General features: G+C 66.8%; 52 protein-coding genes and 2 pseudogenes (2 of these 54 only partly in view). 29 read left to right on the top strand and 25 right to left on the bottom strand.

Annotated features, from left to right (window positions below; all coding sequences use genetic code 11):
• Both PGN37_RS11580 and PGN37_RS11575 read right to left on the bottom strand, forming a co-directional pair.
• A protein-coding gene (locus PGN37_RS11580) for a 5-dehydro-4-deoxyglucarate dehydratase (protein ID WP_335331169.1) crosses the window boundary here: on the bottom strand, window positions 1-241 show its 5' end (the start). Its footprint begins 701 nt before the window's first position; the window shows 241 of its 942 coding nt (coding positions 1-241); the start codon lies at window positions 239-241; its stop codon lies off the left edge, out of view.
• 32 nt (window positions 242-273) lie between these two features.
• Window positions 274-1873 (bottom strand): annotated as a pseudogene (locus PGN37_RS11575) (aldehyde dehydrogenase (NADP(+))).
• A 297-nt stretch (window positions 1874-2170) separates the two neighbouring features.
• Between PGN37_RS11575 and PGN37_RS11570 the strand changes: the two are divergent.
• The 8 genes from PGN37_RS11570 to PGN37_RS11535 all read left to right on the top strand — a co-directional run bounded on the left by PGN37_RS11570 (window position 2171) and on the right by PGN37_RS11535 (window position 9609).
• Window positions 2171-3931 carry a bifunctional serine/threonine-protein kinase/transporter substrate-binding domain-containing protein gene (locus PGN37_RS11570; protein WP_335331168.1) on the top strand — a complete coding sequence of 587 codons (1761 nt, stop codon included), beginning with the start codon at window positions 2171-2173 and terminating at the stop codon, window positions 3929-3931.
• 70 nt (window positions 3932-4001) lie between these two features.
• Window positions 4002-4547 (top strand): CsbD family protein, encoded by a 546-nt coding sequence (locus PGN37_RS11565; protein ID WP_335331167.1) that lies wholly within the window; start codon window positions 4002-4004, stop codon window positions 4545-4547.
• 9 nt (window positions 4548-4556) lie between these two features.
• The gene (locus PGN37_RS11560; RefSeq protein WP_335331166.1) at window positions 4557-5222 is read left to right on the top strand and encodes an IF2 family translation initiation factor; all 666 of its coding nucleotides are present in this window, start codon (window positions 4557-4559) and stop codon (window positions 5220-5222) included.
• Window positions 5219-5452, top strand: coding sequence for a DUF6480 family protein (locus PGN37_RS11555; RefSeq protein ID WP_335331165.1), 234 nt, complete (start codon window positions 5219-5221; stop codon window positions 5450-5452). The genes PGN37_RS11560 and PGN37_RS11555 overlap by 4 nt, the downstream gene beginning before the upstream one ends.
• A gap of 285 nt (window positions 5453-5737) precedes the next feature.
• Entirely contained in the window at window positions 5738-6223 is a 486-nt protein-coding gene (locus PGN37_RS11550; RefSeq protein WP_335331164.1) for a DUF5994 family protein, read from the top strand.
• Window positions 6224-6305: 82 nt separating this feature from the next.
• Window positions 6306-6509: a cold-shock protein gene (locus tag PGN37_RS11545; protein WP_046366004.1), complete on the top strand. Its 204-nt coding sequence runs from the start codon at window positions 6306-6308 to the stop codon at window positions 6507-6509.
• Window positions 6510-6790: 281 nt separating this feature from the next.
• Window positions 6791-7816 carry a glycosyltransferase gene (locus PGN37_RS11540; RefSeq protein WP_335331163.1) on the top strand — a complete coding sequence of 342 codons (1026 nt, stop codon included), beginning with the start codon at window positions 6791-6793 and terminating at the stop codon, window positions 7814-7816.
• Window positions 7817-7977: 161 nt separating this feature from the next.
• Entirely contained in the window at window positions 7978-9609 is a 1632-nt protein-coding gene (locus tag PGN37_RS11535; protein WP_335331162.1) for a GGDEF domain-containing protein, read from the top strand.
• Here the strand turns inward: PGN37_RS11535 and PGN37_RS11530 are convergent.
• Window positions 9602-11235, bottom strand: a pseudogene (locus tag PGN37_RS11530) (fatty acyl-AMP ligase). The gene PGN37_RS11535 and the pseudogene PGN37_RS11530 sit on opposite strands and share 8 nt — an antisense overlap.
• Window positions 11236-11502: 267 nt before the next feature.
• Between PGN37_RS11530 and PGN37_RS11525 the strand changes: the two are divergent.
• From PGN37_RS11525 to PGN37_RS11500, 6 genes are all read left to right on the top strand, one after another.
• Window positions 11503-13830 carry a CocE/NonD family hydrolase gene (locus PGN37_RS11525; RefSeq protein WP_335331161.1) on the top strand — a complete coding sequence of 776 codons (2328 nt, stop codon included), beginning with the start codon at window positions 11503-11505 and terminating at the stop codon, window positions 13828-13830.
• 61 nt (window positions 13831-13891) lie between these two features.
• Window positions 13892-14671: a maleylpyruvate isomerase family mycothiol-dependent enzyme gene (locus PGN37_RS11520; protein WP_335331160.1), complete on the top strand. Its 780-nt coding sequence runs from the start codon at window positions 13892-13894 to the stop codon at window positions 14669-14671.
• Window positions 14668-15372 (top strand): mycothiol-dependent nitroreductase Rv2466c family protein, encoded by a 705-nt coding sequence (locus PGN37_RS11515; RefSeq protein ID WP_335331159.1) that lies wholly within the window; start codon window positions 14668-14670, stop codon window positions 15370-15372. The genes PGN37_RS11520 and PGN37_RS11515 overlap by 4 nt, the downstream gene beginning before the upstream one ends.
• 30 nt (window positions 15373-15402) lie before the next feature.
• Window positions 15403-16788, top strand: coding sequence for a WS/DGAT/MGAT family O-acyltransferase (locus PGN37_RS11510; RefSeq protein WP_335331158.1), 1386 nt, complete (start codon window positions 15403-15405; stop codon window positions 16786-16788).
• Window positions 16789-16860: 72 nt separating this feature from the next.
• Window positions 16861-18330, top strand: a complete 1470-nt coding sequence (locus PGN37_RS11505; protein WP_335331157.1) for a serine/threonine-protein kinase — start codon at window positions 16861-16863, stop codon at window positions 18328-18330.
• Between the two features lie 117 nt (window positions 18331-18447).
• Entirely contained in the window at window positions 18448-19785 is a 1338-nt protein-coding gene (locus PGN37_RS11500) for an MFS transporter (protein ID WP_335331156.1), read from the top strand.
• 1 nt (window position 19786) lies between these two features.
• On the opposite strand, the gene PGN37_RS11495 is transcribed toward PGN37_RS11500, so the two are convergent.
• From PGN37_RS11495 to PGN37_RS11470, 6 genes are all read right to left on the bottom strand, one after another.
• Window positions 19787-20347, bottom strand: a complete 561-nt coding sequence (locus PGN37_RS11495; RefSeq protein ID WP_335331155.1) for a TenA family transcriptional regulator — start codon at window positions 20345-20347, stop codon at window positions 19787-19789.
• Between the two features lie 25 nt (window positions 20348-20372).
• Window positions 20373-21722 carry a serine-threonine protein kinase gene (locus tag PGN37_RS11490; protein ID WP_335331154.1) on the bottom strand — a complete coding sequence of 450 codons (1350 nt, stop codon included), beginning with the start codon at window positions 21720-21722 and terminating at the stop codon, window positions 20373-20375.
• Between the two features lie 20 nt (window positions 21723-21742).
• A complete protein-coding gene (locus tag PGN37_RS11485; RefSeq protein WP_335331153.1) occupies window positions 21743-23725 on the bottom strand; it encodes a S8 family peptidase in 1983 nt (660 codons plus the stop codon).
• 229 nt (window positions 23726-23954) lie between these two features.
• A complete protein-coding gene (locus PGN37_RS11480) occupies window positions 23955-24518 on the bottom strand; it encodes a hypothetical protein (RefSeq protein WP_335331152.1) in 564 nt (187 codons plus the stop codon).
• Complete coding sequence (locus PGN37_RS11475; protein ID WP_335331151.1) at window positions 24515-25099, bottom strand: hypothetical protein; 585 nt, start codon at window positions 25097-25099, stop codon at window positions 24515-24517. Before PGN37_RS11475 ends, PGN37_RS11480 begins: the two co-directional genes overlap by 4 nt.
• 91 nt (window positions 25100-25190) lie before the next feature.
• A complete protein-coding gene (locus PGN37_RS11470) occupies window positions 25191-25346 on the bottom strand; it encodes a DUF6131 family protein (RefSeq protein WP_164481790.1) in 156 nt (51 codons plus the stop codon).
• Between the two features lie 101 nt (window positions 25347-25447).
• Between PGN37_RS11470 and PGN37_RS11465 the strand changes: the two genes are divergently transcribed.
• Window positions 25448-26104 (top strand): response regulator transcription factor, encoded by a 657-nt coding sequence (locus PGN37_RS11465; RefSeq protein ID WP_335331150.1) that lies wholly within the window; start codon window positions 25448-25450, stop codon window positions 26102-26104.
• Between the two features lie 68 nt (window positions 26105-26172).
• The gene (locus tag PGN37_RS11460; RefSeq protein ID WP_335331180.1) at window positions 26173-27231 is read left to right on the top strand and encodes a fatty acid desaturase family protein; all 1059 of its coding nucleotides are present in this window, start codon (window positions 26173-26175) and stop codon (window positions 27229-27231) included.
• On the opposite strand, the gene PGN37_RS11455 is transcribed toward PGN37_RS11460, so the two are convergent.
• From PGN37_RS11455 to PGN37_RS11435, 5 genes are all read right to left on the bottom strand, one after another.
• On the bottom strand, window positions 27228-28397 hold the full coding sequence (locus PGN37_RS11455) for a N(5)-(carboxyethyl)ornithine synthase (protein ID WP_335331149.1): 1170 nt from the start codon (window positions 28395-28397) through the stop codon (window positions 27228-27230). The genes PGN37_RS11460 and PGN37_RS11455 overlap by 4 nt on opposite strands.
• On the bottom strand, window positions 28394-28621 hold the full coding sequence (locus tag PGN37_RS11450; RefSeq protein WP_335331148.1) for a hypothetical protein: 228 nt from the start codon (window positions 28619-28621) through the stop codon (window positions 28394-28396). Before PGN37_RS11450 ends, PGN37_RS11455 begins: the two co-directional genes overlap by 4 nt.
• 78 nt (window positions 28622-28699) lie before the next feature.
• Window positions 28700-29602 carry a MetQ/NlpA family ABC transporter substrate-binding protein gene (locus tag PGN37_RS11445; protein ID WP_335331147.1) on the bottom strand — a complete coding sequence of 301 codons (903 nt, stop codon included), beginning with the start codon at window positions 29600-29602 and terminating at the stop codon, window positions 28700-28702.
• A complete protein-coding gene (locus PGN37_RS11440; RefSeq protein ID WP_335331146.1) occupies window positions 29599-30312 on the bottom strand; it encodes a methionine ABC transporter permease in 714 nt (237 codons plus the stop codon). The genes PGN37_RS11445 and PGN37_RS11440 overlap by 4 nt, the downstream gene beginning before the upstream one ends.
• Window positions 30309-31304 (bottom strand): methionine ABC transporter ATP-binding protein, encoded by a 996-nt coding sequence (locus PGN37_RS11435; RefSeq protein ID WP_335331145.1) that lies wholly within the window; start codon window positions 31302-31304, stop codon window positions 30309-30311. The genes PGN37_RS11440 and PGN37_RS11435 overlap by 4 nt, the downstream gene beginning before the upstream one ends.
• A gap of 116 nt (window positions 31305-31420) precedes the next feature.
• Between PGN37_RS11435 and PGN37_RS11430 the strand changes: the two genes are divergently transcribed.
• The 4 genes from PGN37_RS11430 to PGN37_RS11415 are packed head-to-tail and all read left to right on the top strand — an operon-like array spanning window position 31421 to window position 35706.
• On the top strand, window positions 31421-32329 hold the full coding sequence (locus PGN37_RS11430) for a MetQ/NlpA family ABC transporter substrate-binding protein (protein WP_335331144.1): 909 nt from the start codon (window positions 31421-31423) through the stop codon (window positions 32327-32329).
• Window positions 32326-33660 carry an LLM class flavin-dependent oxidoreductase gene (locus PGN37_RS11425; RefSeq protein ID WP_335331143.1) on the top strand — a complete coding sequence of 445 codons (1335 nt, stop codon included), beginning with the start codon at window positions 32326-32328 and terminating at the stop codon, window positions 33658-33660. Before PGN37_RS11430 ends, PGN37_RS11425 begins: the two co-directional genes overlap by 4 nt.
• A gap of 22 nt (window positions 33661-33682) precedes the next feature.
• On the top strand, window positions 33683-34837 hold the full coding sequence (locus PGN37_RS11420; protein WP_335331142.1) for a serine hydrolase domain-containing protein: 1155 nt from the start codon (window positions 33683-33685) through the stop codon (window positions 34835-34837).
• 8 nt (window positions 34838-34845) lie between these two features.
• On the top strand, window positions 34846-35706 hold the full coding sequence (locus PGN37_RS11415; protein WP_335331141.1) for an oxygenase MpaB family protein: 861 nt from the start codon (window positions 34846-34848) through the stop codon (window positions 35704-35706).
• Window positions 35707-35709: 3 nt separating this feature from the next.
• On the opposite strand, the gene PGN37_RS11410 is transcribed toward PGN37_RS11415, so the two are convergent.
• From PGN37_RS11410 to PGN37_RS11370, 9 genes are read right to left on the bottom strand one after another with little or no spacing between them, the layout of a single operon-like run.
• Complete coding sequence (locus tag PGN37_RS11410; protein ID WP_335331140.1) at window positions 35710-36720, bottom strand: zinc-dependent alcohol dehydrogenase; 1011 nt, start codon at window positions 36718-36720, stop codon at window positions 35710-35712.
• Window positions 36721-36735: 15 nt separating this feature from the next.
• Window positions 36736-38247 (bottom strand): L-arabinose isomerase, encoded by a 1512-nt coding sequence (gene araA / locus PGN37_RS11405; RefSeq protein ID WP_335331139.1) that lies wholly within the window; start codon window positions 38245-38247, stop codon window positions 36736-36738.
• Window positions 38244-38957 carry an L-ribulose-5-phosphate 4-epimerase gene (locus PGN37_RS11400; RefSeq protein ID WP_335331138.1) on the bottom strand — a complete coding sequence of 238 codons (714 nt, stop codon included), beginning with the start codon at window positions 38955-38957 and terminating at the stop codon, window positions 38244-38246. Before PGN37_RS11400 ends, araA begins: the two co-directional genes overlap by 4 nt.
• Complete coding sequence (gene araB, locus PGN37_RS11395; protein ID WP_335331137.1) at window positions 38954-40621, bottom strand: ribulokinase; 1668 nt, start codon at window positions 40619-40621, stop codon at window positions 38954-38956. Before araB ends, PGN37_RS11400 begins: the two co-directional genes overlap by 4 nt.
• Window positions 40618-41646 (bottom strand): LacI family DNA-binding transcriptional regulator, encoded by a 1029-nt coding sequence (locus PGN37_RS11390; RefSeq protein WP_335331136.1) that lies wholly within the window; start codon window positions 41644-41646, stop codon window positions 40618-40620. Before PGN37_RS11390 ends, araB begins: the two co-directional genes overlap by 4 nt.
• On the bottom strand, window positions 41643-42638 hold the full coding sequence (locus PGN37_RS11385; RefSeq protein WP_335331135.1) for an ABC transporter permease subunit: 996 nt from the start codon (window positions 42636-42638) through the stop codon (window positions 41643-41645). The genes PGN37_RS11390 and PGN37_RS11385 overlap by 4 nt, the downstream gene beginning before the upstream one ends.
• Window positions 42635-43693 carry an ABC transporter permease gene (locus tag PGN37_RS11380; RefSeq protein WP_335331134.1) on the bottom strand — a complete coding sequence of 353 codons (1059 nt, stop codon included), beginning with the start codon at window positions 43691-43693 and terminating at the stop codon, window positions 42635-42637. Before PGN37_RS11380 ends, PGN37_RS11385 begins: the two co-directional genes overlap by 4 nt.
• The gene (locus PGN37_RS11375; protein ID WP_335331133.1) at window positions 43690-45204 is read right to left on the bottom strand and encodes a sugar ABC transporter ATP-binding protein; all 1515 of its coding nucleotides are present in this window, start codon (window positions 45202-45204) and stop codon (window positions 43690-43692) included. The genes PGN37_RS11380 and PGN37_RS11375 overlap by 4 nt, the downstream gene beginning before the upstream one ends.
• Window positions 45205-45224: 20 nt before the next feature.
• The gene (locus tag PGN37_RS11370) at window positions 45225-46214 is read right to left on the bottom strand and encodes an ABC transporter substrate-binding protein (protein ID WP_335331132.1); all 990 of its coding nucleotides are present in this window, start codon (window positions 46212-46214) and stop codon (window positions 45225-45227) included.
• Between the two features lie 272 nt (window positions 46215-46486).
• On the opposite strand from PGN37_RS11370, the gene chvE reads away from it, so the two are divergent.
• Genes chvE through PGN37_RS11340 form a run of 6 tightly spaced genes read left to right on the top strand, consistent with a single transcriptional unit; the run spans window position 46487 to window position 52694 of the window.
• Window positions 46487-47590, top strand: coding sequence for a multiple monosaccharide ABC transporter substrate-binding protein (chvE, locus tag PGN37_RS11365; protein WP_335331131.1), 1104 nt, complete (start codon window positions 46487-46489; stop codon window positions 47588-47590).
• A complete protein-coding gene (gene mmsA, locus PGN37_RS11360) occupies window positions 47590-49128 on the top strand; it encodes a multiple monosaccharide ABC transporter ATP-binding protein (RefSeq protein WP_335331130.1) in 1539 nt (512 codons plus the stop codon). Before chvE ends, mmsA begins: the two co-directional genes overlap by 1 nt.
• On the top strand, window positions 49129-50361 hold the full coding sequence (gene mmsB / locus PGN37_RS11355; RefSeq protein WP_335331129.1) for a multiple monosaccharide ABC transporter permease: 1233 nt from the start codon (window positions 49129-49131) through the stop codon (window positions 50359-50361). It abuts the gene before it with no gap.
• A gap of 1 nt (window position 50362) precedes the next feature.
• Complete coding sequence (locus PGN37_RS11350; protein ID WP_335331128.1) at window positions 50363-50584, top strand: hypothetical protein; 222 nt, start codon at window positions 50363-50365, stop codon at window positions 50582-50584.
• Window positions 50581-51633: a galactose-1-phosphate uridylyltransferase gene (galT, locus tag PGN37_RS11345; protein WP_335331179.1), complete on the top strand. Its 1053-nt coding sequence runs from the start codon at window positions 50581-50583 to the stop codon at window positions 51631-51633. The genes PGN37_RS11350 and galT overlap by 4 nt, the downstream gene beginning before the upstream one ends.
• The gene (locus tag PGN37_RS11340) at window positions 51630-52694 is read left to right on the top strand and encodes a galactokinase (protein ID WP_335331127.1); all 1065 of its coding nucleotides are present in this window, start codon (window positions 51630-51632) and stop codon (window positions 52692-52694) included. Before galT ends, PGN37_RS11340 begins: the two co-directional genes overlap by 4 nt.
• On the opposite strand, the gene PGN37_RS11335 is transcribed toward PGN37_RS11340, so the two are convergent.
• Both PGN37_RS11335 and PGN37_RS11330 read right to left on the bottom strand, forming a co-directional pair.
• Window positions 52691-54208, bottom strand: a complete 1518-nt coding sequence (locus PGN37_RS11335) for an MFS transporter (protein ID WP_335331126.1) — start codon at window positions 54206-54208, stop codon at window positions 52691-52693. The genes PGN37_RS11340 and PGN37_RS11335 overlap by 4 nt on opposite strands.
• 173 nt (window positions 54209-54381) lie before the next feature.
• Window positions 54382-54696 carry a DUF732 domain-containing protein gene (locus tag PGN37_RS11330; protein WP_335331125.1) on the bottom strand — a complete coding sequence of 105 codons (315 nt, stop codon included), beginning with the start codon at window positions 54694-54696 and terminating at the stop codon, window positions 54382-54384.
• A 746-nt stretch (window positions 54697-55442) separates the two neighbouring features.
• On the opposite strand from PGN37_RS11330, the gene PGN37_RS11325 reads away from it, so the two are divergent.
• From PGN37_RS11325 to PGN37_RS11315, 3 genes are all read left to right on the top strand, one after another.
• Complete coding sequence (locus PGN37_RS11325; RefSeq protein WP_335331124.1) at window positions 55443-56315, top strand: hypothetical protein; 873 nt, start codon at window positions 55443-55445, stop codon at window positions 56313-56315.
• A 7-nt stretch (window positions 56316-56322) separates the two neighbouring features.
• On the top strand, window positions 56323-57264 hold the full coding sequence (locus tag PGN37_RS11320; protein ID WP_335331123.1) for a DUF732 domain-containing protein: 942 nt from the start codon (window positions 56323-56325) through the stop codon (window positions 57262-57264).
• Window positions 57265-57500: 236 nt separating this feature from the next.
• Window positions 57501-57671, top strand: partial view of a hypothetical protein gene (locus tag PGN37_RS11315; protein ID WP_335331122.1) — the 5' portion only. 102 nt of this gene lie beyond the right edge of the window; only the first 171 of its 273 coding nucleotides appear in the window; the start codon lies at window positions 57501-57503; its stop codon lies off the right edge, out of view.

Raw genomic sequence — 57671 nt, 5'->3', positions numbered from 1 at the left:
AGACCGGCACACGGCCGCCCACCACGTCGACGGCCGTGCGGACGACGTCGCCGAACTCCCGGTCGTCCATGGCGTGGAACTCACCGGTGCCGCAGGCGACGAAGACGCCGCCGGCGCCCGCATCCACGCCCTGCGCGATGTGCGCGGCCAGCGCGTCGAGGTCGACGCTTCCGGACGTGGCGAAGGGTGTGACCGGGAAGAACAGGACGCCGCGGAAGTCGGGGCGCGAAATCGGACGCATGGGGTGGGGCTCCTCGCTCGTGGGTGGTGGGGTCAGTCCTGCGTGAGCCGGCCGTCGATGCGCCGCCACAGGTGCTCTGGATTTCCGTCGGAAATTGCCGGAGGGAGCAGAGATGAGGGCACGTCCTGGTAGCAGACGGGCCGCAGGAAGCGTTCGATGGCGCGAGAGCCGACCGACGTGGTGCGCGAATCCGAGGTAGCGGGCGAGGGGCCGCCGTGGACCATGGCGTGGCACACCTCGACTCCTGTCGGCCAGCCGTTGAAGAGGATGCGGCCTGCTTTGAGCTCGAGAAGTGACACCAAGTCAGCCGCCACCGGGTGATCGATCTCGTCGGCGTGCACGGTGGCGGTCAGCTGACCCTCCATGCCGGTTGCCACGGCGCGCACGTCGTCGAGATCGGCACACCTCACGATCACGCTGGACGATCCGAAGACCTCGGCCTGCAGCGCGTCAGATGCCAGGAAGGTCGCCCCGTCAGTAGTGAAAAGGGCTGCTTGGCAGGATGTTTCGGTGTTCGGCACGTCACCGCGCGCCACCAGCTCTGCGGCCCGGGTGAGCGATTCGACGCCGGAGGCGTAGCTACGCGCGATCCCGGGTGTCAGCATCGGTGTCGCCGGGGCATCGGCGAGCGCATCGCGGGCAGCGTCGACGAAGGCATCCAGGCCCGGGCCGTCAACGCCGATGACCAGACCGGGGTTCGTGCAGAACTGCCCCGAGCCCATCGTGAGGGACGCGACGAATGCCCGGCCGAGGTCCGCTCCGCGGTCGGCCAACGCCCCGTCGAGCACGAAGACCGGGTTGATGGAGCTCATCTCGGCGTACACCGGGATGGGCTCGGGACGCGCAGCGGCGGCGGCGACGAGTGCTGTGCCGCCGGAGCGGGAACCGGTGAATCCGACGGCTTTGATGCGGCGATCGGTGACGAGTGCGACGCCGAGGTCCGGTCCTGAGCCGAACAGCAGCGAGAACGTGCCCGGGGGCAGTCCCGCCGCGGCCACGGCATCGGAGATCGCCCGGCCGACCAGTTCTGAGGTGCCGGGGTGAGCGTCGTGACCCTTGACCACGACGGGACAGCCGGCAGCCAGTGCGGATGCCGTGTCGCCGCCGGCGACCGAGAACGCCAACGGGAAATTCGACGCGCTGAACACAGCCACCGGGCCCAGCGGAACGGACCGCTGTCGGAGGTCGGGGCGCGCAGCAGGGGATCGGTCGGGCAGCGCGGGGGTCGATACGCGCGCCGTTCCAGCTGCCCTCTCGCAGCACACCGGCGAAGAGCCTCAGCTGACCGGTGGTGCGGCCGACCTCTCCCGTGATGCGAGCCTGCGGCAGTCCGGATTCGAGGACGGCTCGCGAGATGAGCGTGTCGCGGATGGCGTCGATGTTGGCGGCGATGCCTTCCAGAAATCGGGCCCGTTCCTCGGAGGTGGTGGAGCGGTACGGTCCGAACGCCTCGTCCGCGGCGGCGCAGGCAGCCTCGACATCACCGGCATCGCCGTGGAAATAGGGGGGTTCGAGCGCTCGGTCGGCGGCGGGGTCGTAGGCACGAACTTCGGTTCCTGTTCCGCGCACAGGGGTGCCGGCGATGATCATCTGGCCGGTGAGACCCGTGGCGGGAGACATCGTCGCTGTCATGAGTTCAACGGTAGGAGTCCCGTCGATGCCTGTCCAAGACTCTTTAGCACTCGATTGATGCACAAAAAGCAATGATGGCGTTTCGCGGTGGGAGCGCGGTGAGAGATGGTGCGCGTCCCACCGTTGGCTTTTTCGCCCAACAAAAGCAGGGGCCGCTGTGCCGTGGTAAAACTTTTTGACCGCGATGTCCGTTGTGGGCAACCGGTCGTGCGCTCGTGACATGCGCCGGGGCAGCGCCGGCAAACTGAAGTAGATCGTTTCCGACGGACCGTCTGGCCGCAGCCGAGGAGAACACCGGTGAATGCGACACCATTCGGTCACTACCGACTCGAAAAGCTGATCGGTCAGGGCGGCATGGGTGAGGTCTACCGCGCCTACGACACGAAAACGGATCGCGTGGTCGCGCTGAAGGTCTTGCCCCACCACATGGCCGCCGACGCCGTGTTCCAGCAGCGGTTCCGGCGTGAGTCCCAGGCCGCCGCCGGGCTCAACGACCCGCACATCGTCCCGATCCACGGGTTCGGCGAGATCGACGGCCGCCTCTACCTCGACATGCGGCTGATCGAGGGCCGCAACCTCGGCACGATGCTGGCCGAGACCGAGAAGCCGCTGGGTGCCGAATTCGCGGTCAGCATCGTCGAACAGGTCGCCGAGGCTCTGGACGCCGCCCACTCGACCGGGCTGATCCACCGCGACATCAAGCCGTCCAACATCCTCATCACCGGCGGCGAGTTCGTGTACCTGATCGACTTCGGGCTGGCCCGCACGGCGGGGGAGCACGGACTGACCACCGCCGGCAGCACCCTGGGCACGCTGGCCTACATGGCGCCCGAACGTTTCGAGGGGGGCGAGGTCGACCGGCGATCCGACATCTATGCGCTGACCTGCGTGCTCTACGAATGTCTCACCGGTTCGCGGCCCTATCCCGCCGACAGCCTCGAACAGCAGATCGCCGGTCACATGGTGTCGCCGTTGCCGCGGCCGTCGGACTCCGACCCTCGGCTGGCCGCGTTCGACGCGGTCATCGCCAAGGGTATGGCCAAGAAGCCGGAGAAGCGCTTTCAGAGCGCAGGCGAACTGGCCGCCGCCGCCCGACGCGCGGTGACCGCGCCCGTGCCCCGGGTCGGCCGCGGTTCACGGCACGCCGCGCGGCCTCGACGCCGGGTTCCGGTCAAGGCGCTCTCCGCGGCGGCCGCGGTGGTGGTGATCGCTACGGGTGCGGCCGGGCTGTGGGTGTGGGCACCGTGGCGTGACAGCCCGACGACCGCGCTGAATCTGCCTGACGGGGCGGTCGCCTCGATCGCGGCCGCGGTCCCGGCCGATGTCCGCGAGACGGGCCGGCTGGTGATCGGAGTCAACGTTCCGTACGCGCCGATGGAGTTCAAGAACGCCGACGGTCAACTCACCGGATTCGACGTGGACCTCGTGACCGCCGTGAGCCGGGTCCTCGGGTTGGTGCCGGATTTCCGCGACACCCCGTTCGACTCGATCATGCCGGGTGTCATCGACGGCTCGTTCGACCTCGGTTCGTCCTCGGTGACCGACACTGCCGATCGTGAGAAGCTGGTCGACTTCGTCACGTACCTGCGCGCGGGCACCCAGTGGGCGCGCCGCCCGGGGACCTCCCTGGGGCCGACGTCGGCGTGCGGCTTGAAAGTCGGTGTCGCGCAAGGGACTCTGCAGGAGACCGACGAGCTGCCCCGGAAGAGCAACGAGTGTACTGCGGCGGGTATGGCGCCGGTGGAGATCGTGGTGTTCACCAGCCAGGACGAGGTCACCACGGCTCTGCTCAAAGGCGAAGTGCAGGCCATGTCGGCCGACTCGCCCGTCACCGGATTCGCGATCAAGCTCAGCCGAGGGGACCTGGTGCCCGCCGGTGACGTGTTCGACTCTGCTCCGTACGGCTGGCCGGTGAAGAAGAACTCTGCTCTGGCCGAGGCGTTGCGGCAGGCGCTCGAGCAGGTGATGGCCAGCGGCGAGTACCGGGCCATCGCGAACATGTGGGGTGTGGAGCGCGGCATGATCGAGCGCCCCGCCGTCAACGGCGCGACGAAGTGAGACGTCCGCACCGCGAATCCTCGGTGTAGATCAATTCAGCCCGGGTAGCCACCTCCTCGAAGGAGGCCAGATGACTGACGACAACGCCGCCCAGACCCGTAAGAGCTTCGTGGCTGCCGCGAAGGGCAAGGCCAAGGAAGTGGCGGGTGCGGTGACGGGTAACGATTCACTGACCGCGCAGGGCCAACTCGAGCAGACCGAGGCACGGCAGCGGCGACAGGCCAGCCGCCTGGAGGCCGAGGCCGATGCGCAGGCCGCCGAGGCGCAGGGCACGGCGGCCGAAGCACGGCGCGGCGGCGCGCACGAGCGATCAGCTGCCGAAGTCGCTGCGGCCGAAGCGAAGACGTCAGTGCGTGCTACCGAAGCTGCGCAGCAGAATGCCGCCGAACAGCAGGGCCGCCGTGATGCGGCTCGAGCCGAGTCACAGTTCGAGGCCGAGGTGCGGAGCGAGGCGCTTCGGGCGTCTGAGCAGGAACGCCAGCAGGTCGCGGCGGCGAAAGCCGAGTACGACGAGGCGCTCGACGATTATCGCGACGAGGTCGGCGACGCGGCACGCGCTCAAGCCGAGGCCGACAGGCTCAGGCGCAGCGCCGAGTCCACCGATCCCCATTCCTAGGAGAACTCGATGAACATCTCTGACATCCCGTTCGCCCTCCTGCGCTTCCAATACCGACTGGCGCGCACGCCGTTGCAGCTGATCGAGAACAGGGTCATGCCACGCATCGGCGAGGAGGCGCCGGGCCGGTTGATGTACGAACGTGCGCTGGGCGCACTCGATGCCGCTGCCGGTAACGCGTTCAAAGACGCTGCCCTGGAGGAGAGTGGAATTTCGCGCATCCAGCGCGCCGCGGCGCTGGGTGAGGCGATGCGGCTCGACGAGGTCGCGGCGCAGAAAAAGGAACACGCCCAAGATCGACTGGCACGCAAGCGCGAAAAGGCTTCGGCCACACCGCAACAGGCCCGCGAGCAGACCCAACAGCGCGTCACGTCCGCCCGGGAGACTGCCGAGCAGCAGAAGCAGCAGGCAGCACGCACGGCCGCCGAGCGCACAGCGGAGGCGAAGCGGGATATCGCTGCGTCGGCGGATCAGAGCGTGGCGGCGGCTGAAAAGGCCAAGCGCAGCGCGCAGAACCGGAGCAAGGCCGCGGAGGCAGCGGTGACGGACGTCGCCGAGAAGGAACTCGACGACGCTGCGGTCACACGGCGAGCGGCCACGGGAGCGCGAGCTCAGGCCGACCGGATGGGGGATCTGGGCGACAGTGAGCAGCAGCGGCAGGGCAACCTGTCGTGACGGCACTGCCGCCCGATCCCGACCCCATGGACACCCCCAGCGAGGAGCGCGCTGGGGGTGTCCCCCCGGGGGAGATCCCGCCTCAGTCTGCGCAGACGTCGGCCAGCAAGAACCCTGATCCGACCGCGGGCAAGAATTTGAATCCGCGCGCGGCCATCGGAGTGGCTGCGATCGTCTTCTTCGTCGCGATATTCGCGGTCGTCGCGGTGGTGCTGATCATCCAGCTCTGAGAGCGCGTCGCGGCACCACGGACCCGGTGTCGACGACGCTGCGTCGCCTCGACCCCCGGGGTGTATGGTCGACACCAGGGTTGCTCAGCCGGCGAAGCGATCGAAGCTTCCGCTTTGAGGCGGGACCCTCCCAACATTTGAGGACGTGCTCATGGAATCGTCTGAACTGTTTTCCCACCGTCAGACCAAGCAGGAACATGCTCCGGTGTCGTCGTCCGACGAGCCGGTGGAAGCCCCTGTTTTCTCCGATCTTCTTCCGAGGCATTCTGCTGATTCGCCACGTCGGTGAACGGCATACCGCGCGCCCGTCGCGCGTCGAAGCCGGTTCGGGTCAGTCTGGCGACCGACCGGAACGGCGTCATCGACGGGGCGTGGTGGCCTCATTCCTCGGCGATCGCTGCTGAGCTCCCCGATCTGATCGGCGCGTTGCACCCTGCGCTCGGAGAAGTCGAGACCATGCAGATCAATTGGTCACCCACCGAGGGGCAACTCGATCTCGAGACCATCGCTGCCGGATCTCGCATGGCGCTGCCCGGCGGACACCATCGGCGGCCGCGATTGATGTCCATCGTGGGGCGCGAGGCCAGTGTGAAATTGCTTGTCGTTCCGAGTATGACGTCGCAGGCGCTCGGATCGATGGTGCTGCGGGCATCCGCGGGACTGACTCCCGTCATCGACGCGACGAACAATCGGATCTATGAAACAGCTTGTCTCGTCGTCGGTCTCGCGCGCACCGAGAGCATGAAGTGGCGTGAGGCCGCCAATTCGTGACATTGCCTTCGCCTGGCGCGTGCTACGGTTAGGGCGGGACGCCGAATCTGGCGTTTCATCCCATGAGAGAAGTTGAAAAAGTATGGCACAGGGAACTGTGAAGTGGTTCAACGGCGATAAGGGCTTCGGCTTCATCGCCCCCGACGGCGGCGCAGAGGACGTATTCGTCCACTACTCCGCGATCTCCGGCGGCGGCTACCGCTCGCTCGAAGAGAATCAGCGCGTCGAGTTCGACGTCGAGCAAGGACAGAAAGGCCCGCAGGCCGTCAACGTGACGGCTGTCTAAGCGGCACGAGCTTTCGATCGTGGGCTGGTGAGTCACACTCACCAGCCCACTTTCTTTTCGGCGCAGTGCGCACCACCGATCAGCGGCGCCGTGTGCACCACCCTCATTTCACAAGGGGTCCCGTGCGGGCTCAGGCGGGATACCCCATGGCAGCATCAGAGCTTCGCGCATCCTCGGCGCACAGACCGTTGGCGAGCGTCTCGAATCTCCACGGCGACAAGACTTTTGGCCCGACCGTCCGGATAGGTGTTGTCGGGCCTCTCGCGCCCACCGTCTCTGGTGTGGCCCGGTTCAGCACCGCATTGACCGAGGGTCTGCGTGCGCTCGGCTACACCGTCGACATCGTCGGCCTCGCCGACGAAGCGTCGGAGCATCAGGAGCCGGTCGACAATTCCGTCAGCTCGATCGCCGAGCAGCTCAACCGCTGCCACACCGCCGTCATCCAGCACGGTTACGGCATCTACGGCGGCACTCACGGTGACGACGTGCTGTCGATCATCGCGGCCGTCCGGGTGCCCACGATCGCGGTGGCCCATCAGGTCCTCGAGAACCCCGACCCGCACCAGCGCTGGGTCCTGGAACGGCTCGTGGAGACCACGGACCGCGTCGTCGTGATGTCCCGCGCCGCGCACGAGCGCCTGTGCCGCGACTACGGCGTCGACCGCGCGAAGGTGGTGACCATCCCGCACGGAGGATCACCATTGGTGGGTCCGCGGCCCAAGCGGCCCAGCCGGCCCACCATCCTCACGTGGGGTCTGCTCGGGCCCGGCAAGGGTGTCGAACGGGTCATCGACGCGATGGCGTCGTTGACGAGCGTGCCGGGTCGGCCGCGATACGTCGTCGCCGGTCCGACGAATCCGGCGGAGATGTCCGTCCACGGAGAGGCCTACCGGGAAGCCCGCGTCGAGCAGGCCCGCCAGTTGGGGGTGGCCGACTCCGTCAGCTTCGACCCTCGCCCCTACAGCCGTGCAATGCTCACCGACCTCATCCAGTCCGCCGCGGTGGTCGTTTTGCCCTACGACTCGACCGATCACGTCAACTCGGCGATCCTGACCGAAGCCATCGCCAACGGTCGCCCCGTGGTGGCGACAGCGTTTCCGCACGCGGTGGAGATGCTCTCCAGCGGCGCGGGGATCGTGGTCGACCATGACGACCCGGAGGCGTTGGTGTGCGCGCTGCGCCAGGTCCTGACGCAACCGCGCCTGTCCGGGGCGATGGCTGCCGAGGCGCGGCGGTTGGCTCCCGACCTGGCATGGCCGACGGTGGCACACGCCTACGGAGCACTGGCGCAGCGTCTCGCCAGCTGACCGGATGCGCCGCGTGCCGGCGCAGATCTGTTGGGCGAGAAGCACGGTCACCAGTAGGCGCTCAGCCCTGGCAACGCGGTTCTGCGTATCATCGAGAGAATCAGTGCCCGGGGAAGCGAGGGAATGTGCCTCGACGGTTGAACGAAGCGTTTCGCTCGCCCATGAGCGAGCGCGTGCACCTGTTGGGTGCGGGCGGTCCTGCGCCCGCCCTGCACAACCTGATCGGCGATGCCGCGGACGTTCCGGTACTGGTCGCTCTGCTGCGTATTTCCGATGCGGTCTTGCGCTCCGACTACTTCGACGAGGTGTTGGAGGTCATCGCCGAGCAGGCGTTGCTCGCCGTCAGCGCGGCCTCGCTGGCGATCAGCCGATGGGACTCCGAATCCGGCCAGTTGCGAACCCTGATCAACGTGGGCGCATTGGCGGAGCACGAAGAACGCTGGCCCGCCGACGAGTTCTACACACCGTCCCACGACGCCGCCATCGCGGATCTGGTCATCGGTGGTCGCACCTACATGCATTGCATCGACGATCCCGCGTGCCCGCCGCAATCGCGGCAGCTGCTCGAATCCCTGGGTAAGGAATGCGAACTCGGCGTGCCCATCGTCTACGGCGACGACATGTGGGGCGAGATCTGGGCCAGTGCCACCGACGGCCGACGCTTCGACCACGGCGATGCGCAGCTGCTACAAGCGATCGCTGTGCACACCGCAGTGGCCATCGGGCGATCGGAGATGCTGAACACGGTGTCGTCGTACGCCTTCGAGGACGCCCTGACCGGCATCGCCAATCGCCGAGCGGTCGAGCGCCACTTCGAACGCCTCGACTGGAGTGTGTGCTCGCCGGTGGCGCTGATGTGCGACTTGGACGGTTTCAAGCAGGTCAACGACACCCTAGGACACCAGGCCGGCGATGACCTGCTGCGCCTTGTGGCGCGTGTATTGGACAGCACCGCAGGCGAAGTCGACGGCGCGCTCGCGGCACGCCTGGGCGGTGACGAATTCTGCGTGATATTCGGCGATTCCACCTTGCAGGACGCCCAGGACTTTGCCAACACCGCAACCCGGGCGTTCGCCGACGTCGCCACCCACGGAGTGACGATGTCGTGGGGAGCCGCCGCGGCGGGCGCCGACCTGCGCACCGGCGCCGCGCTGCTGCAGGCCGCCGATTCCGCGCTGATCGAAGCCAAGCGGCACGGCCCCGCCCACTACAGTGCGGTCACGCGCAGCGAGGATCTCCCCGGCGTGTCACGCCGCCGCGCGCCTGAGGGACCACGCGTGTCGGCTGCTGAGGACCTGTGTGCAGCAGTGGTCGACGTGCTCGCCCACAGTCCCGGGATGTCGGCCCTGGAGGCACTCGAAGTCCTTGCGGTACAGCTGCAACGGGCCGCCGACACGTGCGCGTACGCGCTGTCGGTGCTCACCGAGGACGGTCGAGCCCTCGTCACTCCGCGCAAGATGGACATCGTCGTCGACAAGTGGTCGGGGCTGGCCATTCTCACCGACCTCGGAGTCGATGGTGGTGACCTCGCCGACTATCCGGCCTCTGCGGAGGCCATCGAGAACGAGTCGGCATTCGTAGCGGCCCATGAGATTCCGGGAACTCACCCGTCGGAACTCGAGCTGCTCGACACACTGGGCTACCGCGCCGTGCTGATCGTGGGCGTGCACGCGGCGAGCGGTCGTTACCTCGCGGAGTTCTACTCGAACATCGGCCACGAGAACCTGGTGGCCATCGCCCCCGTGGTCCAGGTGCTGGCCGCCTACTGCGTGCGCGGCGTCGGGGCTAGCTGACCAGAGCCAGTGCGTGGGCGCGGCGCAGCTTGCCCGACGCGGTTTTGGGAATGGTGCCCGGGGCGAGGACGGTGACGTTGCGCGGGCGCACGTCGACCTCTGCGAACACCTCGTGCGCAACCTGGCGCTGCACTCGGCGGACCTGCCGTTCGTCTCGAAACTCCTTGCATTCCACGGCAACTGCGAACGTCTCGCGGGACAATCCGGCATCTAGGCGTACGGCGACCGCACACCCTGCGCGTACGCCCTCGACGCGGGCGGCGGCGCGCTCGATGTCGGTGGGATAGATGTTGCGGCCGGCCATGATGATGACGTCCTTGAGTCGTCCGCACACCACGATCTCACCGGCCTCGGTCAGGTAACCCAGATCGCCGGTGTCGTACCAGCCGAGTTCGTCCTGGGCGGAGATGAAGCCGGCGACGGTCGTGTACCCGACACTGACCGCCGCGCCGCGCACCTCGATGACGCCGACACCGCGAGTGGCCACTTCGGCGCCGTCTTCGTCGACGACGCGAACATCCATTCCGTCCAGCGGTCGACCGAGTGAGACGAGTTGGCGGACATTGCCTTTCGTGGTCGGAACTGCACGGTGCAGCGCGGACAGCAGGTCGGCGTCGACCTGGTCGACGACCATCCCGCCGCCGCATTCGGAGAACGACACGGCGACCGTCGTCTCGGCCATCCCGTAGGCGGGGATGATGGCGCCGCGTCGCAGGCCGAACGGCGCCCGGCGGCGCACAGCTCTTCCACGTCGAGGGGGTCCACCTGCTCGGCGCCCGACAGTGCCCACCGCAGAGACGACAGGTCGAACTCCCCGGGCGTGGCCTGGCGCCTCAGCCGTGAGGCCAGCAGCGTGTAGGCGAAGTTCGGGCCAGCGGTCATCGTTCCGCGGTACTTGTCGATCAGACGCGGCCACAGCAGCGTGTCGCGCAGGAACTCCATCGGCGTGACCTTGACCAGCTCGGCCGCGAAGTACATCGGCACAGTCAGATATCCCGTCATCCCCATGTCGTGGAAGCAGGGCAGCCAGCTGACGATCACATCGGTGTCCAGGTCGAAATCACACCCCGTCGTCATCGCCTCGGCGTTGGCCACGATGTTGGCGTGCGTGATCTGCACCGCCTTGGGGGAACCGGTCGAGCCGGACGTCAGCTGCAGCAGCGCGACGGAGTCGTCGTCGGTCTCAACGGGACGAACGGGCTCATAGGTCAGGAGTGCATCGACGGTCAGTACCGCGACCCCGAGCTCGGCCAAGACCGGGACCGTCGCCAGGAAGGGGTCGGAGACGACGACCGCGGTGGCCGTGAGCATGCGGATGACGGCGGTGGTCTCCTCGGCCCACCGCACGAGGTCGGTGCGGGGTGTCGGTTGGTGCAGCATGGTCGCACTCGCGCCGCGCATCCAGATGCCTTGCGCGGTCGGCGCGATCTCGACGGGGGCGCCGGCGAGGACCGCGACGGCGTCGCCGGGGCCGACACCGGCGGCGGCGAGTCCGCCCGCAATCCGGGCGGCTCGTTCGTGCACCTCCAGCCAGGACTGGCGCAGCGGTGCGTCGGGTTCGCCGGTGATGAACGCGCGTCGGCTGCGCTGGGCGTTGCCGTACATGGTCTCGGTGAACTGGCTCATGACGGCCCCTCAGGCTTCGGTCCGTGTGGTGGATGAGCCGCTGGAATACGACCTGTCGCGGAGCCGACCTCTCATGACGACGCCCAGATGTGTGTGTGCTTTCTGACTGTACGGACCCGCGATCACGTTCCCGGGACGCGCGCGATATCCGTCGCGCGTTTCGCGAATCGTCCTGGTTTTCGTCGTCGATGGCCGCGGATCTGACTCATCGGTAGGAAAGCAGCGAAACGCCCACATCGCCGGAAGATCAGACGGTATGACTGACCCATGGGTGCGGGATCATGCGTGGGTCGTGTCGGCGGATTGGCAGTGGCACTGGGGATCGGAGCCGCGGTTCTCGCAGGTGCGGGCGCTGCGGCAGCCGATGACGGCACCGACTCCTCGGCCACGGCCAGTGGCGCGACGTCGCAGACGACCCAGACCGAGAAGACGTCGGACTCGCCCCGGAAGACACTCAAGGAACGGCGGGCGCTGGCGAACAAGCGCTCGACGCAGGGCGTCGATGGCGACACGCCGGATGCGGACACCAGGCCCGTCCGCAACCGGCACAGGCTCGCGGCGGTCACCCCCGCCGCGAAGGCAGACGAGGCGCCGCCTGCCGAACCGGCTGTCGCCGAGGTGCCCTCGGTCGTGCGCAAGCCCTTCTGGGCGAAGGCGCCGGTCGCAGACCGCGTCGAACCCGAGGTGACAGCGCAGGACGTGGACCAGCAGCCGGAGCAACCGGCCCGCACCTTCACGCCTCTGCTCGATCGCATCGCCGCCAAGCGTGCCGCCGCGAACGCCGGCGACGATCCGGCGTTGCCGGGGCTGGCCTCGTTGGTCATGTCGGTGGTGACGGCCGGACGTGAGGCCACCAGCGACCTGCCGACAGCCGTCGGTGCCGCGCCGACCACCGGCCAGGTCGCGGACAGCTACGAGATCCCGGACGGGGTCACGGTCGAGGAGGTGCACCCGCCGCTGTTCTGGTTGCAGCGCATCCCGGTACTCGGCACGTTCGTCTTCACGCCCATCGTCCGCACGCTGCATGCACTTCCGCTCGTCGGGGACGCGTTGCAGCCCATCATCGGCTTCCCGCTCAACCGTTTCAACCCGCCAGGTACGCCGCAGCCGAAGAGCTACTGGGTCACCTCGTTCGACGGAACCCGGATCTTCGTCAACGTGATGCCGTCGCTGGCGTTCGACGAGAAGGGGCAGGCCCCAACGGTTCTCGACGGTCCGGGCCTCGGCTTGCCGGGTTCGACATCGCTGGCTCTGCACAATGACAGCCTGCTCCCGTACGACGTGATCGGGATCGGCAGGCTGCGCGAAGCGGGGTACAACGTGGTGACGTGGGATCCGCGGGGCGAGTGGCGGTCCGGGGGCATCATGCACCTGGATTCCCCGGATCTCGAGGGCCGCGATGTGTCGCACATCATCAGCTTCCTGTCGACGCTGCCGTACGTGAAGCTCGACGCAACGAACGATCCACGCCTCGGCATGGTGGGCGCCTCCTACGGCGGCGGCATCCAATTGTCCGCGGCCTCAATCGATCACCGCATCGATGCCATCGTGCCCACGATCGCGTGGAACGACCTCGTCGACGTGCTCTTCCCCCGTGGTGCGGTCAACAGCGCCTGGGGCACGCTGCTGCCAGCCGTCCTGGTGTTGACGCTGGCGCGCGAGCACCCGCGCATCCTTCCGGTCGCCGTCATGGGCGTGTTGTTCGGCAAGGTGAAGCAGTCCGACCTCGACCTGGTCGAGAGCTTCGGCTTCGCCGACCAGATCAAGGACATCACGGCGCCGACCCTGCTGATCCAGGGCACCGTGGACACGCTCTTCCCGCTCAGCCAGGCCGACGCCAACGCCAAGGCCCTCCTCGCCGCGGGAACCACAACGAAGGTGATCTGGTACTGCGGTGGCCACGGCGCGTGCCTCAGTCAGCGCAAGAAAGGCGAGGTGATCCTCGATCGGACGATGGACTGGCTGGATCGCTACGTGATGGGTGACGAATCCGTAGTCACCGGGCCGGAATTCGAGTGGACCGATCAGAACGGTGTCTGGTTCAGCTCCGGCAAGTACCCGGTGGACAACGGCACGCCGATCATCGCGACCGAGGACGATCCGAAGACCATCCCGTTCATCCCGTTCGTCGGCGGCTCAGGACCCGACCCCCGCATCTTGTTCCGTGGGCCTATCCAGACACTGCTCGGCATCGCCTCAGCCGGTCCGGCGTTGAATGCGGTGAATCTGAAAGTGCCTCCGGCGCAGGAACTTACGCACATCGTCGGAGCGCCCGAGCTGACCCTGACCTACTCCGGCACGGGAAACGCCAAACACGTCTACGCCCAGATCGTCGACGACAAGACGGGCCTGGTTCTCGGTACGCAGGCGACGGCCATCCCGGTGACGCTCGACGGCACCACGCGCCAGGTCACGTTCTCCCTCGAGGAAGTGGCGCACACGCTGCAACCGGGTGAATCGGTCACGGTGCAACTCGTCACGTCGACGATCAAGTTCCTCAACTTCTACTCGTGGGGCCGCATCACCGTCGACGGCATGACGATTGCACTGCCGACGCTGGCCGCCGACGCCCAGCCGGCGGCGATCCCGGCCTGAGGGCGCGAACAGGTTCGCGAAAAAGCTTCCCTCGGGGGGCTCGTACAGCTAGAGAAGAGGGATGCCCTCTCGTACTCCCGACGACATCCGCACTGCGCTCGAGCAGTGCTACACCGCGATGGAGAAACTCGCGGCCGACCTGAGCGACGCCGACTGGCAGGCGCAGTCGCTGTGTCCGGACTGGACCGTACGGGGAGTGTTCGACCACGTCGTCAGCATCGAGGCGGTGCTGGCGGGATGGCTGCCGGACAGTGTCGATGCGCTGCCCCCCTTCGAGCGCGCGGCGGAATTCGTCGCTGATCCGACCCCGTATCCGGAGAAGATGCACGCGGTCTTCGAGCAGAGGCGACGCGATCTCGCCGCGCTGTCACCGGAGGACTACGACCGCCCGTCGTGGATGCCCGTCGGTCCCGGCACCTACGGCCGCTTCCTCGCGATCCGCGTCTTCGACATCTGGGTGCACGAACGTGACATCACCACCGCGCTGGGCCGGTCAACCGACGACGGCGGCGTCGCCGCGGAGGTGGCGCTCGACCAGGTCGACAGCTCGATCGGCTACATCGTCGGCAAGAAGATCGGGCTGCCCGACGGCACGAGCATCACGTTCGACCTCACCGGTCCGGTCGTGCGTAGGCTGAACGTCCGCGTCGACGGCAAGGCCAAAGCCGTCGAGGACATCGATGACCCCGACGTCGTCGTCACCACTGACTCCACCACGTTCGTCCAGCTGGCCTCGGGCCGCATCGACCCCCAGGCGCAGATCGACGCCGGCCGCATCCGGTGGACCGGCGACGCCGAGCTCGGCGACCGTGCCGCACGCAACCTGAGGTTCACGATGTGACGCCGGATTCGGTTGTCGCCGTGGACTTCCACTTCGACGTGATGTGCCCCTTCGCCTATCAGACGTCGCGGTGGATGCGCGAGGTGCGCGACCTCACCGGTATCACGGTGAACTGGCGCTTCTTCAGTCTCGAGGAGATCAACCGCCAGGAGGGCAAGAAGCACCCGTGGGAGCGGGAGTGGTCCTACGGCTGGTCGATGATGCGGATCGGAGCGCTGCTGCGCCGGCAGTCGATGTCGGCCGTGGACGCGTGGTACGAGCGGGCGGCCCGCGCCCTGCACGTCGACGGCCACAAGCCGCACGAGAAAGGGGTGGCCCGGCACCTTCTCGCCGAGCTCGGCTTCGACCCGGGTGTGGTCGACGAGGCGATCGCCGACCCGACCACCAACGACGAGGTGCTCGCCGACCACCGTCGCGTCGTCGACGAGGGCGGCTACGGGGTGCCGACGCTGTTCTTCGCCGACGGGCAGTGCCTGTTCGGGCCGGTGCTGATCGACCCGCCGACGGGTGCTGCGGCGCTGCGGCTCTGGCAGGCCGTCGTGGCGTGGACGGAGTTCCCGCACCTCTACGAGCTGCAGCGACCCAAGACAGTCGCCGACCAGCAGGCGATCACCGAGACGTTCCGGCCGTACCTGCAGGCCCGGGACTGGGTGTCGATCAACCGCGGCGAGGTCGTGCAGTTCGACGATCGGGGCGTTTGACGACTCCACCGCAACGGGTACCTCGCTGCGGTGGAACGGCTGGGTGGTCTCGACGCGGGTTTGTTGTACAGCGAATCGGCCACGGTGCCGCTGCACGTCTCGTCGATAGTGCTGGTCGACACCTCGACGGTGCCGGGTGGGTTCACGTATGAACGATTCCGCGGCGACATCGGTGACCGCATCAAGGCGCTTCCCGAACTGCGCGCCAAACTCGGTGACAGCCAGTTCAACCTCGACCATCCGGTATGGGTGCAGGACAGAGATTTCGACCTCGACCGCCACCTGAACCGGATCGCCCTGCCGTCGCCCGGTGGACGGGAGGAGTTGGCGGACGTGTGCGGCCACATCGCCTCCATCCCGCTGGATCGCAGCAAGCCGCTCTGGGAGATGTGGGTCATCGAGGGTCTCGACGGGGCGTCGCTCGATGCCGGGGGTCCGCTGGCGCTGATGATCAAGGTCCACCATGCCGCCGTCGACGGCGTGTCGGCGGCGAACCTGCTGGAGACGCTGTGCGCCCTCGAACCGGACGCGCCGCCACCCGCCCCGGTCGACGGACCCGGTGACGCGCCCGCGTGGGCGATCGCCGCCGACGGCTTCGTCCGGTTCGTCACGCGGCCGTGGCAGCTGACGCGGGTGGTCCCCGAGACCGCGGCGATGGTGGTCAAGACCGTCAACCGGGCGGTGTCGGGCACCGCGATGGCGGCACCGTTCACCGCGCCGAAGACACGGTTCAACGCCGAGCTCACCTCGGAACGGTCGATCGCGCTGGTGCAGCTGGACCTGCGCGACGTCAAGAAGGTCAAGGACCATTACGGCGTCAAGGTCAACGACGTGGTGATGGCGCTGTGCGCAGGCGCGCTGCGCGGATATCTGGCCGACCGCGACGAGTTGCCGGCCAAGCCGCTGATCGCGGTGGTGCCGGCGTCGGTGCACGGCGAATCGGACCGGCCCGGGCGCAACCAGCTCTCGGGGATGTTCTGCAACCTGCACACCGATGTCGCCGACTCGCTGGAGCGGCTCGAAACCATTGCCGCATCCAACAAGCGGGCCAAGGAGCACAGCGGCTCACTGGGCCCGACGTTGCTGGTCGACCTGGCGCAGCTGCTCTCGCGCAACATGTACAGCTGGATGCTGGCGCTGCTGTCGCGGACCCCGCTGACCCGCACCGCCATCCACAATGTGGTGATCTCCAACGTCGCCGGACCGCCCGCGACCCTCTACAGCTGTGGGGCCGAGGTGACCGCGCTCTACCCGCTCGGCCCAATCTTCCACGGGTCCGGGCTCAACATCACGGTGATGTCGGTGGGCGACCGTCTCAACGTGGGCGTTATCTCCTGCCCGCAGTTGGTCGATAACCTATGGGATCTGGCTGATCGTTTCGACGTCGAGCTGGGTGAACTGCTGCAGGGCTGCTGACCAGCGGTTGAACGAGCCGCCCGTAGCGGGAAGCCTGGTCGGCAAGCCCCGTACGGACGGAAAGGACTATCTGTGAGCTCCCCGAAGGTCGGGACGCGGTTCGGCCCCTACGAGCTGCGCTCCGTGCTCGGAGTCGGGGGAATGGGCGAGGTGTACCGCGCCTACGACACGGCCCGCGAACGCATGGTGGCGATCAAGCTGCTGCGCCCGGAGATGGCCGCCGACGCGACCTTCCAGGAGCGATTCCGCCGAGAGTCGCGGGTGGCGGCCCGGCTGCAGGAACCGCACGTCATCCCCGTGCACGATTTCGGCGAGATCGACGGCGTGCTCTTCATCGACATGCGCCTGGTCGAGGGCGCAAGCCTCAAGGAGGTGCTCCGCACCCACGGTGCGCTGCAGCCGCGGCGTGCGGTGGCGATCATCCGGCAGGTGGCTTCGGCGCTGGACGACGCACATGCCAACGGCCTGGTGCACCGCGACATCAAACCGGAGAACGTGCTGCTGACGCCCGACGACTTCGCCTATCTGGTGGACTTCGGCATCGCCCACGGGGGCGGGGAGACGACCGTCACGTCCACCGGACTGGTGGTGGGGTCGTGTGCCTACATGGCGCCGGAGCGGTTCAGCGGGGAACGCGGCGGCCCGGCATCGGATGTGTACTCGCTCGCGTGCCTGCTCTACGAGACATTGACCGGCCGCGCACCGTTCGAGGCAGCTGACGTGCGGCAGGTGATGAGCGCGCACATGTTCTCGGCGCCGCCGCGGCCGAGCATCATGCGCCGCGGGATCAGCCGGGCGTTCGACGATGTCGTGACCCGTGGCATGGCGAAGGCGCCGGCCGACCGCTACACCTCGGCAGGGGATCTCGCGCGGGCAGCCGGAGCTGCGGCCGAGCGTGCGCCGAGCGCTGCACCGGTTCCGCCCGTCGCGCCCCCGCCACCGTCGACGCGGCAGTTCTCGCCGGCGCAACCTCCGCCGCCCTACGCGCCCGCTCCGCAACGGCCGCCGCGCCCTGCGCAGCGCTTCAGCCGAGGTCAGGTGGCGCTGATGGCGGCCACGATCGTGTTGCTCACTGCCGCCGCGGTTCTCGCGCTGGTGCTGGTGTTCGGCGGCGGCAGCACCGGGACCGCGCCCACCACCCGGTTGTCGGCGCCGTCGTCATCCGCCGACGAGACCACATCGGCAGAGACCACGACGTCGACGTCGAGCAGTGGGCCGATCAGCGGGGTGTCCGGCACGGATTCGCAAGGCTTCGTGGGACATTCGGCGCGGTGCAACGGCAGCGATTCGGCGGCGGCCGCACTCCGCACCGCTGCGTCGCTGGCCGTGGTGTGCAGGTCCGGCGACAGCTACTACTACCGGGGCGAGCGACTGCGCGACGGGGCGAACCTCGAAATACAGAACGCGCAGCGCTCCGGCGCCGGCTTCACTGCCGTCAACCCCGCTGACGGCATCCAGTACTCCGTGCAACCGGACGGGCTGACGCTGTCCAGTAGTCGTGGCACCGATCGCGAGGCGGCACTGGAGTACGGATCGAGCTGACTCCGTGTAGCTCGAGCGTGGGGGTTGCGTACGCATCTGGCTGATTTTGCGTGCATAGGCCCCACGTTCGGCGGATCACTCGTACAGTACGGCTACGCAGACAGGGGAGGGTCGCCGATGACCACCACGACAGTGCCGCGGTCGAGTGCCGCCGAAACCCGGCGGGCGATCTGGAACACCATCCGAGGGTCATCCGGCAACCTCGTCGAGTGGTACGACGTCTACGTCTACACCGTGTTCGCAACCTATTTCGAGGGTCAGTTCTTCGACGAGTCCGAGAAGAACTCGACGGTGTACGTGTACGCGATCTTCGCGATCACGTTCGTCATGCGGCCGGTGGGGTCGTGGTTCTTCGGGCGCTTCGCTGACCGGCGAGGTCGACGGGCGGCACTGACGGTCAGCGTGTCGCTGATGGCGTTGTGCTCGTTGGTCATTGCGATCGTGCCGTCGCAGGCCGTGATCGGCACCGCGGCACCGATCATCCTGATCCTCGCCCGGTTGGTCCAGGGTTTCGCGACGGGCGGCGAGTACGGGACATCGGCCACGTACATGTCGGAGGCGGCGACCCGGGAGCGACGGGGGTTCTTCTCGTCGTTCCAGTACGTGACGCTCGTCGGTGGACACGTGCTCGCGCAGTTCACTCTCCTGATCCTGCAGACCTTCCTCGACGACGATCAGCTTCGCGAGTTCGGTTGGCGCATCGCGTTCGCCGTCGGTGGTGTCGCGGCGATCGTGGTGTTCTGGCTGCGGCGCACGATGGACGAGTCGTTGTCCGAGGACGTGATCGAGGCGGCCAAGGCGGGCGAAGACCCCGGTGCCGGCTCGATGCGCGCGTTGTTCACCGAGTACCGGCGCCCGCTGCTCATGTGCTTCCTGATCACCCTCGGCGGCACGGTGGCGTTCTACACCTATAGCGTCAACGCGCCGGCCATCGTCAAGACCGCCTACAAGGGCGACGGCATGACGGCGACGTGGATCAACCTGGCGGGGCTCGTCTTCCTGATGCTGCTGCAACCGGTGGGCGGGATCATCAGCGACCGGATCGGTCGCAAGCCCATGCTGGTGTTCTTCGGCATCGGCGGTGTGTTCTACACCTACGTGTTGATCACGTTCCTGCCCGAGACACGTTCTCCGCTCACGTCGTTCGCGTTGGTGGCGGCGGGTTACATCATCTTGACCGGATACACCTCAATCAACGCGCTGGTGAAATCCGAACTGTTCCCGGCCCACATCCGGGCTCTCGGCGTGGGTGTCGGCTACGCGCTCGCCAACTCGATATTCGGCGGCACCGCACCGCTGATCTACCAGGCGCTCAAGGAACGCGACCAGGTGCCGCTGTTCATCGGCTACGTCACCGTGTGTATCGCGATCTCGTTGGTGGTGTACGTGTTCTTCCTGCGCAACAAGGCCGACACCTACCTCGACCGAGAGCGGGGATCGGCGTTCCGCGCGTGAGTTATTGCTCCAACGCCATGTCCCAGAAGGCGATCTCGTGCTCGAGCACCTCGCGGACGAGATCAGCGTGTGTGTCCGGATCAGCCACCTGCTCGAGTCCGTCTACATAAGAAGCGAATTCGGGGACCGTCCAGTGATCGACGAACTCCGCGAACGGTGAGCCATCGGACTTGGCGTGCGACCAGGCGAGCAGGTAGACCTTCTCGATCGCCCAGAGCGCTGTCAGGGCGGCGCCGGCGGGCTCGGCATCCAAGCGGGTGAGCAGTTCGCGGTAGGACAGCGTGGCCGGCAGCGCGACGACCCCGACGTCGAGTCCGCGCTCGGATGCCTTCACCTCGAACCAATCGAGCTCGGCGACCAGCGCCACGCATCCGCCGGCGAGCACCTCCTGGGCGTAGCGGGGTGCGCGCGCCAGCAACCGAGCCTGGAAGTTCAACAGATCCGTGACGAACAGTACGTCCTGCACCAGCCACCGGTCGAATGCGTCGGCGGTGATGCTGCCTTCCCGGACGGCATCGAGGAAGGGATGCTGGGTGGCTGCGCTCCAGAGTGAATCGTGCATACCGACAAGGTAATCGGTGTGCGTCTCACGCCGTCAACTGCGCTGCCGATGCGACGATCCAGGCCAACTCCTCGTGGAAGATGTCGCTGTGCGCACCGGAAGGCGGGTTGCCCTCGTCGATCACCGCTGAGGAATCGATGTTGAGGATCGCCCCTGCGGTGAAGGGGTACCGCGCGCCGACGGCGTCGATGAACACCGTCGGACTCTGATAGGCGCCCAGCGAACCGATCGCGCGGAAGCGGAACAGTGGATCATCGGCGGCCGCGCTGTCGTCGCCGGAGGCCAGCGATGCCAGCGGATAGCTGAGGCTCAGCGCGGAGTCGTGACTGGAGAAGCAGACGGTCAACGGTCCGTCGATGCGCGACAGCATGCCCGCCAGCGCGCCACGTTCCTTGGGGGACCACGGAAGAGGGTCGCTGAACGCGAACCGAGAGAAGGCTCCCTCGATCAGGGTCACCGACTTCACCGGCGACGGTTCTGTCGGCGGCAGACCAGCCAGGGCGAAGGAGACGACCCGCCCACCGAAGCTGTGCCCGATCAGATGGATGCGCAGCTCGCTGAACTCGGGTTGGGCGACCATCCGTCCGATCAGTGGCCCGACGCCACGCCGACCGACCGCCCCTGCGCGATTCTTCATCTGCCAGTAGGACAGCCCTCTCAGCGCTTCTTTGGCGCCCTGCCAGAGCTTTTCGAACCGATCACGCACGCCCGCACCACCCCCGCCTGCACCGCCGGTGATGTCCACACCCGAGTCGATCAACGCGTCGGCGTAGTTCTCGAAGACCGTGCCGGCCTTCTCCGGATCGTCGAGCATGGCTGGTCGTCCCGACTCCGGCGCCTCGCCGTCGGTCGACTCGACGGCCACTGCCGCGTTGAAATTTCGCATAGCACTGAACAATTCATCGATACCGGCCTCGCTGGGTTCGGCAGCCAACAGTGCTGCAATGGCGTCGAGTTCGGATTGCCCCTCGGGGAACAAAGCTTTCAGATCCGCCAGGTCCTGCGGGCTCAGTGTCGGGGTGTCCGCGGAGGCTGTGGCGGTGGCATCCAACCCGGCGGCACCGGTGACGGTTCTGTCTGGCGTGGGATCGAAGTCGGGAATCGTGACGTCGCGCCACAGCTGCGACGGCCAGCGGATGCCGACGAAGCCGACCTTGTGGTCGGGGCCGACCTGAGCCTTCAAAAGATCGAACCATCTGGCGTACAACGACGTGGCCGCAGCTTCGTCGTTGTTCCATCCGTGGGAGAACACGACGAGATCGGTCACCCGGCTTTCCCGGAGATCGTCGACGATCCGCTGCTCGTCGTGTGCTTGTACGTCGCCGTCGGCGTCGACGTACAGCGCCCACGGCCCGAAAAATGATGATTGAGGCATGGTGTGCTCTCTTTCTCGGCTCAGGGGGTCTGCAGAGCGCGCATCAGGTCGACCAACCCGGCGCCCTGGAAGTACCGGTCGCGGTTGAGCGACGTCGCCGACGACATGAAGATCTCTTTGACCTCGTCGGGCTTGCCCACGTATTCGCGTTGCACGGACAGGAATGCCGCAATCGCACCCGAGACGTGCGGGGCGGACATGCTCGTCCCGCTGTCCTCGATGTACACGGCGGCGTCCTCGAAATCGGGGAACTTGGCACTGCGGATGCTTGCGAGATTCTTCCCGGCCGCGGCCGATGTGATGCGTTCCCCGGGCGCCACGAGATCGGGCTTGGGACGTCCGTCGCCGGTGGGCCCGCGCGAGGAGAAGAACGAGATGCCATTGGTGTGTGGCGCTTCGCGGTGGGTCGAGCCGACGGTGATGGCCTTCTCCGCGTTACCCGGATCGTTGATCGTGACGCCCGCGCTGAACTGCGTCACATCGGATTGGGTCGCGTTCAGCGTCACGTAGCCGGAATTACCGGCCGCCACCACGACCACCACACCGGAGGACACCAAACGGTTGACCTCGAGGCACAGCGGGCTCTGCCCACACCCGAACCAGTCGGCGAGGAACCCGTACCCCAGCGACAGGTTCACCCCGTGAATGCGCGTCAGTTTCCCTGCCTCGTCGTTCTTTTGGCGCACATAGGCCAGCGCGGCGATCACCCGGGCGGTCCGCGCGGTCAGGTCACCGTACTTGCTCAGCACCTTCAGGCTGACGAGCTTGGCAAGCGGCGCAACGCCATTGAGCAGCTCGATGTCGACGCACCGTGGGACCAGGATGGGGTCGTTGCTTCCCGCGGAACCGTTGTTCTGGCGTTTCTCCACAGCCAGCGCATGCCGCTTCTCGTCGCCGTGCTTCCACTTCTGGAGGCCGCCGGCGATGATCCCGGCGACGTGTGTGCCGTGTCCGTCCTCGTCGATCAGGGCGAGGGCCGGATCGTCGCCGTTGGAGACGAAGTCGTGATGCAGATCGGCCACCGACGGGTCGTCGAGGGTGTGATCGCCCTGGAAATGGGGATGGCTTCCGTCGATTCCGGAGTCGATGACGGCCCACACGATTCCCTGGCCGTACGCGGCGAAGGCACGTTGGGCAGTGGTTGCTTTCACGGTGACGCCGGATGCGTCGATCTGTGGGTGAATGGGAAAATCCGGCCAGATTCGGAAGATGGCCCGCTGCGGCCATTCGCCACCGGCCGAGTCCGCGGTGACGATGTTCTTCACCTGCTCATCGCTGAGGTCACCGGACATGTATTGATCGGCCACCACAAGCGGTGTGCCCGTGGCCCCGACCAGTTCCCACAGCTGCTGCACGCGGGCGATCGCTCCGGCGACGCCGGTTCTCGGCTCCGACCCAGTGCCTACGCCGTACTGCAGATTCAGTTCGATCATCACCGGCTTCGGCGAGCCCGAGGCGTTCTCCTCGTCGGCGGTCGCGAAGGGGATGCGGCCCGCGTACTCCACCGTGAAGGCTGGCCCTGCGATGCCGATGACGGGCGTGTGGTCGGCGGGTGGCGGCATCTTGTTCTGGAGAGGCTTGGTGACCACACCGGCCATCACCGGCCCGGACGACGTGATGGGCTCGGCGACGGGCCCGGTCTCCTCCGCCACGAGATTTCCGAGAGCGCAGTCGGCATCGGCTCGGTCTCTGCCCGCTGCGGTGGTCTCCCATGTCGGGTCAGCCCCCTTCGAGGCCCTCGGACGGCGGAGCAGCTTCTCCGTCACGAGTGACGACAGCGCCTCGTCGATGCGCGACTCCCACGAAGGCCGCGTGCCCTCGTAGAGCCGATCGGCCGGCAGGAAGACGGCCGCGAATCTCGCGCCGACCATTTCCTTGATCCGGGTGCCCGTCGTGGGCTGATCGTGGTCCTCGAGCGCCCGGACCGCGCACAACGCTCTGGCCTGCCAGGAGCGTTCCTGCGACGGCGGGACGGAGTCGTCGGTGAGGGAATCGTCGCCCATGGCACTACCCTCCCCGGTTCGGTGCCGTACCGCTCGACGCCGCTGCGCCGACCCGGGTTGGAAAATACTCCGCCGGCTCCGCTGTCATGGGCTTTATCGTGCGCACGCCTGCACCCGATGTCCCGAGTAGTGCACTACCTGAGTTCGCCGCATGTGTCCGCGAACGACAGAAGCGGCGGACACTTTCCGTCTCGGAAAGGTGCCCGCCGCCTCCTGTCTGTGTGCTGTCTCAGACCGAGAGCAGCCTCTCGAAGAAGCTGCGGTAGCGCTTGAGCGCGACCCGCAGGTCCTCCGTCGACGCCTGCTCTCCGCGGCTCCACTGGTCTTCGAGCCGGGACCGCGCGTGGTCGAACCCGGTGGTCAGCTGCTGCACCAGATCCGCAACCAGGCCGTCGGCCTTCTGCACGCAGTCCTTCGGATCGTCGACGAAGCTGGCCTGCACCGCATCCCACCGGGCACGCAGCCCGGCCAGTTCATCATGTGCGAAAAGGCCTGCGTCCGAGTCGTTCTCGTGACCGGAATGGGATTCGTGTGCCGAAGGGGTGCCATGGCCCGAGTGGCTGGACAGATCGGATTGCTCGTGCTGCCCACGTTGATCCTGCTGCTGAACGCCAGTCGCAAGGTTCGGATCCATGGGCGCGGTCGGCGGACCTGGGTTCTGAGTGGCGGCGCCCTCGTTCCGCATCGGAGCCACCTGATCCTCGGGAACGTGATTCGGGTTCCCCGCGAACTCGCGGGACGGGTCGGAACCCTGGTTGTCGTAGACATCGGTGTGCTGATCGTGGGTGGTCATGCGCGCGCCTCCTTCGAGGTGTCTTGAGAAGGTCCGTTGTCGGTGGTGTCGAGAAGTCGTTCGAACAGTGCGCGGTAGTGGACGAAAGCTTCCCGCTGCCGTTCGGTGTTGACCTCGCCGCGCTCCTGGGCGGTGTGCACGCTGTGTGCTGCGCGGTAGTTCTCGACGATGTGGGGGTGGTCGACGGAGATGTCGGCGGCGCGGCGTTCGAAATCGTCGACGGGGTAGCCGCGCTGGCGCATCACCTCGGTGACGAGCAGGTCCGCGGTGCCGACGGCCCTCGCAGGGTCGTCGACGAACTCGGTTTGCACCTGCACCCATCGATGCTCGAAATCGTTGCGTGCGACGGGTGTGAGCGCGACGATGTCGAGCTTGTCGCGCTTGCGAGCCCGCGAGGCCAGTTCCTTCTCCGCCGCCTTGGGATCGCCGGTGCGCTCGACGGTCCGGTCGTACTCCGGCCCGAAGTGTTGCTTGAGCTCTTCACTGCGTTTGCGCCCGCCGCCGGAACGCACTGCCAGCACCACGAGCACGATCACCGCGATGATTGCTGCGGCGATCAAAATCCATTGCCAGGTAGGCATTTCGAACTCCTTTCGTGCACGTCGGGTAGCCGTGGCGCCGTCTACGCAAACGTCAGTTTGTGATCCACGCCACGCATGCCCAGGTCAGAGGTCAGAAGTAGTGGCGGCGACCGCCGACCGCTCGTCCTGCCGACCCGAGGACCGCGAGGACGACGCCGACGACGAGGAGGACGACCCCGATCGTGGTGAGAATCGAGATCTTCAGCAGGAGCCCCGCGATGACGGCGATGATGCCGAGAATGATCATGATCGAACCTTCCGTAGTGGAGTTTCGGCCGTTCAGACCATGTTCAGTCGACCACCCTCAAGGGTGTGGCGGTACACCCCTAAGGGGGTAATGTCGGCGCGGTGCCCGAGCCGATCACCGTGGCTCTGATCGACGACTACGACGTCGTCGTCCAAGGCGTGGCCAACATGCTCGAGCCGTACCGGGATCGCGTCGTGGTCGCCGAGCTCGACGCCACCACGCCGCTGAAGGACACCGTCGACATCGCGCTGTATGACAGCTTCGCCCAACCGGAGTCCGACCACGAGGAGATCGGCGTCCTGGTCGCCAACCCTCGTGCACGCCGAGTTGTGGTGTACACGTGGAACTTTCATCCTGACCTGGTAGCCAGCGCGCGAGAGCGCGGCGCGCACGGATACCTGTCGAAGACTCTGCCGGCGCGCGAATTGGTGTCCGCCTTGGAGGCGGTGCACAGCGGAGAGACGGTGTTCAGCGAGACACCCCCGCGCAGCCGTCCCGCTCCGGGCAACGACTGGCCCGGTCGCGGCGAGGGCCTCAGCGACCGCGAGGCCGAGATCCTGGCGCTCATCACGCAGGGAAAGAGCAACGCCGACGTGGCGCGCTTGACCTACCTGAGTCCGAATACGGTGAAGTCCTACATCCGGTCGCTGTATCGCAAGCTCGACGTCCAGAGCCGCACGCAGGCGGTGCTGTGGGGGACGCGGCACGGGTTCCTGCCCGATCATCACCGCATCGAACATTGGAAGGGTGGGCCATAACGCATCCGCGGGTAGGGTAGGGGCACGGCTGTGCGTCATATGGCCCCGACAACAATCGAGGACAGCTCATCGCCATCACCGACATCGCCGCTTACACCCACCTCTCGCCGCAGGACATCTCCAATCTCGGCGAGGAACTCGATGCGATCCGAACCGACATCGAGGAATCGCTCGGCGCCCGCGACGCTGCCTACATCCGGCGCACCATCATGTTCCAGCGCACCCTCGACGTGGCGGCGCGGCTTGTCATCGCCGCGTCCCGATCGAAGGTCGGCTGGGTAGCGGGCACCGCGGCCCTGGGATTCGCCAAGAGCGTCGAGAACATGGAGATCGGGCACAACGTGTCCCATGGTCAATGGGATTGGATGAACGATCCCGAAATCCATTCCAGCTCTTGGGAATGGGACATGGTCGCGGTCTCGTCGCACTGGAGATCGTCGCACAACTTCCGTCACCACGTGTTCAGCAATGTGATCGGCGAGGACGACGATCTGGGCTTCGGCGCCATGCGAGTGACGCCCGAACAGCCCTGGCAGAGAAAGCATCTCCTGCAGCCGCTGCAGAATGTTCTTCTCGCTCTGACATTCGAGTGGGGCGTCGCTCTGCACGGGTTGGATCAGCGGCGGTCGCGGGCCGAATGGAGAGCGCAGGGTAGGGAGGTCCTGCACAAGATCGTCCGCCAGGGTGCCAAGGACTACCTGCTGTGGCCCGCTGTGAGCATGCGGCGCTGGCGCAGAACCCTGTGCGCGAACGCAGTCGCCAATCTGTTGCGCAACCTCTGGGCGTACGTCGTCATCTTCTGCGGCCACTTCCCCGACGGCACGCAGAAGTTCACCGCCGATGTCCTCGATACCGAGACGCGGGCGGAGTGGTATCTGCGGCAGATGCTTGCGACCGCGAATTTCACAGCCGGCCGGTTCCTCGGGTTCGCCAGCGGGAACCTCTGCTACCAGATCGAGCATCACCTGTTCCCCGACCTGCCCAGCAACCGGCTCGCCGAGATCGCCGCCCGGGTGCGGCCGTTGTGCGAGAAGTACGACCTGCCCTACCTGACGGGTTCACTCACCCATCAGTACGTGTCGACGCTGCGAGTGATCCACCGGCTGTCGATGCCAAACGGGGGTTAGCTCTTTCGCGCGTGCGGATAGGTGTCGTCGCGGTGCTGGAACGACAGGATCTCGTCGTTGAGCACGACGCCGTCGCGCATCTCCACGGCACGCTGCACCGTGCTGCTGTCCTCCCACTTGGCGGGCCCGCCCAGGACTGTCTCCAGATGCGGGAGCAGCGCCTCGCTGATCTCCCACGTCGCGGAGTTGAACAGGTACGACGGGCTGTGGTCGACCGCATAGTAGTGAATGCCATTGGGCAGCAGTCGAAGTGGATCGGCGAATGACGTGGCCTGGGCCCAGCTGAAACCCATGCCGGTGTCGCAGGACACGTCGACGATCACGCTTCCGGGCGTGAAGTCAGCCAGGTCGTCGTCGGTAGCGAAGACCAGCGGGCTGGTCGGATTCTGGAGGACGCAGTTGACCGCGATGTCGTGGTCGGCGAGCAGCTTCGCGACGGGGATCACGCCGTCCTCTCCGGTGTCGACCCATGTCTCCTCGGGTGCGGCGTCGTCGTCGTGGCCCATCTGGAGGATCTGGGTGGAGGGGATGGGTGCGGCCACAGCGGCGACGTCGCGGTTGGTCAGCACGCGGACCTCGTCGACACCGTGTGCGTTCAACGCTGTGACGGCGCCGCGCGCCGTGGCGCCGAAGCCGATGACCGCCGCGCTGAGGCGCCGACCGTAGTTCCCCGTGATGCCGATGAGGGAGAGCGCGTGCAGCACGGAGCTGTATCCGGCGAGTTCGTTGTTCTTGTGGAACACGTGGAGCGCGTAGCTGCCGTCGGCGTTCCAATGGTTCATCGACTCGAAGGCGATCATCGTCAGCCGTCGGTCGATGGCCGCCTGTGTGACATCGGGGTTCTGCACGAGATGTGGCCAGCCCCAGACGATCTGGCGCTCCCGAAATTCACCGAGGTCCTCTGCTTCGACTTTGGGCAGCAGGATGACGTCACACTCGGCGATCAATTGCTCTCGGGTCCGGAGACCACCGACCACATCGGTGAGGGACTCGTCGGTGGCGCCGAAGTGGGACCCGTAGCCGTGCTCGACGAAGATCCGGTCCCGGATCGACGGATCGATCCGTGCGAAGTGGTCGGGGTGTATGGGTAGGCGACGCTCGTCGGGTTTGCGCGAGGTGGCGAGAACGCCGAGGGACAACGCTGAGGAATCGGAATGTTCGGTCACTCGGCGGCCTTGCGGTGGGGCGCGTCGTCCGCTCGGATCTGGTGTTCGAGTTTGGTGTCGCGGCCAAGTTCGACGAACGCTTCCTGATCGCGCAGGTGCGTGGCAGCTCGGCGCGCATCGGCCGAGCGGCTGGTGGATGGGCGAACGCCCGTCAGCACCCGGCGTGACGCCTTTGCGCCGGTTTCGAGGAGCGTGAGCAGCCGGGACTTGACGACGGAGAACATGGGGATCTCAGATCTGCTGGAAGGGAGATCAGTACACGCCGCAATCGTAAAGCTGTCAAACAGTGGCCGGCCGTACCCTCACAGCGGTAGCAGGATGCCCTTGACGCTGGGATCGGTCGCCAGGAATTGCTGCACCGCGGGATCCTTGAACGTCGCGACCAGCTTCTTGACGTTGTCGGTATCGGCCCAGCGGCTGCCGATGGTCAGCTGCCCCGCGAACTCGTCGGGAGCCGGAGGTGCGAAGATCTGCTGCTGGACAGGAACTTTGGCAGCCAGGTAGTACTCCGTGTAACCCACTGCCGCGTCCAGATCGGGCAGCGAGCGCGACTGCGCCGCGAAGTCGAGCAACGTGAACTTCAGATTCTTGGGGTTGCCCACGATGTCCTTCTGCGTCGCGGTCCATTTGTCGACCGCCGGGTTGAGCGTGATCAGGCCTGCCCGCTCGAGCAGCCACAGGCCCTGCGCCTCGTTGGCGGGGTCGGAGTAGAGCGAGATGTTGGCTCCGTCGGGAAGCTGGTTGACGTCGGTGTACTTGTCCGACCAGATGCCGAATCCCCAGCGGAAGACGGGTGTCGCGGCCTCCTCGCGGAAGTCGGGGTTGGCCTCGAGCACCTGGCCCAGCCACAGCTTGTGCTGGTAGATGGTGCCCGCCACCTCACCGTCGCTGACCGCCCGGTTGATGGTGTTGCTGTCGGCCAGACCGCGGAATGCCACCGTGATGCCGTGCTTGGGCGCCACCTCGCGGCTGATGTACTCGATGAGCGCCTGCTCGGCGGCGTTGCCCTCGTTGGTCGCGACGACCAGTGTCGCGCCGGGGATCTCGTTGGCCGACTTGGTGTCGCCGAAGAAGAAGAACCGCCCCGCGACCACGGCGACGATCACGACGACCAGCCCGGCCGCGAGCCAGATCCAACGGGGACGTTTCTTGAGGTCGAATCCGTGGTCGTCGGGTGTGTCGACCTGGTTCTCGGTGGTGGTCATGCGGTGACGGTTCCTTTCGCGCGGGCGTGGGGGGTGGTGAAGCGGACCGCAGCGTCGCCGATCAGCTGAACGGCGGCGACGGTCGCCACGAGAATCACGATGGTGGCCAACATGACGCCTTGATCGAACCGCTGATATCCGTATGTGACTGCGACGTAACCGATCCCGCCCGCCCCGATGGTGCCGGCGATCGCGGAGTACTCGATCATCGCGATGATGTTGATGGTCAGCCCGCCGAGGATCGACGGCACGGCCTCGTTGAGTTGTGCAGTGCGGATGATCTGCAGTCGCGATCCGCCCGATGCGCGGGCGACCCTGACGACCGACGGCGGGACCGACCGCAGGGAGTTCTCGACGATGCGGGTGAAGAATGCGATGCCGGCCAGCGACATCGGCACCACGGCGGCCGCGATGCCGATGTTCGTGCCGGTGATGAACCGGGTGAACGGCATGATCGCGGCCATCAGGATCAGGAAGGGTAGCGAGCGGCCGATGCTGATGATCCAGCTCAATACCGTGTGCAGCGCCGGGTTCTCGAAGAGGCCGCCGGGAGCGAGGTTGTGAATCAGCGCTCCGAGTGGCACACCGACGAGGACGACGATCGTCATCACGATGCCGACCATGATCAGGGTGTCGACGAGCGCGGGGAACAGCAGGCCGGGCAACTCGTTGACCGGGACCTTGGCGTTGGCCAGCAGGGCGTGCGTCACGCTGCGCCCCGCAGCGACGCCTCACCGGTGGACAGTCCGTAGCGGGCCAGCACGTCGGCGGCCCGGCTGGAGAGTTCGACGGGGATGCCGAGGGTGGCCGAGCCGACGGTGACGCCGTGGACCTGCTGTACGGAGGCACCGAGGATCGCGATCGGTGCGCCGAGATCGGCGCTGGCGCGGGCGATCCAGTCGCTGGGCACGCTGGGCGAGTCGTACACCACCTGCAGCACCCGCTGGCCGACGGCGGCGTCGCTGGACACCCCCTGAGGTCGCAGCGCGGCGCCCAGTCGCGATCCGGGATCGGTGAGAAGGTCCACCAGACGGCCCGATTCGACGATACTGCCGTGGTCTAGGCGGGCCGCCGAGTCGGCGATCTTGAGCACGGTGTCCATCTCGTGGGTGATGAACACGATCGAGAGATCGAGATCGTCACGAAGCTCGCGGAGCAGGTCAACGACCGACTCGGTGGTGGTCGGGTCCAGTCCTGCGGTCGCTTCGTCGGAGAGCAGCACCGAGGGTCGCAACGCCAGCGCGCGGGCGATACCGACGCGCTGCTTCTGCCCGCCGGAGAGTTGGAACGGATAGTGGTTGGCCCTGTCGGAGAGGCCGACCCGGTCGAGCAGTTCGGCCACCCGTTTCTTCGATTCCGCCGCGGTGACCCCCAGGTACTCCAGGGGCAGTGCGACATTCTCTGCGGCAGTGCGCCTTTCGAAGAGACCGGCGGACTGGAACACGGTGCCGATGCGCCGTCGCGCGACACGCAACTTCTGGGCGGACAGCGTGGTGAGGTCGTCGCCGTTGACGACGACCGAGCCCGACGTCGGCAGGGTGAGCAGGTTGATGCACTCGGCCAAGGTGCTCTTGCCTGCCCCGCTGGGCCCGACGACGGCCAATATCTCCCCGGCGTCCACCCGGAAGGTGATGCGGTCGAGCACCACGGTTCGGTGTTCGCCACTGCCGTAGACCTTGGTCAGCTCGGTCAACTCGATCATGGGGGCGAACGGTGTCAAAGCGCGCCGGTGCAGCACACCTTTGCGCTCAGGGTGAGCGGATCGCGGTGATCGCAACCCTGTGCGCGGTGCCGATCATGCCGCACAGTACTGGACGCATGAGCATCGATGAGTCGGTTGCGGCGCAGCCACACGGTTTCACCATAAAGAAACGTCGCCGTTGGCCCTATGTGGTGGTAGCCGTCATCGTGATCGTCAGCGCGGCAGTCTTTTTCGTGGTCCAGCGCTCCGGCGGTACGACGTCGGCGAACGAGACGGCTGGCGCGACGCTCGACGTGGTGTACCTGGACTCCAACCCGGCGGAGAAGGCGATCATCGACTACATCGCCGCCAACATCGCGCCCGATTACGACGTCAAGGTCGGCGCGGTCGGGCTCGGCGACAGCACCCAGATCAACCAGGCGATCAGCGACGGGCGCTACGCCGGCACCATCTTCCAGCACCGGCATTGGCTGCAGCAGGTGCTCGACGCGAATCCAAGTTTCAAGGAGCAGGCCGCCACCGGCCCGTTCTTCCACTGGGTGTTCGGCATCTGGTCGGACAAATACCGCACACCGCAGGACCTTCCGGACGGTGCCACGGTGTCGCTGCTGGCCGATCCGGCCAACAACGCGCAGGGCATCTGGTACCTCGCCCAGGCGGGGCTCGTGACACTGCGGCCCGACGCCGATATCACCGCGTTGACCACCAAGGACATCGTCGCCAATCCGAAGAATCTGAAGTTCACGCTGCTGGACTTCGGTGCGCAGCCTCGGGCGTTGCCCGACCTCGACGCGATCGTCGGCTACGCCGAGTCGTTCCTGGCCGCCGGCGTCAGCGAGGACAAGCTGATCTACGCGCCGAAGTCACCGGACGAGTTCGCCTCGGTGCTCACGGTGGGCAGCGACTACGTCGACACCGAGAACGTCAAGAACCTGATCAAGGCATTCAAGGATCCGCGGGTGCAGCAGTTCATCGCCACCGATCCCGAGGTGAAGAAGCTCGCGCTACCCGGTGATCCGGCGTGACGCGACGGCAGCTGCATCTGGGCGTCAATGTCCTCTCCGACGGTATGCACCCGGCCGCGTGGCAGTTCCCCGGCGCGGATCCGCACTGGTTCACCGACCTGTCCTACTGGGTAGAGGTCGCCCGGATCGCCGAACGCGGAACACTCGACGCGCTGTTCCTGGCCGACAGTCCGTCGCTGTTCCAGAAGCCCGACGAGCCGCTGGTGTCGCCGCCGCTGGCACTGGACCCGATCGTGCTGCTGTCGGCGCTGGCGTCGGCGACCACACACCTGGGGCTGATCGGCACGGTGTCGACGTCGTTCGATGAGCCCTACAACCTGGCGCGCCGCTTCGCCTCGCTGGATCACCTCAGCCGTGGCCGGATCGCGTGGAACGTGGTGACCAGCAGTGACCCGTACGCGTGGAACAACTTCGGTGGTGGGGGCCAACCGGACAGGGATCAGCGGTACCGGCAGGCTGCCGAGTTCATCGACGTGGTTCGCGCACTGTGGGATTCGTGGGACGACGACGCGGTGCTGGCCGACAAGAAGTCCGGTGCGTTCAGCCGGCCCGGTGCCATCCATACGATCGACCACCGCGGCGAGTTCTTCTCCGTTGACGGGCCGTTGACGCTTCCCCGGTCTCCGCAAGGGCATCCGGTGCTCTTCCAGGCCGGCGGCTCGCCGGGCGGACTGGACTTGGCCGCCCGCTATGCCGACGGGGTGTTCGCCGCGCAGGCGTCCCTGCCCGACGCGCTGCGCAACGCAAGCGAGATCCGTTCCAGGACAGCCGCATATGGTCGGCCACGTGATGCTGTTCGGATCATGCCCGGGTTGTCCTTCGTGCTGGGCAGTACCGAGGCAGAGGCGCGGCGACGCAACGACGAACTCAACGAGCTCGCAGGGGAGCGTCGGCTGGCTCATCTGGCCGGCCAGTTGTCGGTCGATCCGGCGGAACTGCATTGGGATCGGCCGCTGCCGCAGTGGTTGCTCGATGGTGCAGTGACCGATTCGGGGTCGCAGGGCGCACGAGACATCGTGGTCAACCTGGCACGACGTGAGTCGTTGACGGTGCGTGAGCTCTTGGACCGGGTGATCACCTGGCACCGTCTGGTGGTCGGGGGACCCGAGCAGATCGCGGACGCGATCGAGGAGTGGTTCGTCGCGGGCGCGGTCGACGGGTTCAACCTGATGCCCGACGTGTTCCCGTCGGGCCTCGAGTTGTTCGTCGACCACGTGGTGCCGATCCTGCGCGATCGAGGCCTGTTCCGGCGTGAGTACACGTCGACCACGCTGCGGGGTCACCTGGGCCTGGCGCGGGTACCGGATCGGAACCTCGCCCGCGCGGTGTAGCGCGCGTGCCATGATGGCCGGCATGGGATTCGAGCGGATCGACGAACTGCTGGACGGTGTGACGGGGAGCGGCCAACTGCACGGCGTCGCCGCGACGGTGGTGGGGCGTGAGGGCGTTCTCTACGAGCACGCGGCCGGAGATGCCAAGCCCGACACGATGTTCCGCAACGCGTCGATGACCAAGGCTGTCGCCACCACAGGGGCACTACAGCTCGTGGAGCAGGGGCGGCTGGCCCTGGACGCGACCGTCGCGTCGATCCTGCCCGAGTTCGGCGAGCTCCAGGTGCTGGACGGTTTCGACGGCGCGGAGCCGATCCTGCGGGCACCGGCGACGCAGCCGACCGTCAAGCACCTGATGACCCATACGGCCGGCTGCGGCTACCACTTCACCAACGAGAAGCTGTTCACGTTCTGCACCGAACACGACTTCCCCAATCCGCTCGAGGGTGCCAAACGCAGCCTCAGCGCGCCGCTGATCAACGATCCCGGCACCGTCTGGGAGTACGGCGTCAACACCGACTGGCTGGGCCTTGTCATCGAGGCCGTCAGCGGTCAGTCGCTGAGCGCCTACCTGGCCGAGCATGTCTACGGCCCCCTCGGGATGACGGAGACGACGTTCGACCCAACCGATGCGCAACGCGCGCGGCTGCTGCCCATCCGCTTCCGCACGCCGGACGGCAACCTGGTCGCGACCGACCTCGACCTGCCGGCCGCGCCGGAGTGGGACGCCGCCGGGCACGGGTCCTACGGGACGATCGCCGACTACGGGCGGTTCGTGCGGGCCTGGCTCAACGGCGGTGAACTCGACGGCACCCGCATCCTCGCCGAGGAGACCGTCGAGCTCGCCTTGCGCGACCACCTCGACGGGGCGACGTTGCCGAAAGAGCTCGTGTCGACCGTCCCCGAGCTGAGTAACCCGGTCGCGGTGCTGGATGTGCCGCAGGGCTGGGGCCTCGGATTCCACCTGTATCTGACCGATCTGCCGGGGATGCGCAGCGCCGGCTCGGCGGACTGGTCGGGCCTGTTCAACAGCTTCTACTGGATCGATCGCACGGCAGGCATCGCCGCGGTGATCGCGACGCAGGTACTGCCGTTCTTCGACGAGGCGATGGTGGGGACCATCCTCGGCTTCGAGGCCGCGGTCTATGCAGAACTCGGTGCCGCCGGCAGCCCGTAGCCTGGGGTATGGCTTTGTACGACCTGGGGGCCGTCCGCACGCGGATGGGCAGCGCTCTGTTCGGGATGGTGGCCGGTCCGGAGGGACCGGAAAACCGTGCCCGCATCCATGAGACGCCCGGTCCGCGCTGGTTCGCCGAGGATCGGCCGATCCGGCAGGTACACGCGGATGCGTCTATGTTCGTCGGCGGTCTGCGGGCGCTGCTGCTGCAGTCGCTGCACCCGCTGGCGATGGCCGGGGTCGCCGAGCATTCCGATTATCGCGGTGACCCGTGGGGGCGGCTGGCGCGGACGAGCACCTTCCTGGCGGTGACGACGTTCGGTCCGGCCGACGACGCGCAGCGCGTCGTCGACAAGGTGCGCGGCATCCACCGCCGCGTGCGCGGGGTCGCGCCCGACGGCCGGTCCTACGAGGCGACCGATCCTCACCTGCTGGAGTGGGTGCACATCGCCGAGGTCGACAGTTTCCTGCGGGCACATCAGCTCTACGGTTCGGCTCCGCTGGACCAGGCGGGCCGCGACGGATACGTGGCCGACACCGCGGAGGTGGCCGCCAGGCTGGGCGTCATCGACCCGCCCCGCACCGAAGCGGAAGTGGCTGAACGCCTTTCGGCGTACCGGCCCGAGCTGGCCGGCACGGCAGCCGCCCGCGATGCCGCCCGGTTCCTGCTGCTGACCCCGCCATTGCCGATCCTCGCGCGCGCACCGTACGCCGCGCTCGCGGCCGCGGCGGTGTCGATGTTGCCGCGATGGGCGCGCGGACCGCTGTGGCTGCCGTACTTCCCGCCCGCCGAGGCGACGGTCGTGCGCTCGGCGGGGCACGTGCTCGTCGGCGGCATCCGGTGGGCGATGTCCGCCAACGCGGGGTGACCTCTAGCTACCCGACACGGTGACGACGACCTTGTCCCCGCACCGTTGCGCCGCCGAGGTGAACGCGTCGGCAACCTCGGCGAGCGACCGGCGCTGACTGACGATCGCGTCGAGGTCGATTCCGCTGGTGGCCAACTCGATGGCTCGCGGGTAGGTGTCGTTCATCCGCCGCACCATCGCGAACGTCAGGCCTTTGCGTCTGGCCGCGGCCGCCGGGAACGACGACGAGTCCTCCGACGGGATGCCGCCGAGCGCGACCCGGGCACCGGGCCGGGACGCGGCGACGGCCGTGGCGATCGCGGCGTCGGTGCCGGCCATCTCGATCACCGCGTCGACACCGCGGCCCTCGGTGGCCTCGATGATTTCGCCGTCGGCGACCTCGGGCGCGAAGGCGGCGTCGACGCCGCACTGCAGAGCGGTGGCGCGTCGATGTGCGAGCGGTTCGACGACGAACACGCGGCGCGCACCCGCGCGGCGCACCACCTGCGCGGTGAGCACACCGATCGGTCCGCCGCCGACGACGAGGACGTCCATCCCCGGCCGCACGTGCGCGACGCCGACCGCGTGGACGGCGACGCCGAGGGGTTCGAGCAGCGCGCCGGCGTCGTCGCTGAGTTCGTCGGGCAGCGGGTGCAGCAGATGGTCCGGCCACACCAGGTGTTCCCGCAGGGCCCCGTCAAGTGTGCCGTGACCCGCGAATTGCACTGTCGGGCAGAGGTTGTGGAATCCGGCCGTGCACATCTCGCAGTTCTGGCACGGGATTGCGGGGTCGACGGCGACCCGGCGGCCGGCCAGCGGCCCCGTGAGCGCGACGGCGGCGAATTCATGTCCGGGTACCACGGGGCGTTCGATGCGGTTCTCCCCGATGCCGCCGTCGCTGAACCAGTGCAGGTCCGAGCCGCAGATGCCGACCGAGGTGACCGCGAGCAGCGACCAGCCCGGCGGAGGTTCGTCGGGATCGAGTTCGCGGTAGACCCGCAGATCACCGATCCCGTGCAGACGCGCGGCGAGCATCAGCGCACCGCCGCCTCAGAGTCCGCCGGCGACATGGTGATACACCCCGTTCCACTTGAGAGCGTTCTGGAAGTCGCGGACCGTGGTTCCCTCGTTGATGACCAACAGCTCGGTGCCCGTCATCTCGGCGAAGTCCTCGAACGTCTCGGTGTCCACCGCCGTGGTCAGCACGGTGTGGTGCGGCGCGCCGGCCATCAGCCACGCCTCGGCCGAGGTCGACCAGTTCGGCAGCGGCTCCCACACCGCACAGGCGACGGGCAGCTTCGGCAGCTCCGCGGTGGGTTCGACGACGCGAACCTCATTGGCCACGAACCGGAAACGGTCACCCATGTCGCAGATCCCGAGGATGACGGCGTCGGCCGGCGCGGCGGTGAAGCGCAGCCGCACCGGGTCGTCGCGGTCCCCGATCGAGAGCGGGTGCACTTCCAGTGTCGGCACGTCGGCCGCAATGCTGGGGCAGACCTCCAGCATGTGCGCGCCGAGAATTCGCTCGCGCCCCGGTGTCAGATCGTAGGTGTAGTCCTCCATGAAGGAGGTGCCGCCCGGTAAGCCTTCGCCCATCACCTTGATGGTGCGCAGCATCGTCGCGGTCTTCCAGTCGCCCTCGCCGCCGAAGCCGTAGCCGTCGGCCATCAGCCGCTGCACGGCGAGGCCCGGCAGCTGCCGCAGCCCGCCCAGATCCTCGAAGTTGGTGGTGAACGCGTGGAAGCCGCCCTGCTGCAGGAACTTCCGCAGACCGAGCTCGATCTGTGCGCCGACCCGCAGCGAGGTGTGCCGATCCCCACCCGGTAGCAACTCGGGGGCTACCCGGTAGGTGTGGGCGTATTCACGGACCAGCTTGTCGACGTCGGCGTCACTGATGTTGTTGACGACTCGGACCAGGTCGTTGACGCCGTAGGTGTCCACCGACACCCCGAAATGAGCTTCGGCCTCGACCTTGTCCCCCTCGGTGACGGCGACACCGCGCATGTTGTCGCCGAAACGGACGACCTTCAGTGTCGACAGCTCGGCGTGCCCGAGGGCTGCGCGCATCCAGTTGCCGACGCGGCGGCGTGTGCGCGGATCGCTGACGTGCCCGGCGACGGTCTTGCGCGGATGCGACATCCGGGTCTGGATGTAGCCGAACTCGCGATCACCATGGGCGGCCTGGTTGAGGTTCATGAAATCCATGTCGATGGATTGCCAGGGCAATTCGACACCGAACTGGGTGTGCAGATGCAGCAGCGGCTTGGTGAGTGCCTTCAGTCCCCGGATCCACATCTTCGCGGGCGAGAAGGTGTGCATCCACGCGATCACGCCGATGCACTCGGGGGAGGCGTTGGCCTCGGCGAAGACGCGGGCGATCTGGTCGCTGTCGGTGACGACGGGGAGCCAGCGGACCTCGACGGGGACCTCCGCACCCGCGTCGAGCTGCTCGGCGATCTGGCGGGACTGCTCGGCGACCTGGTCGAGGATCTCCTGCCCGTACATCGACTGGCTGCCCGTGACCAGCCACACCTGGCTGGTGACGAGTCGGGACGCGATCATCGCAGGGTCTCCTCGGAGGTCTCCTGTGCGCGGCCGGGCTGGCCGTACACGTTCTGGTAGCGCTCGAACAGCGCGGTGACGTCGTCGGCGTCGATCACCGGAGGCGCACCGAGCTGGCGACTGATGTGCACGGTGCGGGCGACGTCTTCGACCATCACGGCGGCCTTGACCGCGTCACGGGCGGTGCTCCCGATGGTGAACGGTCCGTGGTTGCGCATCAGGACGGCACGAGATCGGCTGTGCTGCAGCGTCTCGACGATGCCGCGGCCGATGGAGTCGTCACCGATCAGGGCGAACGGTCCGACGGGGATGTCGCCGCCGAACTCGTCGGCGATCATCGTCAGCACACACGGGATCGGTTCCCCGCGTGCGGCCCAGGCGGTGGCGTAGGTGGAGTGGGTGTGCACGACCCCGCCGACGTGCGGCATGTGCCGGTACACGTAGGCGTGGGCGGCGGTGTCCGACGACGGGGACAGTTCACCGTCGACGAGGGTGCCGTACAGGTCGCAGACCACCATGTCCGCGGGAGTCATCGAGTCGTAGTCAGCCCCTGAGGGTTTGATGACCATCAGGTCGCGACCGGGAACCCGCGCCGAGACGTTGCCCGCCGTCCAGATCACCAGTTCGTACTGGGTGAGGTGACGGTGCAGATCGCACACCTGACGGCGGAGGTCGGCGATCGCCTGGTCGATGTCGGAGGTGATCGTCACGACAGGACTCCTACGGGTTCGGGGGTGCCGATGCGGCGCAGCCGCCGCATCATGCCGTTGCCGCGGCCGAACCACTCGTAAGCGGCGACGTATTCGCGGTAGAGCTGGTCATACGCGGCGACGTTGGCGGGAATCGGGGTGTAGGCGTTGCGGATTCGACGCCCCATCTGTCGGGCCGCGGTGGGCACGTCGGGGAACGCGCCGGCCGCGGTGGCGGCGTGGATGGCGGAGCCGAGTGCGGGTGCCTGCGGGGACGGCACCACCGACAGCGGCAGTCCGACGGCGTCGGCGTAGATCTGCATGAGCAGGCTGTTCTTCAGCAGGCCGCCGGCGACGACGAGTTCGTTGACGGGAACGCCGCTGCGCACGAACGTCTCGACGATCATGCGGGTGCCGAACGCGGTCGCTTCCAGCAGCGCCCGGTACATGTCGACGCACGTGGTCGCCAGCGTCTGCCCGACCATGACGCCGGAGAGCTCGTGATCCACTAGGACGGAACGGTTTCCGCTGTGCCAGTCCAGTGCGATCAGCCCGTGCTCACCGACGCGCTGCTGACCCGCCAGCTCGGACAGGTACGCGTGCAGGGAGAGGCCACGGCGCCGGGCCTCGCTCTGGTAGCTCTCGGGCACGCAGTTGTCGACGAACCAGCCGAAGATGTCGCCGACCCCGGACTGTCCGGCCTCGTAACCCCAACTGCCGGAGCTGATCCCGTCGAGAACCACGCCGCACATTCCGGGTACTTCACGCAGCACGTCGGAATTCATCACATGACATGTCGACGTGCCCATGATCGCGACCAGCGAGCCGGGATCGAGGGCATCGGCGGCGGCGACGGTGACGTGCGCGTCGACATTGCCGACCGCGACGGGGATGCCCTGCGGCAGACCCGTCCACGCGGCGGCCTGCGCGGTGAGCGATCCGGCGCTGTCGCCGAGTCGGCCGATGCGGTGGTCGAGTTTGTCGGTGACGAAGTCGGCGAACTCCGGGCGCACCACCGCCAGGAACTCCCGCGAGGGATAGCGCTCGTCCTGCCGGATGCCCTTGTAGCCCGCGGTGCACGCGTTGCGGACGTAGGTTCCGCAGAGCTGCCAGACGATCCAATCGGCGGCCTCGACGAAGTGGTCCATCGCGGCGTAGATCTGTGGGTCTTCGTCGAGGATCTCCAGGGCCTTGGCGAACTCCCACTCGCTGGAGATCAGTCCGCCGTAGCGCGGAAGCCACGATTCTTGGCGTTCTGCAGCAACGGTATTGATGCGGTCGGCCTGCGGCTGAGGGGAGTGGTGCCGCCACAGCTTGGCGTAGGCGTGCGGGCGGTCGGCGAACGCGGCGAGCTCACACAGCGGGGTGCCGTCGCCGCGCACCGGAACCATCGTGCAGGCGGTGAAGTCGGTGCCGATCCCGATGACGTCGGCCGCATCGATACCCGCCGCGGAGACCGCCTGCGGGACCGCGGTGCGCAGCACGTCGACGTAGTCGCTGGGCACCTGCAGTGCCCACTGCGGGGGCAGCCGGTCGGTGCCGCCGGGCAGCGTGTCGGTGACCACCGCGTGGCGGTACAGGTGTTCGGCGCTGGCCATCTCGTGGCCGTCGCTGACCCGCACCACCAGCGCGCGTCCGGACAGAGTGCCGAAATCGACTCCTACCGTGTATTTCTCACTGCTCACGAAGACTCCCTCGGCGGTGCGGTACTGGCGCGGACGATGAGTTCGGGGGGAAGGAGCGGGACGTTGGCGCTCGACCCTTCCAGCGTCGCCATCACCAGGTCGATGGCACGCCGCCCGATCGCGTGGAAGTCCTGGCGGATGGTGGTGAGCGCAGGGATCAGGAAGCCGGCTTCGGGGATGTCGTCGAATCCGACGACGCTGATGTCGCGGGGTACGGAGCGTCCGGCTTCGGCGAGTGCGTGCAGGACGCCGATCGCCATCTGGTCGTTGGCGACGAAGACCGCGCTGACGTCGTCCCGGCGGGCGAGCTCGCGGCCGATCTCGTAGCCCCGCGCCGGGGTCCAGTCCCCTATACAGGGCGGGCGCGGCGTCAGGCCGGCGTCCCGCATGGCCTGCTCGTAGCCGGTCTGCCGGCCCTTGGCCTCGGTCCAGTTCAGCGGTCCGGCAACGTGTTCAATCGCGGTGTGGCCGAGCTCGATGAGGTGCGCGGTGGCTTGGCGGGCGCCGCCGATCTGGTCGACGCCGACGCTGAGGCCCCGCCCGGACAGGTCGCCCTCGACCACGACCAGGGGTAGGCGGGCGTCGGCGGAGTGCACGACCTCCAGCGCGTCCTCCTGGGCGGCGATCATCACGATCGCCTCCACGGACTGGCGGGTGAGGTGGTCCAGCGCGTCGCGCAGCGTCTCGAGGGTGACTTCTTCCAGCGGGACCAGACTCGAGAAGTACCCGGCGGAACGAGCGGCTTCCTGCACGGAGCGTTGGATGCTGGACGGGCCGTAGAGGGCGCTGTTGGTGCCGACGATTCCGATGATCCCCGACCGGCGGGTCACCAGTGCGCGGGCCGCGGTGTTGGGCCGGTAGCCGAGTTCCTCGATGGCCTGCTCGACGCGGGCCTTGGTTGCGGGGCGGATGCTCGCCGATCCGTTGATCACCCGGGACACCGTCTGGTGGCTGACGCCCGCCAGGCGTGCGACGTCGGCCATCACCGGCTTGCCTGCCGTCGGGGGAGTGGGCTGGGTGCTCATCCGGGTTTCCTCACCACTAGTCGTTGAACCAGGACGAATATCAACAGCAGTACCCCCGTCATGATGCGGGTCCAGTAGGAGTCGAGGTTCGCCGCGGTGACGAACGTGCCGATGGTGCCCAGGACGAGGACGCCGATCAGCGAGCCGAGCACGAATCCGACACCGCCGGAGAGCAATACGCCACCGATGACGGCGGCAGCGATGGCGTCGAGTTCGAGGCCGATGCCGTTGAGGCTGTAGCCCGAGAGTTTCTGCATCGCGAGCAGCAGTCCGGCCAGCGCCGCGCAGAATCCGCTGATGGCGTAGACGCCGATGCGGGCGCGGGAGGCGCCCAGGCCCATCAGCTGTGCGGACTGCCGGTTCCCGCCGACGGCGTACACCGTTCGGCCGAACCGGGTCTGGTGCAGCGTGTAGGCGGCGACCGCGACGACGACGAGCGCGATGACCACCGTCCAGCGGATGAACTTGTCCTCGTAGAGGTAGACGTAGTTCAGCCCGATGGCGCGCATGACCGGATCGTCGATGGGCAGCGTGTCGACGCTGATCACGTAGCAGAGGCCGCGCGCCAGGAACATGCCGGCGAGGGTGACGATGAACGGCTGCACGTCGAAGTACTCGATGACCAGACCCATGGCGAGCCCGAGGAGCGGGCCCACGATCAGGACGGCGGCCAGCGCGAGCGGGGTGGGCCAGCCCGCGCGCAGCGTCGTCGCCACGATCACGGTGGACAGCGCCACCACCGAGCCGACGCTGAGGTCGATGCCACCGGTCAGCAGAACGAACGTCATACCCACCGCGAGCACGATCAGATAGCTGTTGTCCACCAACAGGTTCAGGAACACCTGGGTGGGGCTGGCGAAGTCGAAGCGGGTGACGACGGCGACGAACATCACCACGAACAGCACCAGCGAGGCCAGCGGGGAGAGGTAGCGGCCGCGCGCGTAGCGGGCGAGCCCGGCGAGCGTGCCGGGCCGTGCAGTGGTGACGGTCATCGCGTCACCACCGGCTCGGCGCTGCGGACCGTCATCGGCGCCGGGGTTGCGGGTCGGCCCGTGCGCTTCCGTCGTAGCAGCGCCCGGAACTTCGGTGCCTGCAGCAGGCACACCGCGATGACGACGAGCGCTTTGAACACCAACGTGGTCTCCGGGGTGATGCCGGCGGTGTAGACAGTGGTGGTCAGTGTCTGGATGATCAACGCGCCCAGAATCGTTCCGGTCAGGCTGAACCGGCCGCCGAGCAGCGAGGTGCCGCCGATGACGACGGCGAGGATGGCGTCCATCTCGATCCACAGCCCGGCGTTGTTGGCGTCGGCGGCCGAGATGTTGGAGGCGATCATCAGCCCCGCGATGCCGGAACACAGCGCACTGAACACGTACACCGCGAAGACAATCGACCGATGCCGCACCCCGGCGAGCCGGCTGGCTTCGGGGTTGATACCGACCGATTCGAGCAGCATTCCGAGTGCAGTGCGGCGGGTCAGCAATCCGACGAGCGCGAATACCGCCAGGCTGACCAGGATCGCGACCGGCAGGCCGAGGGCGAAGCCCGCCCCCAGGACTTTGAACGGTGCGCTCTCGGTGGTGACGATCTGCCCGTCGGTGATCAGGAGAGCCACGCCGCGGCCAGCGGTCATCAGCACCAGCGTGGCGATGATCGGCTGCACCCCGAACACCGACACCAGCGCTCCGTTCCACAGCCCCAGCACGACGGCGACGCCGAGGGCGATCCCCATGGCGCCCAGCACAGTTCCGACGCTGCCGGGATCGCCGGAGGCGGCGATGTGCGCGCACGCCAGCGCGCCGCTGACCGCGACGACGGCACCGACGGACAGGTCGATGCCGCGCGACGCGATCACCAACGTCATCCCGAGCGCGACCAGCATGGTGGGGGCGCCGTTGCGCAGGATGTCGATGAGGCTGCCGAACAGGTGGCCGTCCTGCACGCGGATGCTGAAGAAGCTGGGCGTGAGGATCACGTTGACGACGAGCAAGGCGAGCAGCGCCAGCGCGGGCCACAGCAGGGGGGAGGCGGTGAACTTCTTGATCACGACGCACCGTTCCCGGCGATGAGGGACGTCAATTCCCGTACGGTGCATTCGTTGTCGACCTGCGCGATGCAGCGGCCCTCGCGCAGGACCGCGATCCGGTCGCTGATGCGGGCGACCTCGTCGAGCTCGGCGGAGATGAACACCACTCCCATGCCGTCGGCGGCCAGGTCGGCGATCAGCTTCTGTATCTGGGCCTTGGCGCCGACGTCGATGCCGCGGGTGGGCTCGTCGAGGATGAACAGCTGTGGTTCGGTGATCAGCCACCGGGCCAGCAACACCTTCTGTTGATTGCCGCCGCTGAGGTTCTTCACCGGCAGCCAGGAATTGCGCGGCCGGATGTCGAGCGCCTCCATGTAGCGGTCCACGAGGTCGTCGGTGGCGGCGCGGGACAGCGGCCGGGCGAACCCGCGCCGCGCCTGCAGGGCGAGGACGAGGTTGGCGCGGATCGAGAGGTCACCGATGATGCCCTCGCCCTTGCGGTCCTCAGAGGAGAACGCGATGCGCTGAGCGATCGCGGCGCGCGGTGAGCGCACCGCGGCTTTATGGCCGTCGACGGAGATCTGCCCGCTGGTCGCGCGGTCGGCGCCGAAGAGCAGGCGTGCCAATTCCGTTCGGCCCGAACCCAGCAGCCCTGCCAGCCCGACGACCTCGCCGCGATGGACGTCGAGATCGATCGGGTGCAGTGCTGGCGACCGGCCGAGATCGCGGGCACTGAGCACCACGTCGTCGCTGCGAGGAGACCCTTCGCTGTCGGCGATCTCGTCGAGCACCGCGAGCTCGTGACCGAGCATCGCCGAGATCAACGTGACACGGTCCAGCGTCGCCGTCTCGTACTCGCCGACACGGCGGCCGTTGCGCAGCACCGTCATCCGATCGGAGATCGCATACACCTGGTCGAGGAAGTGTGAGACGAACAGGATCGCGGTGCCGGCGTCGCGCAACCGCCGCATCACCCGGAACAGTTCGGCCACTTCGTCGACGTCGAGGCTCGACGTCGGTTCGTCGAGGATCAGCACCCGCGCCGACACCGCCGTCGCGCGGGCGATGGCGACGAGCTGTTGCAGCGCGATCGGGTGGTCGCCCAGCGTGGACCGTGGATCGATGGTCAGGTCGAGGTCGGCGAGCAACTCGGCGGCGCGGCGGTTCATCGCCCGTGAGTCGATGCGGCCCCAGCGCCGCGGCTCGCGGCCCAGCAGGATGTTCTCCGCCACCGTCAGATTGGGGCAGAGGTTGACCTCTTGGTACACGGTGCTGATCCCGGCGTCCTGCGCCTGCCGCGGACCGCTGAACCGCTGCTCGACACCGCCGACGGAGATGGTGCCCGCGTCGATGTCGTAGACGCCGGTGAGCGCTTTGATCAGGGTCGACTTCCCGGCGCCGTTCTCGCCCATCAGCGCGTGGATCTCACCGGGCAGGAGCCGGAACTCGACGCCGTCGAGGGCCTTGACGCCGGGGAAGTCGATCGAGACGTCCCGCATGTGCACGACCGGGTCGGCGGTCGCTGTGGTCATCACGGAAGGCACGTGCTCGGTCAGTACTTGCGCTCGGGCAGGACCGCCTTGGCCTGCTGCTGGTCGAAGGTCTGGTCGGGGGTCACGACGCGGGCCGGAACCGATTCGCCGGCAACGACTTTCTTCGCCAGATCCATCAGTTGCGGGCCGAGCAGCGGGTTGCACTCGACGATGAAGTTCATCTTGCCGTCGGCCAGTGCCTGCATACCGTCGTGGGTGGCGTCGATCGCGACGATCTTGATGTCCTGACCGGGCTTCTTGCCGGCCGCCTCGATGGCCTCGATCGCGCCGAGAGCCATGTCGTCGTTCTGCGCGAACACCAGGTCGATCTTCGGGTTGGCCTTGAGGAACGCCTCCATCACCTGCTTGCCGCCCGATCGGGTGAAATCACCGGTCTGCGAGGCGATCACGCTCAAGTTGGGATTGGCGGCGATCGCCTTGCTGAATCCGGTGCTGCGTTCCAGCGCGGGATCCGAGCCGGTCGTGCCTTCGAGTTGGACGATGTTCACCGGGCCCGTGGCGTTGGCGAACTCCTTGACCACCCATTCGCCGGCCCACTGACCTTCCTGCACGAAGTCCGCGCCGAGGAACGTCTTGTAGACGTCCTTCTCCTGGGTGTCGACGGCGCGGTCGGTGAGGATCACCGGGATGTTGGCGTTCTTGGCTTCCAGCAGCACCGCGTCCCAGCCGGTGCGGACCACCGGGCTGAACGCGATCACGTTGACCCGCTGCTGGATGAAGGACCGGATGGCCGAGATCTGATTCTCCTGCTTGCCGTTCGCGTCGGAGAACTTCAGGTTCACGTCGGCGGCCTTTGCCGCGTCCTGGATCGAGGTCGTGTTCGCGGTGCGCCAGCCGCTTTCGGCGCCCACCTGGGAGAAGCCCATGGTGATCTGGCCGCCGGCCCCGCCGCCACCTCCTGGGGCGTTACCGGGCGCCGGTCCACTGCCGCAGGCTGACAGCACGCCCGCTGTTGCGACGGCGAGCATCGCTGAGAGGATTTTCTTCACGAGGACTCCTTCACAGGTGCATCGGACCAGGTCAAGTCCGTATGCGGCGGGGATCGGCGACACCGGAAGCAATGTGACCGGCGTTACACTGGGCAGATGTTAACGCTCACATTTGAGAGCTGTCAACGATTTGTTAGCGCTCACATCTTTCAGCCCTGAACCCTTGACAGGCCCGTGACCCGCGTCACAAGATGCTCGATGTTAGCGCTCACATCGTGCTGGGGGTCCGCGTGCCGGACCCGCGACGAGCGCCGGACCAACCGGAGGAATCCATGCGTAAGAGCTTTCTTCGAATCGCGGCCGCGCTGGCCCTGACGGCGTCGCTGGCCAGCGCCTGCGGACGCTCGACCGGGCCCGAGGCCACTGGCGGCGGGGGCGGGGGCGACCGCAGCGGGACGATCGGCATCGCGATGCCGACCAAGTCATCGGAGCGATGGGTCGCCGACGGCGACAACATGGCCAAGCAATTCCAGTCGCTGGGGTACGAGACCGATCTGCAGTACGGCGACGACGTGGTGCAGAACCAGGTCTCGCAGATCGAGAACATGATCACCAAGGGCGTCAAGGTGCTGGTCATCGCGCCCATCGACGGATCGTCGCTGACCGACATCCTGCAGCGCGCCGCCGATGCCAAGATCCCGGTGGTCAGCTATGACCGGCTGATCCGCGGATCAGTCAACGTCGACTACTACGCGACGTTCGACAACTTCAAAGTCGGTGTGCTGCAGGCGCAGTACATCGTCGACAAGTTGGGCGTGGCGCAGGGCAAGGGCCCCTTCAACATCGAGCTGTTTGCCGGCTCGCCCGACGACAACAACGCCACGTTCTTCTTCAAGGGCGCGATGAGCGTGCTGCAGCCCTACCTCGACAGCGGCAAGCTGGTGGTGAAAAGCGGGCAGACCTCCTTCGACCAGGTGGCGACGCTGCGCTGGGACGGCGGGCTCGCCCAGTCCCGAATGGACAACCTGCTGAGCCGCTCGTACACCAGCGGTCGCGTGGACGCGGTGCTCTCGCCCTATGACGGGATGTCGCTGGGCATCATCTCGGCGCTGAAGAGCGCCGGCTACGGCACGCCGGCCAACCCGCTGCCGATCGTCACCGGGCAGGATGCCGAACTCGCCTCGGTCAAGTCGATCATCGCCGGCGAGCAGACCCAGACGGTGTTCAAGGACACGCGTGAGCTCGCGAAAGCTGCTGTGCAAATGGCTGATTCACTGCTGACCGGCGGCAAGCCGGAGGTCAATGACACCACCACGTACGACAACGGGGTGAAGATCGTGCCGTCGTATCTGCTGCAGCCGGTGAGTGTGGACAAGTCCAACTACCAGAAGGTGCTGGTCGACTCGGGCTACTACACGTCCGCGCAGCTGGCCTGATGGGCGGCGAGGGCACCGCACTGCTCGAGATGCGGGACATCACGAAGCGCTTCGGCGCCGTGACCGCGTTGTGCGACGTGAACCTCACGGTGCGCCAGGGCGAGATCCACGCGATCTGCGGGGAGAACGGAGCCGGCAAGTCCACCCTGATGAAGGTGCTCAGCGGGATCTACCCGCACGGCAGTTACGACGGGGAGATCGTCTTCGACGGTCCACCAGGCGATTTCAAGGACATCCGGTCCAGTGAGCGGCGCGGCATCGGCATCATCCACCAGGAGCTGGCTCTGGTGCCGGTGCTCTCCATCGCCGAGAACATCTTCCTGGGCAACGAGCACGCCTCGGCCGGGGTGATCAGCTGGCACGAGACCACCACCCATGCCCAGCAGCTCCTCGACCGGGTCGGGTTGCGGGAGAGCCCGGGTACCCGGATCTCCGACATCGGGGTGGGCAAGCAGCAGCTCGTGGAGATCGCCAAGGCGCTGTCGAAGAAGGTGAAGTTGCTGATCCTCGACGAGCCCACCGCGGCGCTGAACGACGAGGACAGCCGCAACCTGCTGGACCTGATCATGGAGCTGCGCCGCCAGGGGCTGACGTGCATCATTATTTCGCACAAGCTCAACGAGGTGACGCGGGTCGCCGACCGCATCACGGTGCTGCGGGACGGCCGCACGATCGAGACCCTCGACGTGGGGCCGGTTCTCACCGAAGAGCACATCATCCGCGGCATGGTGGGCCGGCCGCTGGTCGACCGGTTCCCCGAGCGCACCGCCCACGAGATCGGCGACGTGACGTTCGCCATCGAGGACTGGACCGTCTACCACCCGCTCGATCAACAGCGCAAGGTCGTCGACGGGGTCTCGCTGCACGTGCGCCGTGGCGAGGTGGTGGGGCTGGCCGGGTTGATGGGTGCTGGGCGCACCGAGCTGGCGATGAGCGTGTTCGGCCGCAGCTACGGCAAGAAGGCCGGCGGCTCGGTGTTCAAGGACGGCAAGCAGATTCGCACCCGCACGGTGCCCGAGGCCATCAGTCACGGTATCGCCTACGCCACCGAGGACCGCAAGCACTTCGGCCTGAACCTGATGGACGACATAGCGCGCAGCATCACGCTGGCGTCGCTGCCCAAGGTGAGCAGGCAGGCCGTCATCAACGAGCACGAGGAGACCAAGGTCGCCGAGCGCTTCCGTAAGGACATGCGGATCAAGGCGCCGTCGGTGAAGGCCGTCACCGGGAACCTGTCGGGCGGCAATCAGCAGAAGGTCGTGCTGAGCAAGTGGATCTTCGCCGACCCCGACGTGCTGATCCTCGACGAACCCACCCGCGGCATCGACGTCGGCGCCAAGTACGAGATCTACACGATCATCAATTCGCTGGCAGCGCAGGGGAAAGCGGTGATCGTCATCTCCTCCGAGCTCCCGGAGCTGATCGGTCTGTGCGACCGCATCTACACACTCAACGAGGGCCGGCTCACCGGTGAGGTGGCCCGGGCCGAGGCGTCCCAGGAGACGCTGATGCGCTACATGATGAAGGGACGAGGATAGATGACCACCACCCCGGCCGTGTCGACGCCGCCGAGCGCCCCGGCGCCGCCGCCCGCGGACTCGGCTGTGTCTCGCGTGAAAGCATTGCTGCAGGGCAACTTCCGCCAGTACGGCATGGTCGTCGCGCTCGCTCTGATCGTGATCCTGTTCCAGGTGTGGACCGACGGCATCCTGCTCAAGCCGCTCAACGTCACCAACATCGTCCAGCAGAACGGCTACATCCTGATCCTCGCGATCGGCATGGTCATCGTGATCATCTCCGGTCACATCGACCTGTCGGTGGGCTCGATCGCCGGGTTCATCGGGGCGATGTCGGCGGTTCTGATGATCCGCAACGACATGCCCTGGCCGGTCGCGGTCGCCCTGTGTCTTCTTCTGGGTGCGCTGATCGGTGCGTGGCAGGGCTTCTGGATCGCCTACGTCGGCATCCCGTCGTTCATCGTCACGCTGGCGGGCATGCTCGTGTTCCGCGGCGCCACACAGTATCTGCTCGAGGGGCAGTCGATCGCGCCGTTCCCGCGCACCTTCGGTCAGGTCAGCAGCGGGTTCTTACCCGAACTTGGCGTGAACGCCGTCTATCACTGGCCGACTGTCATTCTCGGCGTGTTCGTGATGCTGGCCGCGGTGTGGCAGCAGGTGCGGCAGCGGCGTGCCCAGAGCCAGTACGGGTTCAGCGTGCTGCCGCTGGGCTGGTTCATCGCCAAGTGTGCGGCCATCGTCGCGGCACTCGCGGCGTTCACGCTGGTGCTGGCGAGCTACCGCGGAGTCCCGGTCGTCGGCATCATCCTGGCCCTGGCCTTCGTGGTGTACGCATTCGTCATGCGCGGCACGGTCGTCGGCCGGCAGGTCTACGCCGTCGGCGGCAACGAGGCGGCAGCCCGGCTCTCGGGCGTCAAGACCAAGCGGGTCACGTTCCTGGTCTTCGTCAACATGGGTCTGCTGTCGGCACTCGCCGGGTTGCTGTTCGCGGCGCGGCTTAATTCGGCCACGCCACAAGCGGGTATCGGCATGGAGCTGGAGGCGATCGCCGCGGCGTTCATCGGCGGTGCGTCGGCCAGCGGCGGCGTCGGCACCGTGTTCGGCGCGATCATCGGCGGTTTCGTGCTCGGCGTCCTCAACAACGGGATGTCTTTGATCGGCATCGGCAGTGACGTGCAGCAGGTGATCAAGGGTCTGGTGCTGCTGGCCGCCGTCGGCTTCGACATCTACAACAAGAAGAAGGGCGGGGCCTGACATGCCCGGCATCGCGGATCGCTACGAACACGACATCGTCACGTTCATGCGGAGCTGGGCTCCGTACGGCGGCCCGCCCGCCGACGAGGTGCTGCCCGAGTTCGGGCTGACCCGGGAGCAGCTCGTCGCGCGTTACCATCAGATCCTGGACGCTGAGGCTATGCGCCGGGCAGAGGAGTTGCGTCAACCGTGGTTGAGAATCCGTCGCTCACCAAAGCAATGACGGCGTGGACTCTCGCCGACGGACGCGACTTGCTGTTCTTCAATCTGCCCGGCCGAGAGCCCGCACCGGTGCCCGACCTTCGGCCGCTGCCTCCTCGCTCAGAGTCGCTGTCGGAGTTGCGATTCGACCAGACCACTGGGCAGTGGGTGATCGTCGCACCGGCCCGCCAGGACCGCACCTACCTCCCGCCCCGAGGTGAGTGCCCGCTGTGCCCGGGACCGACCGGACTCACGAGTGAGATCCCGGCGCCGGACTACGACGTCGCAGTCTTCGAGAACCGGTTCGCGAGTCTGTCAGGTTCGGGGCACGTGTTGTCGGTGTCTTCGGATTTCTCGGGGGTGCCCGGAAGCGGCCGCTGCGAGGTGATCTGCTTCTCCAGCGATCACGACAGCTCGTTCGCCTCACTCGATCCCGCGCAGGCCCGGCTTGTTGTCGAGGCGTGGCGGCACCGCACCTCTGACCTGCTCAGTCGGCCCGGCATCGCGCAGGTGTTCTGCTTCGAGAACCGCGGTGAGGAGATCGGGGTGACGCTGACCCACCCGCACGGGCAGATCTACGGCTATCCGTTCCTGACCCCGCGGACAGAACAGATGCTGCGGCAGGCGTCGTCGTATCGAGAGCGGCACGGGGGCGATTTATTTACGGATTTGGTGGCGCAGGAGGTCGATGACGGCCGCCGGGTTGTGCTGCGTGACAGCATGTTCACCGCATTCGTGCCGTTCGCGGCCCGGTGGCCGGTGGAGGTGCACATCTACCCTCATCGTTCTGTGAACAGCTTGCTCGATCTCGATGCGGCCGAGCTGGACGCGTTCAGTGCTCTCTACCAGGAGGTCCTGCAGCGGCTGGACCGAATGTACGACGCACCGCTGCCGTACATGGCGGGGCTGCACCAGTTCCCCGAGGGCGAGGGCTGCTTCCACGTCGAGATCATCTCCACGCGGCGCAGCGCCGACAAGCTGAAGTACCTCGCCTCGTCGGAGTCGGTGATGGACGCGTTCATCAACGACGTCGTGCCCGAGGCGCTGGCCGAGAGGCTGCGTGGCTTGTGAGCGTTCGCTTCTCGGCGCCGGGCCGGATCAACCTGATCGGTGAACACACCGACTACAACGCGGGTTTCGCGCTGCCGATCGCGCTGCCCGGCCGCACCGTCGTGGACTACGAGCCGGCCGACAGCGGCGAGCTGATGGTGAGCACCGACCGGTCGTCGGACGTGGTGCGCGTCGGGCTCGACACGTCTCCCGGTGATGTGACCGGCTGGGCTGCGTACGTGGCCGGGGTGGTGTGGTCGCTGCGGGAGGCCGGTCATGTGGTGCCGGGCGGAACGCTGGCGATCAGAGGCGGGGTGCAGATCGGCTCGGGGCTGGCGTCGTCGGCGGCGCTGGAATGCGCTGTCCTGGACGCGCTGCTGTCTGGTGCGGGTCTGGCGGTCGATCGTGTGGAGCAGGCGCGGATCGCGCAGCGCGCTGAGAACGAGTACGTCGGTGCACCAACGGGTCTGCTCGATCAGCTGGCGATCCTGTACGCGCAGCCGCGGTCCGCCCAGCTGATCGACTTCCGCGACCTCACCGTCACGCCGGTTCCGTTCGATCCCGACGCGCACGGGGTGCAGTTGCTGCTGATCGATTCGCAGGCGAGGCATCAGCACGCCGGTGGCGAGTACGCGGCACGACGCGCGTCGTGTGAGCGGGCTGCCGCGGCGCTGGGTGTCCCGTCGCTGCGGGAGGTCTCCTCTGTGTCTGCGCTCTCGGGTGAGGATCAACGGCGGGCCCGGCACATCGTGACCGAGAACCAGCGGGTGCTGGACACGGTGGAGGCATTGGCGGCGAACGATTTCGGCCGCGTCGGCGCCCTGTTCACCGAGTCGCACCGCTCGATGCGGGACGACTTCGAGATCACCACACCGCATCTGGACCTGATCGCTTCTACCGCGGTGTCGGCGGGGGCGCAGGGGGCGCGGATGACGGGCGGTGGGTTCGGCGGCTGCGTGATCGCTCTGGTGCCCGCAGGATCCGTGGATGCGGTGGATGCCGCGGTGCGGGAGGCGATGCAGGCGGGCGGATATCCGGCACCGACGATCGAGCCGACCGTGGCGGGCGCGGGGCCTGCTTAACGGGTGGGCTTGATCAGCCAGAGCGCCAGGATGATCGCGATGACCGGCCCGACCGCCATGATCAGGCTGAGCGTGTGGATGGCGTCGATCGCGTTGTAGGGCGCCTGGTCGACGATCAGGCGGGCCTGCTCGGGGTTGACCATCGCGGCGCCGTTGTGCCCGCCGTGGGTGGTCAGCAGGGCTTCGCGGGTCTCGGCGCGGTCGACGCCGTCCTTCGACAGGTCGTGCGCGCTGTCGGTGAGGAACAGGTTGATACCGACGAGGGCGAAAAGCGCTGGGCCGAGCGAGTATCCGCCTTCGTTGACCGCGCTCTTCACGGCGGACACCGCGCCGCCGAGATCGGCGGGGGCGCTGTTCATCATGATCATGGCTTGCGGGGTGGTGACGAGCGCGCCGCCGATGACCATCAGCGCCGCGGTGATGAACACGGTGACGCGGGTGGTGTCGAGGGTGTAGCTGTGCAGCACCACCAGGCCGCCGAGCATCAGCACCAAGCCGGTGACCATGACGGTGCGGGCACCGAACTTGTTGGCGACGGGTCCGGCAGAGAGGGCGGCGAGGGCGGCCATCGCGGTGGCGGGCATGAGCAGATACCCGAAGAGCTCGTGGGATTCCTTGCGGATGGTGACGAGGTAGAAGGCCAGCAGGATCATCGAACCGCCGAGCACGATGTTGAACACGACACCGGCGGCGACGGCGGCGTTGAAGCGGCTCGACCGGAAGACGCGCATGTCGAGTGCCGGATGGTCGGTGCTGCGTTCGCGGACGACGAACGCGACGCCGGCGGCCAGGCCGGCGGCGATGCAGGCGAGGCCGACCGCGTCGATGCCGGTCTCGATGCGGGACATGCCGTAGATGAACGCCAGGAGCGCGACGGCGAACAGCGCCATGCCGGGGACGTCGAGGCGGCGGCTGCTGCGCATCGTCTCGGGGACGTAGCGCCAGGTGATGAGCAGGCCGATGACGGCGATGACGGGGACAAGGAAAAAGGTTGCGCGCCAACCGATGGCGTGGGCCAGCGTGCCGCCGAGGGCCGGCAGCGGGGTGGAGACGGCGTAGCCGACGCCGAAGTAGGCGGCGATGGCGGCGGCGCGGCGTTCGGGGGAGAAGACGGCGTTGGTGAGCGCGAGGGACAGGCCGATAAGGAAGGCCAGCGCGATGCCGACGCCGGCGCGGGCGATGATGAGCACGGCGGCGACGGGGGCGGCGGCGGCCAGCAGGCTGAAGGCGGCGGCGCCGGCGAGGCCGACCATGTAGAGGCGGCGCATGCCGTAGAGGTCGCCGAGGGCGCCGGCGGAGAGGACCGCGGCGGCCATGGTCAGGGTGGCGAGGCTGGCGATGAAGGTGGCGGTGCCGCCGGTGATGCCGAGTCCGGCGGAGACGACCTGCAGGTTGGCGGACAGGGTGGTGGGGTCGCCGATGGAGATGGCGTAGCCGAGGCCCATCGCGAGCACGGTCATCACGGCGGCGAGGCCGGAGACGGTGCGCTGCTCGGTGGCGGTTTGGGGTTGCACGGGGTGATGTTAGTGCCGTCATCACTGCTGCGTGGGTGCAACGACGGGCGGGTGCGCTGACCCGCGCCTGGGGTGTCGCCTAGGAGGATGGATCGGTCAAAGACCTGCCGTCTACACAAGCGCAGCCACCGGCATACAGCGATGCGGGCCACACGGGTGGCCACCGCAACCGGTCAGGAAGGCGGGCAGTACGTCATGTAGGCCAACACCGCGAGGTCCTCCGCACCTTTCTGGTTCATTCTCGGGTTGTCGTTGAGGACAAAGCTAACGATCCGGGAGAGCGGGACTCCGGAACCTATCTGTCGGCAAATGTCGTGGGCGTACAAAATAGACATGTACGGAGTCGACGTGGTGATGCCAACTTTGGTCAACCTGTCGAGAAAGGCGGTGTCGAGCGGTTCCGCCTGCGCAGGCGAAGTTGATCCAAGCAAGGCAAATATCGCGCAGATAGTCGCGATGCCAACGTTCCGGGTCAGAACGATCATCATGTCCCCCCGACGTTGTTTAGTTCGCTCGTAGTGAATGCTCCAGGTCTCTGAAGTCTTAGCACTGGCCGGCAAGTGTGGTATCGATATGCGCCACATTGGTCGCTCAGGTCTCTATCTCATCGATGGCCAGAGGGGATATGGGCCGCTACCTCCGAAACAGCTTTATGCCTCAGCATGGGCGAAATCTCGTGGTCCGAGCTCTTGGGTTGCTGCAGCCTGTCCGCGTATCAATTACCAGCGTCGCCGCACGCGGGCGAATACGCTGTCAATGTTTACGTGCAGTTCGCGATGAGCGTCAGCATAGATTGGTGCAGCTGGGGTGCGTGTTGTCTCCGCGGGCACTTGTTGCGCTCGCACTGGCAAATAAACGTCTGAAGGCCGTTAAGAGTCGGTGAGTTTGCGGCATTCTTGGCAAGAGAAAAGGCGGAGAACCGTCGACTTCGTATTCGCAGGCAAGACGGCTACGGTTCGGCGGCTCGGTGTACCGCCCGATTTGGCCGCGAGGTTCGGGGGGATCAGACGTGGGCACAGAATCGAGTGAACCGCGACCAACGGTCTTTTGCCCACGAGGTCACGCGAATGAATGGAACTTCAGGTTCTGCGGCGAGTGCGGATCGCCAATTGGTGCTTTGCCCTATCCCGAAGCGGAGGACGAAGTTCCGGCGCACGGCGGGTCGGCTCGGCGGCGAGGGCTAATCTTCGGCAGCGCGATAGCCGCCAGCCTAGTGGTAGTACTTGTCGCCGTCGTGACTGCCGTGCTGCTCACCCGCACCTCGAGAGAAGGACCCCCGGTCGGCAACCCAGGCGACGTCAGCGGCAATAGGGGCGTGGCGAGCGTCGCGACTCAGTGTGACGCCGCGCCAGCATTAGAAGCTGAATCTGTCGACATGGCTCGCGATGGCTTGTCAGTGGGGGCAGCCTTCCTGTCGCAATGCCCGGGGGGCAATACCGAGGCGGGCTCGGAGGTACGGATCACCGTCGCCGCCGGGGAACGGGACATCGCGGCGGGTACCTTCGATTTCTCGGCCTCACCTCTGAAAATGAAGCCCGGTGAAATCGTGCGCCGAATTCTAATCTTTCCGCCCGGGATGTATTGGCGCACAACTGCAATGTTCTCTGGAGCCCCTCAGCTTGTCTTTCATTCCGGTGGTCAAGTGGCGAGAGCCGCCGCGGTGTCGAACGGGGATCGGCTTGTTGCAAACCATGTTGCCGATCCCGAGCACGGCAGTATCGACGGAGTGGCGGACGCGGTATTGAAGGAAGTGCGTGACGCCGATGCCTCGTTCGTCTCAAGTTCGATCGCGAATCGGTGGGTGCCGCAGATCAGTTCAAAGAAGTCGGGTCTGACAATCGACGGCAGAACTTTGACGAACGCCGATGTACTACGAGACCACCTCGATCTGCGCGCGAAGTACAACGGCGTGCGGTTGTTGTCTTCGGGGGAGTGGACGACGTTCAACTCGCCGGATTGGTGGGTGACGGTTATCGGCGCTCCTGCTCTCGATCCCGCCGAGGCGAACGCCTGGTGCGACACTCAAAGACTTGGTGTGGACGACTGCTTCGCAAAATTCGTCAGCCCCCTCTTCGGTGTAGAGGGCACCACGGTCTACAGAAAGTGAGTCCACGATGGGCTTCTGTGTGTTCTGCGGTGTTCGCTTGGCAAATTCTTTGCGGTGCGATTCGTGCGGTGCAATCAACGTCGATGGCACCTGGTACGAGTCCGCTTATGCGGCGCCGGCGACGTTCAGCGCCGGACCCGTCACCGGTTGGAAGCCGGACCCAACCGGTCGGCACGAGGGCCGCTACTTCGTCGATGGACAGCCCACAGATTTGATCCGTGATGGCGGCGCCGAGGCTCTCGATCAGCTAGGCAATGAGCAGCTGGGAAACGCCACTTCCCTTGGTACTTCGCGTGACACGCCGCCCGCAGCGAAGCGCCACTTCGGGCTCTCAATAGCGGTGGCAGCCGCAATTGTCCTTCTGGTCAGTACTGGACTGGTCGCGTATTGGTACTTCACTAGAGACGAGGGGAAGGTTGACGGCGAATATTTGGCTGCTTTGCGTCAAGCAGGCTTGACGGGCGAGTTCAATTCCGACGCTAACGCCGTGGCTCAGGGAAAACAGGTGTGCCGCAAACTCGAGGACGGCGACCCGCAGCAGGGAATGCCCGCAGATAAGGTTGCGGTACAACACTTCTGCCCGCAATTCGCTGAGGGCTTCCATGTTCTCGATACAGCGACCATCTTGGGCAGCTTCACGCTGAAAGACGAGAACGCCAACGCGTATTCATCGGCGATCAGGGTCGATGGCTCATCATGCACCGGATCGGGCGGATACTCCGACATAGAAGCAGGAACCCCGGTGACAGTGAAGAACGGTAAGGGCGAAATTCTCACCACCACGTATCTCGAAAATGGCGAAGGGGGTCAGTTCATGTGCACCTTTGGCTTCACCTTCAAAGCCACCGAAGGCCAAGACCGCTACGTCGTGTCGGTAGGCCGCAGAGGTGAGCTGAGCTATTCGTTCGAACAGCTGCGTGCCGGTGGAGTAGCGCTCTCTTTGGGCTGATTTCCGGGGCAGGCGCTGCGATCGAGCTTCTGAGTGACCTACGCTCCGGAAACGAGGCAGGTTCACAAGCCGGCGCGCTTGCCGAAGGTCTGGCGCAAGTGGCGTCGCTTACTGCACTGCCCGGAAACTCTGGGAGGGCTAGCGTAGCGGGAATGGGTTTGTTCAGTCACGAGGAAGTACGGGACTCGTCCGACGAGGCTAGTGGTGGCGGTGTTCAGAGGGTCCGAGCTGCTGACGTGGACGCGTTCGGCGTCGATGGTCCGGTGGTCGTGGGTCCGGGGCCGGCGCCCGAAGACGGTTCGTGTGGACAGTACGCGGTGCAGTTTCACGTGACGACATCGATGCTCGTCGGGCTGAAACGCATCGCCGATAGGCAGGGAGTCACTGTGCCGGAGGTGTGCCGTCAG

The organism is Mycobacterium kyogaense (assembly GCF_036946525.1).
GTDB lineage: Bacteria > Actinomycetota > Actinomycetes > Mycobacteriales > Mycobacteriaceae > Mycobacterium > Mycobacterium kyogaense_A.
The sequence above is the reverse complement of the archived record's forward strand: the minus strand, read 5'-3'. Positions and strand labels throughout refer to the sequence as shown.

Excerpts from the sequence above, each read along its gene's own strand:
- PGN37_RS11565 (WP_335331167.1), top strand. The coding sequence starts at position 4,002 with ATGACTGACGACAACGCCGCCCAGACCCGTAAGAGCTTCGTGGCTGCC.
- PGN37_RS11560 (WP_335331166.1), top strand. The coding sequence starts at position 4,557 with ATGAACATCTCTGACATCCCGTTCGCCCTCCTGCGCTTCCAATACCGA.
- PGN37_RS11545 (WP_046366004.1), top strand. The coding sequence starts at position 6,306 with ATGGCACAGGGAACTGTGAAGTGGTTCAACGGCGATAAGGGCTTCGGC.
- PGN37_RS11535 (WP_335331162.1), top strand. The coding sequence starts at position 7,978 with ATGAGCGAGCGCGTGCACCTGTTGGGTGCGGGCGGTCCTGCGCCCGCC.
- PGN37_RS11525 (WP_335331161.1), top strand. The coding sequence starts at position 11,503 with ATGGGTGCGGGATCATGCGTGGGTCGTGTCGGCGGATTGGCAGTGGCA.
- PGN37_RS11520 (WP_335331160.1), top strand. The coding sequence starts at position 13,892 with ATGCCCTCTCGTACTCCCGACGACATCCGCACTGCGCTCGAGCAGTGC.
- PGN37_RS11500 (WP_335331156.1), top strand. The coding sequence starts at position 18,448 with ATGACCACCACGACAGTGCCGCGGTCGAGTGCCGCCGAAACCCGGCGG.
- PGN37_RS11495 (WP_335331155.1), bottom strand. The coding sequence starts at position 20,347 with ATGCACGATTCACTCTGGAGCGCAGCCACCCAGCATCCCTTCCTCGAT.
- PGN37_RS11490 (WP_335331154.1), bottom strand. The coding sequence starts at position 21,722 with ATGCCTCAATCATCATTTTTCGGGCCGTGGGCGCTGTACGTCGACGCC.
- PGN37_RS11485 (WP_335331153.1), bottom strand. The coding sequence starts at position 23,725 with ATGGGCGACGATTCCCTCACCGACGACTCCGTCCCGCCGTCGCAGGAA.
- PGN37_RS11480 (WP_335331152.1), bottom strand. The coding sequence starts at position 24,518 with ATGACCACCCACGATCAGCACACCGATGTCTACGACAACCAGGGTTCC.
- PGN37_RS11475 (WP_335331151.1), bottom strand. The coding sequence starts at position 25,099 with ATGCCTACCTGGCAATGGATTTTGATCGCCGCAGCAATCATCGCGGTG.
- PGN37_RS11470 (WP_164481790.1), bottom strand. The coding sequence starts at position 25,346 with ATGATCATTCTCGGCATCATCGCCGTCATCGCGGGGCTCCTGCTGAAG.
- PGN37_RS11450 (WP_335331148.1), bottom strand. The coding sequence starts at position 28,621 with ATGTTCTCCGTCGTCAAGTCCCGGCTGCTCACGCTCCTCGAAACCGGC.
- PGN37_RS11445 (WP_335331147.1), bottom strand. The coding sequence starts at position 29,602 with ATGACCACCACCGAGAACCAGGTCGACACACCCGACGACCACGGATTC.
- PGN37_RS11435 (WP_335331145.1), bottom strand. The coding sequence starts at position 31,304 with ATGATCGAGTTGACCGAGCTGACCAAGGTCTACGGCAGTGGCGAACAC.
- PGN37_RS11430 (WP_335331144.1), top strand. The coding sequence starts at position 31,421 with ATGAGCATCGATGAGTCGGTTGCGGCGCAGCCACACGGTTTCACCATA.
- PGN37_RS11420 (WP_335331142.1), top strand. The coding sequence starts at position 33,683 with ATGGGATTCGAGCGGATCGACGAACTGCTGGACGGTGTGACGGGGAGC.
- PGN37_RS11415 (WP_335331141.1), top strand. The coding sequence starts at position 34,846 with ATGGCTTTGTACGACCTGGGGGCCGTCCGCACGCGGATGGGCAGCGCT.
- PGN37_RS11410 (WP_335331140.1), bottom strand. The coding sequence starts at position 36,720 with ATGCTCGCCGCGCGTCTGCACGGGATCGGTGATCTGCGGGTCTACCGC.
- araA (WP_335331139.1), bottom strand. The coding sequence starts at position 38,247 with ATGATCGCGTCCCGACTCGTCACCAGCCAGGTGTGGCTGGTCACGGGC.
- PGN37_RS11390 (WP_335331136.1), bottom strand. The coding sequence starts at position 41,646 with ATGAGCACCCAGCCCACTCCCCCGACGGCAGGCAAGCCGGTGATGGCC.
- PGN37_RS11385 (WP_335331135.1), bottom strand. The coding sequence starts at position 42,638 with ATGACCGTCACCACTGCACGGCCCGGCACGCTCGCCGGGCTCGCCCGC.
- PGN37_RS11375 (WP_335331133.1), bottom strand. The coding sequence starts at position 45,204 with ATGACCACAGCGACCGCCGACCCGGTCGTGCACATGCGGGACGTCTCG.
- chvE (WP_335331131.1), top strand. The coding sequence starts at position 46,487 with ATGCGTAAGAGCTTTCTTCGAATCGCGGCCGCGCTGGCCCTGACGGCG.
- mmsA (WP_335331130.1), top strand. The coding sequence starts at position 47,590 with ATGGGCGGCGAGGGCACCGCACTGCTCGAGATGCGGGACATCACGAAG.
- mmsB (WP_335331129.1), top strand. The coding sequence starts at position 49,129 with ATGACCACCACCCCGGCCGTGTCGACGCCGCCGAGCGCCCCGGCGCCG.
- PGN37_RS11350 (WP_335331128.1), top strand. The coding sequence starts at position 50,363 with ATGCCCGGCATCGCGGATCGCTACGAACACGACATCGTCACGTTCATG.
- galT (WP_335331179.1), top strand. The coding sequence starts at position 50,581 with ATGACGGCGTGGACTCTCGCCGACGGACGCGACTTGCTGTTCTTCAAT.
- PGN37_RS11330 (WP_335331125.1), bottom strand. The coding sequence starts at position 54,696 with ATGATGATCGTTCTGACCCGGAACGTTGGCATCGCGACTATCTGCGCG.
- PGN37_RS11320 (WP_335331123.1), top strand. The coding sequence starts at position 56,323 with ATGGGCTTCTGTGTGTTCTGCGGTGTTCGCTTGGCAAATTCTTTGCGG.